This is a genomic window from Arenibacter flavimaris (assembly GCF_030291335.1).
In the GTDB taxonomy this organism is placed as follows: Bacteria; Bacteroidota; Bacteroidia; order Flavobacteriales; family Flavobacteriaceae; genus Arenibacter.
On the sequence record NZ_JASWIM010000019.1, the window covers coordinates 1 to 57,671 of the forward strand.

Annotated in this window: 47 protein-coding genes (1 of these 47 running past the window's edge); 8 read left to right on the top strand and 39 right to left on the bottom strand. The window is 37.8% G+C overall.

What is annotated here, in order from left to right; all coding sequences use genetic code 11:
* Positions 1 to 464 precede the first annotated feature (464 nt).
* Positions 465 to 1,247 carry a hypothetical protein gene (locus tag QSE00_RS14470; protein ID WP_286106485.1) on the bottom strand — a complete coding sequence of 261 codons (783 nt, stop codon included), beginning with the start codon at positions 1,245 to 1,247 and terminating at the stop codon, positions 465 to 467.
* Between the two features lie 1,018 nt (positions 1,248 to 2,265).
* Here QSE00_RS14470 and QSE00_RS14475 point away from each other — a divergent pair.
* Positions 2,266 to 3,045, top strand: a complete 780-nt coding sequence (locus tag QSE00_RS14475) for a hypothetical protein (protein ID WP_110356317.1) — start codon at positions 2,266 to 2,268, stop codon at positions 3,043 to 3,045.
* A 14-nt stretch (positions 3,046 to 3,059) separates the two neighbouring features.
* Here QSE00_RS14475 and QSE00_RS14480 read toward each other — a convergent pair whose 3' ends face one another.
* The 14 genes from QSE00_RS14480 to QSE00_RS14545 form a co-directional block, all read right to left on the bottom strand.
* Positions 3,060 to 6,293: a CHAT domain-containing protein gene (locus tag QSE00_RS14480; protein ID WP_286106486.1), complete on the bottom strand. Its 3,234-nt coding sequence runs from the start codon at positions 6,291 to 6,293 to the stop codon at positions 3,060 to 3,062.
* On the bottom strand, positions 6,290 to 7,024 hold the full coding sequence (locus QSE00_RS14485) for a tetratricopeptide repeat protein (RefSeq protein WP_286106487.1): 735 nt from the start codon (positions 7,022 to 7,024) through the stop codon (positions 6,290 to 6,292). The genes QSE00_RS14480 and QSE00_RS14485 overlap by 4 nt, the downstream gene beginning before the upstream one ends.
* A complete protein-coding gene (locus QSE00_RS14490; protein ID WP_286106488.1) occupies positions 7,017 to 7,586 on the bottom strand; it encodes an RNA polymerase sigma factor in 570 nt (189 codons plus the stop codon). Before QSE00_RS14490 ends, QSE00_RS14485 begins: the two co-directional genes overlap by 8 nt.
* 92 nt (positions 7,587 to 7,678) lie before the next feature.
* Positions 7,679 to 9,898: a hypothetical protein gene (locus QSE00_RS14495; protein WP_286106489.1), complete on the bottom strand. Its 2,220-nt coding sequence runs from the start codon at positions 9,896 to 9,898 to the stop codon at positions 7,679 to 7,681.
* 287 nt (positions 9,899 to 10,185) lie between these two features.
* Positions 10,186 to 11,400 carry a hypothetical protein gene (locus QSE00_RS14500; RefSeq protein ID WP_286106490.1) on the bottom strand — a complete coding sequence of 405 codons (1,215 nt, stop codon included), beginning with the start codon at positions 11,398 to 11,400 and terminating at the stop codon, positions 10,186 to 10,188.
* 1,140 nt (positions 11,401 to 12,540) lie between these two features.
* A complete protein-coding gene (locus QSE00_RS14505) occupies positions 12,541 to 12,918 on the bottom strand; it encodes a hypothetical protein (RefSeq protein ID WP_146216309.1) in 378 nt (125 codons plus the stop codon).
* A 625-nt stretch (positions 12,919 to 13,543) separates the two neighbouring features.
* Complete coding sequence (locus QSE00_RS14510) at positions 13,544 to 13,888, bottom strand: GIY-YIG nuclease family protein (protein ID WP_247096955.1); 345 nt, start codon at positions 13,886 to 13,888, stop codon at positions 13,544 to 13,546.
* A 76-nt stretch (positions 13,889 to 13,964) separates the two neighbouring features.
* Complete coding sequence (locus QSE00_RS14515) at positions 13,965 to 14,396, bottom strand: ester cyclase (protein ID WP_286106491.1); 432 nt, start codon at positions 14,394 to 14,396, stop codon at positions 13,965 to 13,967.
* Between the two features lie 131 nt (positions 14,397 to 14,527).
* Complete coding sequence (locus tag QSE00_RS14520; RefSeq protein WP_286106492.1) at positions 14,528 to 14,944, bottom strand: hypothetical protein; 417 nt, start codon at positions 14,942 to 14,944, stop codon at positions 14,528 to 14,530.
* A 135-nt stretch (positions 14,945 to 15,079) separates the two neighbouring features.
* The gene (locus QSE00_RS14525; RefSeq protein WP_286106493.1) at positions 15,080 to 15,694 is read right to left on the bottom strand and encodes a hypothetical protein; all 615 of its coding nucleotides are present in this window, start codon (positions 15,692 to 15,694) and stop codon (positions 15,080 to 15,082) included.
* A 28-nt stretch (positions 15,695 to 15,722) separates the two neighbouring features.
* Positions 15,723 to 16,436 (bottom strand): CPBP family intramembrane glutamic endopeptidase, encoded by a 714-nt coding sequence (locus tag QSE00_RS14530; protein ID WP_286106495.1) that lies wholly within the window; start codon positions 16,434 to 16,436, stop codon positions 15,723 to 15,725.
* Positions 16,436 to 17,587, bottom strand: coding sequence for an FAD-dependent monooxygenase (locus QSE00_RS14535; protein ID WP_286106496.1), 1,152 nt, complete (start codon positions 17,585 to 17,587; stop codon positions 16,436 to 16,438). The genes QSE00_RS14530 and QSE00_RS14535 overlap by 1 nt, the downstream gene beginning before the upstream one ends.
* Before the next feature lie 355 nt (positions 17,588 to 17,942).
* Positions 17,943 to 18,515 carry a Crp/Fnr family transcriptional regulator gene (locus tag QSE00_RS14540; RefSeq protein WP_286106497.1) on the bottom strand — a complete coding sequence of 191 codons (573 nt, stop codon included), beginning with the start codon at positions 18,513 to 18,515 and terminating at the stop codon, positions 17,943 to 17,945.
* Between the two features lie 294 nt (positions 18,516 to 18,809).
* Positions 18,810 to 19,100 carry a hypothetical protein gene (locus QSE00_RS14545; RefSeq protein WP_286106498.1) on the bottom strand — a complete coding sequence of 97 codons (291 nt, stop codon included), beginning with the start codon at positions 19,098 to 19,100 and terminating at the stop codon, positions 18,810 to 18,812.
* A 259-nt stretch (positions 19,101 to 19,359) separates the two neighbouring features.
* Between QSE00_RS14545 and QSE00_RS14550 the strand changes: the two genes are divergently transcribed.
* On the top strand, positions 19,360 to 20,229 hold the full coding sequence (locus QSE00_RS14550; RefSeq protein WP_286106499.1) for a DMT family transporter: 870 nt from the start codon (positions 19,360 to 19,362) through the stop codon (positions 20,227 to 20,229).
* Positions 20,230 to 20,567: 338 nt separating this feature from the next.
* On the opposite strand, the gene QSE00_RS14555 is transcribed toward QSE00_RS14550, so the two are convergent.
* From QSE00_RS14555 to QSE00_RS14595, 9 genes are all read right to left on the bottom strand, one after another.
* A complete protein-coding gene (locus QSE00_RS14555; RefSeq protein ID WP_286106500.1) occupies positions 20,568 to 22,031 on the bottom strand; it encodes a glycoside hydrolase family 140 protein in 1,464 nt (487 codons plus the stop codon).
* Positions 22,032 to 22,050: 19 nt separating this feature from the next.
* Positions 22,051 to 24,807, bottom strand: coding sequence for a family 78 glycoside hydrolase catalytic domain (locus QSE00_RS14560; RefSeq protein WP_286106501.1), 2,757 nt, complete (start codon positions 24,805 to 24,807; stop codon positions 22,051 to 22,053).
* 60 nt (positions 24,808 to 24,867) lie between these two features.
* On the bottom strand, positions 24,868 to 27,078 hold the full coding sequence (locus QSE00_RS14565; protein ID WP_286106502.1) for a hypothetical protein: 2,211 nt from the start codon (positions 27,076 to 27,078) through the stop codon (positions 24,868 to 24,870).
* A gap of 19 nt (positions 27,079 to 27,097) precedes the next feature.
* The gene (locus QSE00_RS14570) at positions 27,098 to 27,946 is read right to left on the bottom strand and encodes an alpha/beta hydrolase (protein WP_286106503.1); all 849 of its coding nucleotides are present in this window, start codon (positions 27,944 to 27,946) and stop codon (positions 27,098 to 27,100) included.
* A 142-nt stretch (positions 27,947 to 28,088) separates the two neighbouring features.
* A complete protein-coding gene (locus QSE00_RS14575; RefSeq protein ID WP_286106504.1) occupies positions 28,089 to 29,000 on the bottom strand; it encodes an alpha/beta hydrolase in 912 nt (303 codons plus the stop codon).
* A gap of 260 nt (positions 29,001 to 29,260) precedes the next feature.
* Entirely contained in the window at positions 29,261 to 30,829 is a 1,569-nt protein-coding gene (locus QSE00_RS14580; protein ID WP_286106505.1) for a RagB/SusD family nutrient uptake outer membrane protein, read from the bottom strand.
* A 16-nt stretch (positions 30,830 to 30,845) separates the two neighbouring features.
* Complete coding sequence (locus tag QSE00_RS14585) at positions 30,846 to 34,442, bottom strand: SusC/RagA family TonB-linked outer membrane protein (protein WP_286106506.1); 3,597 nt, start codon at positions 34,440 to 34,442, stop codon at positions 30,846 to 30,848.
* Positions 34,443 to 34,539: 97 nt separating this feature from the next.
* A complete protein-coding gene (locus QSE00_RS14590; protein ID WP_286106507.1) occupies positions 34,540 to 35,676 on the bottom strand; it encodes a FecR family protein in 1,137 nt (378 codons plus the stop codon).
* A gap of 120 nt (positions 35,677 to 35,796) precedes the next feature.
* Complete coding sequence (locus tag QSE00_RS14595; protein WP_286106508.1) at positions 35,797 to 36,360, bottom strand: RNA polymerase sigma factor; 564 nt, start codon at positions 36,358 to 36,360, stop codon at positions 35,797 to 35,799.
* 775 nt (positions 36,361 to 37,135) lie between these two features.
* Between QSE00_RS14595 and pnuC the strand changes: the two genes are divergently transcribed.
* Together pnuC and QSE00_RS14605 are read left to right on the top strand one after the other, a co-directional pair.
* Positions 37,136 to 37,741 carry a nicotinamide riboside transporter PnuC gene (pnuC, locus tag QSE00_RS14600; RefSeq protein WP_459076844.1) on the top strand — a complete coding sequence of 202 codons (606 nt, stop codon included), beginning with the start codon at positions 37,136 to 37,138 and terminating at the stop codon, positions 37,739 to 37,741.
* Positions 37,719 to 38,729, top strand: a complete 1,011-nt coding sequence (locus tag QSE00_RS14605) for an acyl-CoA dehydrogenase family protein (RefSeq protein ID WP_286106511.1) — start codon at positions 37,719 to 37,721, stop codon at positions 38,727 to 38,729. The genes pnuC and QSE00_RS14605 overlap by 23 nt, the downstream gene beginning before the upstream one ends.
* Before the next feature lie 84 nt (positions 38,730 to 38,813).
* Here the strand turns inward: QSE00_RS14605 and QSE00_RS14610 are convergent, their stop codons facing one another.
* The 11 genes from QSE00_RS14610 to QSE00_RS14660 form a co-directional block, all read right to left on the bottom strand.
* Positions 38,814 to 38,984: a Lacal_2735 family protein gene (locus QSE00_RS14610; RefSeq protein WP_286106512.1), complete on the bottom strand. Its 171-nt coding sequence runs from the start codon at positions 38,982 to 38,984 to the stop codon at positions 38,814 to 38,816.
* An 819-nt stretch (positions 38,985 to 39,803) separates the two neighbouring features.
* Positions 39,804 to 40,346: a glutathione peroxidase gene (locus tag QSE00_RS14615; protein WP_286106513.1), complete on the bottom strand. Its 543-nt coding sequence runs from the start codon at positions 40,344 to 40,346 to the stop codon at positions 39,804 to 39,806.
* Between the two features lie 3 nt (positions 40,347 to 40,349).
* Entirely contained in the window at positions 40,350 to 41,033 is a 684-nt protein-coding gene (locus tag QSE00_RS14620) for an SDR family NAD(P)-dependent oxidoreductase (protein ID WP_286106514.1), read from the bottom strand.
* Positions 41,034 to 41,045: 12 nt separating this feature from the next.
* Positions 41,046 to 41,276 (bottom strand): hypothetical protein, encoded by a 231-nt coding sequence (locus QSE00_RS14625; protein WP_110356346.1) that lies wholly within the window; start codon positions 41,274 to 41,276, stop codon positions 41,046 to 41,048.
* A 4-nt stretch (positions 41,277 to 41,280) separates the two neighbouring features.
* The gene (folE, locus tag QSE00_RS14630) at positions 41,281 to 41,979 is read right to left on the bottom strand and encodes a GTP cyclohydrolase I FolE (RefSeq protein ID WP_286106516.1); all 699 of its coding nucleotides are present in this window, start codon (positions 41,977 to 41,979) and stop codon (positions 41,281 to 41,283) included.
* Between the two features lie 54 nt (positions 41,980 to 42,033).
* A complete protein-coding gene (locus tag QSE00_RS14635; protein WP_286106517.1) occupies positions 42,034 to 42,300 on the bottom strand; it encodes a DUF2805 domain-containing protein in 267 nt (88 codons plus the stop codon).
* Positions 42,297 to 42,641 (bottom strand): hypothetical protein, encoded by a 345-nt coding sequence (locus QSE00_RS14640; RefSeq protein ID WP_286106518.1) that lies wholly within the window; start codon positions 42,639 to 42,641, stop codon positions 42,297 to 42,299. Before QSE00_RS14640 ends, QSE00_RS14635 begins: the two co-directional genes overlap by 4 nt.
* 206 nt (positions 42,642 to 42,847) lie before the next feature.
* Positions 42,848 to 44,272 carry an SDR family oxidoreductase gene (locus QSE00_RS14645; protein ID WP_286106519.1) on the bottom strand — a complete coding sequence of 475 codons (1,425 nt, stop codon included), beginning with the start codon at positions 44,270 to 44,272 and terminating at the stop codon, positions 42,848 to 42,850.
* 43 nt (positions 44,273 to 44,315) lie between these two features.
* Positions 44,316 to 45,626: an ABC1 kinase family protein gene (locus tag QSE00_RS14650; protein WP_286106521.1), complete on the bottom strand. Its 1,311-nt coding sequence runs from the start codon at positions 45,624 to 45,626 to the stop codon at positions 44,316 to 44,318.
* Between the two features lie 10 nt (positions 45,627 to 45,636).
* Complete coding sequence (locus tag QSE00_RS14655; protein ID WP_110356351.1) at positions 45,637 to 46,293, bottom strand: TetR family transcriptional regulator C-terminal domain-containing protein; 657 nt, start codon at positions 46,291 to 46,293, stop codon at positions 45,637 to 45,639.
* Positions 46,294 to 46,631: 338 nt separating this feature from the next.
* Positions 46,632 to 47,531, bottom strand: a complete 900-nt coding sequence (locus QSE00_RS14660) for a MerR family transcriptional regulator (protein WP_286106522.1) — start codon at positions 47,529 to 47,531, stop codon at positions 46,632 to 46,634.
* A 200-nt stretch (positions 47,532 to 47,731) separates the two neighbouring features.
* Here QSE00_RS14660 and QSE00_RS14665 point away from each other — a divergent pair, with 200 nt between their 5' ends.
* Positions 47,732 to 49,966: an FUSC family protein gene (locus tag QSE00_RS14665; RefSeq protein ID WP_286106524.1), complete on the top strand. Its 2,235-nt coding sequence runs from the start codon at positions 47,732 to 47,734 to the stop codon at positions 49,964 to 49,966.
* A gap of 18 nt (positions 49,967 to 49,984) precedes the next feature.
* Here QSE00_RS14665 and QSE00_RS14670 read toward each other — a convergent pair whose 3' ends face one another.
* On the bottom strand, positions 49,985 to 50,119 hold the full coding sequence (locus QSE00_RS14670; protein WP_286106525.1) for a hypothetical protein: 135 nt from the start codon (positions 50,117 to 50,119) through the stop codon (positions 49,985 to 49,987).
* Positions 50,120 to 50,169: 50 nt separating this feature from the next.
* Between QSE00_RS14670 and nhaA the strand changes: the two genes are divergently transcribed.
* From nhaA to QSE00_RS14685, 3 genes are all read left to right on the top strand, one after another.
* On the top strand, positions 50,170 to 51,477 hold the full coding sequence (gene nhaA / locus QSE00_RS14675) for a Na+/H+ antiporter NhaA (RefSeq protein ID WP_110356354.1): 1,308 nt from the start codon (positions 50,170 to 50,172) through the stop codon (positions 51,475 to 51,477).
* Between the two features lie 608 nt (positions 51,478 to 52,085).
* Positions 52,086 to 53,177, top strand: coding sequence for a DUF6544 family protein (locus QSE00_RS14680; RefSeq protein WP_286106526.1), 1,092 nt, complete (start codon positions 52,086 to 52,088; stop codon positions 53,175 to 53,177).
* A 207-nt stretch (positions 53,178 to 53,384) separates the two neighbouring features.
* Complete coding sequence (locus QSE00_RS14685) at positions 53,385 to 54,374, top strand: bile acid:sodium symporter family protein (protein ID WP_286106527.1); 990 nt, start codon at positions 53,385 to 53,387, stop codon at positions 54,372 to 54,374.
* Positions 54,375 to 54,433: 59 nt separating this feature from the next.
* On the opposite strand, the gene QSE00_RS14690 is transcribed toward QSE00_RS14685, so the two are convergent.
* The 3 genes from QSE00_RS14690 to QSE00_RS14700 all read right to left on the bottom strand — a co-directional run.
* The gene (locus tag QSE00_RS14690; RefSeq protein WP_286106528.1) at positions 54,434 to 55,855 is read right to left on the bottom strand and encodes a sulfatase family protein; all 1,422 of its coding nucleotides are present in this window, start codon (positions 55,853 to 55,855) and stop codon (positions 54,434 to 54,436) included.
* 62 nt (positions 55,856 to 55,917) lie between these two features.
* Complete coding sequence (locus tag QSE00_RS14695) at positions 55,918 to 57,000, bottom strand: phosphotransferase family protein (protein WP_286106529.1); 1,083 nt, start codon at positions 56,998 to 57,000, stop codon at positions 55,918 to 55,920.
* Between the two features lie 5 nt (positions 57,001 to 57,005).
* On the bottom strand, positions 57,006 to 57,671 hold the 3' portion of the coding sequence (locus QSE00_RS14700; RefSeq protein WP_286106530.1) for an acyl-CoA dehydrogenase family protein. It continues 513 nt past the right edge of the window; the window shows 666 of its 1,179 coding nt (coding positions 514-1,179); its start codon lies beyond the right edge, outside the window; the stop codon is at positions 57,006 to 57,008.

Consider the following 57,671-nt stretch of genomic DNA (forward strand, 5'->3'; position numbering starts at 1 on the left):
TGGCAATATCCCGTGTTAAGACCATAATTGCAGTCTTGGTTTAAGAAGAGCCGTATGATGGGAGACTATCACGTACGGTTCTGTGAGAGGTTTAGGGGTGAAATTCCCCTTTACCTACTCGACTTTCCCCCTTAATTTTGAAAACACACTTTTTATAGAGATATTTTAAGATATAAAGCACTAGTAATTGGTAGCTTAATATTGGAGGGGTACTTTTAATATTTGTTAACTTTGATCAAACAGATAAGGACGAATAATACGCTATTTAAAGCTCTTAGGCTTATACTTTATTATGATTAAAGTCTCAAACCAAGTCATATAACAGAGATTTGATTGGGATCTATGATGATTTAAAAATAATAATGTTTTAAAAAAAAAAATATGACCAAAACCACGTCCAAAAGATCCATAAGGATTACTGGAGCATTGGTATTGGCCATAAATATCAATTATGCCAAAAGGTTTTAATCATCCAATAAGTCAATAAAATCCTTGAACCTATCCCTTAGCTCCTGGGCAATTTCATTATTGCCATCGGTGTCCACCGGACTTATTTCTATTGTGCCATTATTGTTGCCATCCACTGCCTGAGAAAGGTTGACGCCATTCACACTGTTGAACAAAAGGCTTAGGTCAAATTCTAAAGATAGGTTTTCACTACCACTTGAAACGGTAATATCAAATTGCGGATCCTCAAAATCAAGTTCGAGTTCATCCTCGAAATTATGCCAAAAGACAAATGGAATATTGTCTATTGTACCTTTTACCAAGATAGACTTTTCAAAAAGTTCACTGGTCTCATCCGTACTTTTGTCAAATTTGAACTCAATTTCCTCATACTTGCCCATAGGTACAGATGCAGTAAGAAAGGATATTTCACCTGCCAACAAATCAAGTTCAAAAGGGCCTTCCAGTTCAATTTCGTCCTCAAAATCGAAATAACCGTCATCATCCCATTGCTCGTTGTCATCTTCTTGCTCGTCGATGTCCAGTTCCAGCTCGAACTCCTTTAGGTTTAATAAGAAATCACTTAACACTACGGAATTTGTGGAGGCCTTATCCGTAGTGGCTGTTTTGCCTGTAGGGCTTACATAATTACTTTTGGCACTGATGGCCAATTGTCCATTTTTGCCCATGGGGTCATCCTTGGTACATCCTGTCAGACCAAGTAGGCCGATAACTCCGATACTAAGGTAACGGAAGGTGTTTTTTGCATTCAATAATAAATTTGGGTCATTCGCATTCATAACTTAAGTATTTAAGGTTATTGATATAACAACTGGTACGGCATAAACCCTACCTAAACTAAACGATTAATTATCTTTTTTGGTATACAGGGGGTGTCCAAACATTAAGAACCCTATAAGCCAGGTTATTATATATTCACAATACAATTCTAACTTCAGGCAATATCAGCGGTTTGGTTTTTGTCGATATCAGGTAAGTTCTTGGTTTTTTCTTAGTGGCGTCTAATGTCAATAGTAGGTACTGTTACAGGACATCTCTTTAAAACCTGTTCAATTGTTTTAAATAACATTTTCTAAGTGATTCCACAGCGGGGTGAGGGAGATCAAAAATCTATGCCCGACCCCATACTTGGTTCATGAGCCAAATCAGGATAAAAATGTACCATCGCCCCCATAAATAATTTTTTGTACTGGAGTATCGTAACTGGTGTTTTTAATTATAGCTGGTATTTCTATGTATAGTTCTAACGCCAAGGATAATTTTAATCCTAAATAATATTATTTGTACCTTTATACTACTAAAGAAGAGCAAATAATATCTTTAGAGTTCTTTCTTGGTTTTGAGTGTACAATTAGGTGTGTAGAACGAAATAAAATTACATAAATAACTGTAATACAGTGTTTTGGATTCTGGCAGTTAGGTCTGCCACCCCGACCAAGAAAATCCGATCACGAAAGTGATCGGATTTTTTGTTTTCCAATGCGTAGCGCCGTCAGGAGCTAAAGTGTTGGAAAACAAAAAAGACGCACAGGCGCGAGCCTGTGCCGGATTGTCTTGAGCAACGATCCATAAGCAGGATCACCGAACGCAGTGAGGTAATCCTGGATCAAGTCCAAAAGTTGGGTTTTTACCATTTTAAGAATATAATTTAATCAAGCGATATAATAAGTATGGTTCAAGCCTAATTTCTGGGTATTTGGATATTTACGCATTGGAAAACTAAAAAAGGTACAGGGCAAATACCACATTTTTGATGACATTTTCTTTTTATTCCGATAGAAAGGAAAATAACCAATCATGAAAAAAATAAAATACGTCAGCATTGCATTGATTTTGATAGGAGTACTAGGTTGTAGTAAAGACGAGGATGCGATTGATAATTTAAAAAATGTTCAAGCCCAATTTTGCAACAATTATTCGGGACCGGGCGCTGCTTATTGGAACATGGCCAATGGTATTTTCTTACCATTGAATGAAGTTCCCATAATTAAAAACCCAGGTGGCCGTGTTTCATTTATTGAACAGCCACTTCTAAGTCTTCAATATCCAGAGGGTTACACAGGAACCGGTGTAAGGGATGTACAAAATTTTCCGATTGGGATTGATATAAAGCGTCTTGACAAAAGGGTGTTTTTTCGTTGGATTCCTAATGTAAGCCTTGTTGGTATTTCAGATTTCAATCAAATTATCGCCCAAGAAATCAATACGATGTTTGCCGAGGTGGGGTATGATCCGAACAATGGATTTGAACCTATATGCGCTCGTAATGAAAGTCAAAATTTTGAAAGTTTATTGGTCAATTTCAACGGTAGGGTAATACAATTTGGGGAATTTACTGGGATTGTATGGGTGCGATCCACAATTGTTCCGGGTTTGGGAACGGTCAATTCAGCGATTCAAATCTCTGCGGCACCTTCGGCCGAGTTTGACTCCCGTACTTTAGATACCTTTTTACCTTTTAATTTTCAACTTTACGTCCGACCAGATGGCGGAGGCTTTATTGATAATGATGGAGATGGCAGTCCAGCCCATTTAGATCCGGATGACAATGATCCCAATATAAGACATCAGGGATAGTTTGGGTTGAACACTTACGATTGGGCCTTCGGTACAAGGGGAGCCTTGGTCTTTCTTTTCCAAATTATTAAGAAAAAAACAGCTGCTACCAGTAACCCTAAAATTATATACCAGTAATTATCCATTGATGATGATAGTTCTATGGGTAGGGTGTCTCCCATTAAAATTAAACCCGCCCAGTATTGTGGATGAAGTGTTCTTCCCTCCGCATGATTTAAATAATCCAACTTTGCATTTTTTAGTGCCTCATCTTTGGGAAGGCCGTTTTCTAGATATCCATAAAAGTTATCCAGGATGACAGTGCTTGATTGCTCATCAATTTGCCAAAGACTGGTTAAGATACTTTTACTGCCTGCGTAGTTGAAAGCATGTGCCAAGGAAATCATTCCCTCACCAGGTTGATAGCTGGGTTTTCCCGTTTCACAGGCTGTTAAGATCGCTAGATTGGAATTTAGGTTTTGATTATATATCTCATAGGTATATAGGTAATTGTCATTGATAAGGGTTGAATCGGAAATGTTCTTTGCAAAGACCAATCGCGACAGTTGGGGATTTACATTGTTTGATTCTGCATGAGTGCCGATGTGTATAATCTTATGCTCGTTTGCCGTTTTATTAAATATGGCTTTAGATGCCTGTTGATTTAAAAATGACCTACCCCCAAAACGTTTGGAATATCTTTGTGCAATATCGGCACTGAACGGTTGCGGTAATAAGGTTAGGTAGGTTTTATCAATATCAATTGAATCGTTAATGGCTATTACATATGCTCTCTTCATACTTTCATCAAAGGTAGGTGCGAAGGCCACAAAGTCATTGTTGAAATCCAGTGTATTTTGGTTATCATCCAAGAGAAGTAGGCTATAATTATATGAGATATTGTGTTTGGCCAAAAGACTTTTATTTGTCAGATCTTTAAAAGAATTAATTTTTTCAGCAGTAAGAAGTTCAAAATTTAAATTGAACAATTCCTGATCGGGGAATATTATAACATTGTCAGTTTTTATCTTGTTTTGAATAGGTTCCCAAAGGGACTTATATAAATGTGAGAGGCACTCAAAAATTTCAGAACTGTTTTTTTGGTAATCCGAAATGGTGGCAATACAATCCAACGGTAAATCGGAAGGTAGGGGAACCATCTCCATGTTGTCCTTTGTTATGATGACGGCAACGAGGTCGTGGTCAATGAACAGATATCGTACCGCTGTGTACAACCCGTCAATATTCTTCTGCAGATTGCCCAATGGCGTTAGAACAGTACTATATTTTAATTCATAATATAGCGGATACTCAGTTTTTAATTTAGCAAGGTAATCATCCCACTCCCGCAATTTGGCCTTCCAATCATCCACATCAAATTGAGTCCCTTCGGCCATGTCAAAAAAGGAATTGATGTTCTTGCGCAGTACATCTTCCTCTTCTCTGATATTTACAGGTGTGAGCTTATTTTCTGATAGGTTGAGCCTGGTGCGTATTCGATGGTATATGGAAGATTCGTGAAGTTCGATGATTTTTTCCAGATATTTTTTCTCGCCGGTTATATCAAATATTTTACGATATACCTTTTTGCCAAAATCAAATAATTCTCGACTATTCTCCAAGAGTACATTGATATCATCTTCGTTGGTGATCAATGATTTTTTTCGTTCAATTCTTTGAATGGCGTTCTCTATAACCTTGGTGATTTTACCCAAACTCTCGATTGTTTTGACCGTGTCCATTTCATATTGAGCCTTGGTGAGGTAAAGCAACAATCTTAGTTGGTTTGGGCTAAAAAATTCTTCAGAAATTATACTGTTGAACGATTGGCTTTTGTACGAGCCCAAAATTTGATTGCTCAGTTCAATAGTTCCTTTATAATCTTTTTGATCAAAAATTATTTTGACTTTGGCTATTCGCACCTCATTTGCCAAATAACTATCTGTTCCATGTACGGAAATAACCTCGGTAAGGGTGTTGTTGATAATACGAATGCCTTCAGCATACTCATTCAGATTTGAATAAGATTTGGCCAGGTTGATATTGGCATAAACCTCATTTTGTGAAAATCCTTGTTCATTACTGTTTTTATACGCTTGAAGCGTTCTATGGTAATAGTCCACGGCTTCTTGGTAATTACCTTTTTGATAAGCTAAGTCGCCCAATACTCCGTAAAGGTTAGCTTGGTAAGAATAATTTTCCCCTTTGATTGAGTTTAAAGAGGTTTTTGCTTCTTCCAGATAAATTTCTGCTTTTTCTAGGTCATTATTGTATAGTAATGATTCGCCAACCATCAAGGCGGCACCGAAATACTGTATCGTATTTTTTAAGAAGTATTTTTTTGCATGGTTATACCCTAGCATGGCAATTCTTTTTGCCTTTTCCTTCTCCCCTAAATCGGAATACAGGCTTCCCAAATTTCTATAGGAGATAATTAGGTTTCCGTGCACTTTTTCCGTTAAGGGATGGTTATTGGTTTTGTTCAAAAAAGAATTGTAATGGTTTATTGTTTTTAATGTGAAACGCATGGCTTCATCAAAATTGCCGGCAGACTGTTTTACCATGAACCAATTGCCGTAAATGGTGCCCGGAAGATAATCGGTTTGTTCTGGGTCGTTATCGGTTTTGTCCAAAGCATTGATGGCCTTTTTAAAATAGTAATCGGCACTGTCAGGTTTGGCATTAAAATGCATTAGGGCTCCTTTGTAATTGTATATTCTTGGTGCCAAAGGGAAATTGCCCGAACTGTTTTTTTGGATTAAATCAAGAGCGTTGTTGGTGTGTGCGATCAATTGTCCAAAATCTCCCATTTTAAGGCCCAACTCACTTAAATGAAATTCAGATTCAACCATTCGATGGACATCACCAAACTCTTTGGCCAAACGGTTTACCTTTATTAAATATTTTTGTGCTTTTGGGGCAGTACCTTGATCTATGTACAAAATACCCATCCCCAAATTGGCGTCATAAGCAATAGTATCGTCTAATTTTCTGGAATCTATTAGGGAATATAACTCCAAAGCCTTTTTAAAATTAGTCTCTGGATTTTGTAGGAATTCTATCTTTCCCAAGGGATAGACCAAGCGCCCCAATAACAAATTGCTTGGATTCTCAATTTCCGTTTTAAGAATCTCCTGGGCAACTAAGAACTCATTTGAGGCGATTAGGCTGTCTATTTTCTTTAAGACGTTATCTTGTTGCGCGTTTGCCTTACACAAGAGTAAAATACAAAGAATGGCAATCAATACATCCAACTTCATAAATTTCATTCTTGAATTTTTTTCAGAAGCTCCCCACTCTTTTCATCTGCAGCCATTTTCAAGTGCTTAACGGCTTCTACGGTATTATTATTCTTTAAATGCACAAGTGCTAAATAATAATGGGCTTCCTTGCTAAAAACGGACACTTCAGAGTTTAGGGTGTTTTTAAAAAAATCAATGGCCTTATTGGTATTCCCCTTAGCCAAATAGGCGCTTCCCAAGAAATAGTTCAAGGTGTCACTATCCTGATTTGTAAGCAATAACCTTTCCCATTTGTTGATTGCTACATCATAATTCCTTTGCTTGTAATCAACCATTGCCTCATAAAAGTCATAATTGTCATTGGTACCCATAACAGTGGGAAGTCCGGGATCAACTGAGTAATAACTTTGAAAAAGTTTCTCGTTCGGACTTTGTTTGTTGAAAAACCATATAACCGATGAAATCAATATGGCAATACTTGCGGCTATACGGTACCAATAGAATTTATTCTTTGTGCCGGCCGTTCTACTGGAATCCTCTTTTAGACTATTATGGAAGGTCTCCATCGAATTTCGGAGTCCTTCTTCCTCAATGGCATAGAACAGTTCTTTAAACTCCTCATATTGTTTTCTTAGTTCAGGATCGCCATACAATTTGCTGTTGAATTCCGCTTTCTCTTTAGAATCCATTCGGTCCAAAAGTACTCTTTCATACTCTTCTTGCTGTTCTTGAGTTATGTAATTTGGGTACTTATCCATTGTTTTTTGTTTCCAAGGCCAATGCCTTGAGTTTTTCCATACAACGGTATTTTTTATTCCGTACCGATGCTGGGCCAAGTTGAAGGTCTTTTGCTATTTCATCCATAGATTTTCGCTCAAAATAGAATTGGGTCAAAATCTTTTTGCAAGATATACCTAGTTGTTTCATGGCCCCATGTAGGGCATTCAATTTGCTTTCCTCTTCGTTTTCATCCGAAGGGTCTTCACTTTCAGGGCTCATAGCAATGACCCCGTTATCGGAAACTGTTTTTTTAAAATGGGCAGAACGTAAATAGTCAGTCCATTTATTTTTGGCTATGGTAAAAAGATAGGCTTCTAGATTACTATTTTCTTTAAGTTTATCATTTTTGACGTTTCGCCAGCAAGCAATAAAAGCTTCTTGAAATACATCCTTGGCCTGGGCTTCATCTCCATTGTTTTTGAAAACATGGCTCCTGAATTTAGGAAATATGTTTTGATATACCTCTTGCATAACCTTCTGATCATTGTTTTTAAAAGCGGTAACGAGCTGGTTATTGGTCTTTTGTAAGGTATTCCCCATATTTTTTTGAAAACATGGGGAATTTACAAATTTTCATTTGCTTTTGGAATTAATAAGATTAAAGTACATTTTATCTCGATATAGTTCATGCACTAATTAAATATTGGCGTAATTTCTATATTTAATGGTTCTACACTTATATTTTCAACTAGCTCTTGGGCACGTGTCTCTGCCTGGGCTTGATTGCAACTGTCAAAAATTATGATGCTTCCTACCCCTGATCTAAATCTTAAAATCCCGTTCCCCATATCTTCCAATTGCCTTTCATCAAGAACCCTTTCTTGGTTCACCACACCATTACTGGAGGTAATGATTCCCTTATAACCAGAGGCGCCTTCAACAGCAGCAAAATCTGCGGTATATGGAATGGGACTAAAAGCTTGATAACCAATATTATCGGTACACCCTGAGTTTGAGATTTCCTTAAGGTTGGGCTGCCTAGTGAATGACACTGTAAAGGACTCGCAACCTTTCTTGTTGTTCATGGTCATTGTGTCCCGCCCTGCCTCGGTTAATTCACCTGTATTTTTATTGCGCAAGTACAGAATGACGGTCACTGTCTCTTTATTGTCACCACTACCTAATTCGGACTCAAGTGCGGTACTGATATATGAAACATAATTCTTTTTTGTAATAATTGATTCACCAAAATTATTGGGGTCATCACCAATATCTTGAAGCCTTCCTCTGTACTCGTTCGATGTGCTCCAATGAAATTCAAATTCCTCCAATTCCGGCTCAAGGTCAGTGATTGCGGTTACCCGAAGCTCGGTGGCTTGACCCAGGCAGAGTTCAACATTATCACGTTGCATCTCAACAACCGCATCTATAGATCTAACGTTCCAATTTTCAAAATTAAAAGCCCTTGTGCGCAGACCACCAAAATTGGAATAATAATTTGTTGCTTTTATATTCCTATCTATGGCGGCAAATATAACTGTTGTTCTTTGATACCCTGTTTCAATTAATTCATGGTTCTGTATAAAAGTATTTGGAAAGTCACCGTTACCGGACAATATATTATAAACATCCTGTAACATAGTACGTAGGTCATTGCTCAATCGAATATCTTCATACAAGGCTGGAAGAAAAATGTTCGTTGCTTCCTTGAACTGGTTGTCTATAACTTCTTCAATAACATCGGGATATTGTTCAAGAACGGGGAGGACGGCATTGAGCAATGCATTTTCTTTATCACTACCGAATGGCGGCAGTAATGATTTGTTACCAGCTATATCCAGAAGAGTAGGTAAAAAATAGTCGATAACGTAGGTTTTTTTATTGATTTCCGCATAGGTGTTCCGTTCTTCTTCCGTCATGCCCCTTCCACCGGAATTGGGCTGACCAGAACCAATAACGACCACTTCGTATTCGGCCACAAATTCAGAGGCAGGGTTTACTGGCAATAATATTGGGTCTGTTTTTATGGCATTGTCAATTGATGCCTGCTGTGCGTTTATTTGTTGGACCGAATTTCCCAATTCCAAAGTTTCTATTTTGTTGGTCTTGCCTGTCTCCAATTCAAAACTCTCAAAAGTGCTGGAGGTATAGTTCGGTATATTATATACGTCACCGTTTCTATCGGTATAACTCTTTTTGTAAATGATGACGTTGGATCTTCTTGGCAGGGAATTTTGCAACATTATGCGGGTTGAATCAATACTGGATAGGGTTACACCGCTTTTTGTGCTTTCATCGTTAAAAAAAATCCGATTTTCAATTCCTGTTGAATTCTTTGAGGTTATTTGGTCCAAAAAGTTTTGTAGGGTTGGTTCATAATTGCCTTGGCTATAGAAGAGTGGATCACTTTTAAACAATGTTTGTATATCTTGTACAAAATTCGAAAAACCTGGGTTTGTCTTAATACTTTTTAAAAAGGCACTTTTTGCATTATCCGGTAACAAATAATAACCCAGAGCATAATAAAGTATGATTTCAGCTGTGGTTTCAACTGACAGTTCACTTCTTTCTTTAGTAATGAATCCGGCGAGTAAAACATTATTTTCCGTATCCAGAAAATATCCAATCTCTATGGTTTCACCGTTTAAGGGTAGGTTTCCGGTTCCATTGGCATCAATATCTGAATTGGCGCCAAGGGAAACCAATGTGCCGTTTGTGAAGTCCACGCTGGAATCCTCGGGCAGCAATATTTGTACATCCACGGTTTCAAACGTACTATCCATCGGGTTTTCGGTGTCTTGGGAAGTATCGTCATCTGTGATAAATTCATTTGCATCGTCATCTGACTTACAGGCTAAAATGATGGTAAAAAAAATTAGGGTCAATACGAAATTTATGTTTGGAATTTTCATATTTGGTTTGTTAAAAAGGTTACTGTTTCTTAATTGGTTTTTTTGGATTTTGTCCATTTTTCCAAGATGTGACCTATGGTATTTTTTAAGGTACCAGAAAATGTTTCTGTCCATGGGCTCCTTCAAATATTTCAGCGTTTTGTGTCAATTAACGATAGCCCTATAATTTTCATTGGTATCAGGATTACAGAATCGATCAAAATCAAGGTGAAAAATACATTTTCCATATTGTTGCAATTTTAAAGTTGTTAAATTTTTATAGGTATCATTTTAATGTTAAAATGTCATCAAAAGGCTTTCCCAACTTTGGTCCACTCCCTATTCCCAAGGTTTATACCTCCGTTGGGATTGTAGAATAGGTCGTCGTTTTTAATGTAGTTGCCTTCACTATCCATCCAATATTGGGTTGAACCGGCATCTACCTGATAATTTTTTCCATTTAGGGGGTTGTAAACGGTTTCCTCTTCGTTTATCATATTGAGGAAGTTTTTATGGGAGGTATCACTGCTCGAACCAAAAGTACGGTTCATGAATGAAGCATGGTTGGCATCCTGTGCGGCCCAAATTCCTTTCATTTTCTGTTGATGGGCATTAAATGCCGCTTGTCTGTTTTGCATGTTTATCTGGTGTTGTTGAGCAGCTTTTTGAGCGCGTAACTGATTTAATTGCGCTACATACTGTTTCCATTGTGGATTTTCTTTTGAGTTGATCAGTGCATTCTCAAAAGTTGAAATGGTCTCTGTAAAATGATCCTCATCAACAAACATATAATCGGTACTGTACATCCAGAGCGTCATGGTATCGATGTAACTCAATGGCTGTTGCATGTAAATTTTACCTACTGTGGCTAGCGCTTTTTGGCCGTTATTGTTTTTCCAGACCGTTGTTGTGATGTCCAATTTTACTTGACCTCCACTTTCGGCATTTATTTTTCCTCGGAGGTAGTCTTCTAATTTGGGCAGTCTAATATTCTCCATAAAACTGAATCCACTGTTTTGCATACGTGGCAATACTTCTTCTTCAATAATACGCTGATTACTTATCATTGGCCGGTGCAAGTTGGCGGCAGTAGAATTTCTCATAAACTGATAAGTCTGAGGGTTTTGATATGAAATATGTGCCCTTAAGGGGGTATTGAACGATTTTAGATTATTCGGACCTTGGATCTGTGTCAAAAAAATTGGAATTTTTTGGTCCATAGTGTAATTAGGCTTGGATATAACCGTCCAATCTGCTGGATAGTTTGAACTGCTCACGACCAGACCGGTTCGAGCGTCCCGAAATTGATGGGTCTTCAACTTCTTTTTTCCTAACTTTTCAAAGAACCCCAGTTTTGATTCGGTTTTGGAAGGTTCAGTTTCAAAATTGGATTCGGTTGTGAAATCTTCTTCGTACCCATTATCGTAGGCATCAAAATCTGTATTGGCATGGGGTGAATTTTTATTGCCACAAGCGGATAGTAGTGATAGAATTAAAATAAATCGGATGGCATATGCTTTCATTTGATAATTTTTATTGGTTTTTTATAGGATATCGTTTTAATGCTAAAATGTCATCACTTTTGGTTATAACATTTAGGGTAGGGTAGTACATTCATACTTTTGAATCTATGGAAAGTTCAATGATGGATTGTTCAAGATACCTTGAATACATGGCATTAAGGGATGATTCATGGCCTGTAGTTTTTATTTGAGGTTTTTTCAGTAAAGGCTATAATTAAGGGAACTTAATGTCTGTTCCATAGCTTATTTCGCATTTGGATTAAAGGTGAAAATTTATTAGTAAAACTCAATTTTGAGAAGTTGGTAAGACGCACTTAAAATTGCAAGTTGAACTAATCCCGCCTTTTTCGGCTGGATCTAGGTTCGATACCTCGACCCTAGTGTCTATTCCTATTATTGGGTTCAAGGTCTGCCGACAAAGGCAGACTTGCCCTGAGGTTTAATACCTTGTGCAAACCTATTTATGGCAGTAAATTGAAACAATTATAAAACATCTCCTGAGCAGTCTAAGGGATGTATTTAATTTAGGCTTTTAAGATGGCAATCTTTAATTTCCGGCAAATGAAATTGTGTTTGCCTGTATAAATTCAAAACCAAAATTTAGTAAAGGAAAAACTATAACTAAAGAGACTGGGTAGTGCAGGGAAGAAATTGTTAAATAGTGGCTAAATATTTCTTTGAAAATCAACAATCGGATAGTATAATTATTGGTCATGGCCAAGTTATAGGAAATGTGGATGATATGCCTCTTAGGAAAGGCACAGCACAGGTTTTAGTGGGAGGTTACGTTGTGTGATGGCTATTGAATCGTTGAATAAGCAATACGTTGTTTAAAGTTAAACGCTTATTCCCCCAGATTTCTCTAGTTTCATTCTGTCCGGCTTATCCAGAGGAGGTCACATATATAAAGGTTCGGTGAAATGTCAGTATAACCTCTACAGATACAGAAAAGGATACAATTTCAACCCCTATATTTGTTGAAACCTATTATAGATTAAAAAGACATGCCATAACAATAGATTAAACTTAATAAGGGTTCAGCCTAAATTTAAAGGTTTGTTTATATACATAAGATCTGCATAATCACTGGGACTTTGTTTTTCCAGCATTTGCCAAAATAACGGATCAGAATACATCAAACTATGTTAGCGGTAATGCTATGAACCATTTAGAGATTGACTCCCAGGTTGTAAGGTGAATATTAAAAACAATTATACTGTGAACAATAATGTATAAACCCAAGATTAACGGAAAAACCCATCTCCCTTTTTTTTGTTTTCGCTCTTTTATGATTAGTATGATTATTAAGGAATATAGTATAAACATTGCTACTGCATAAGCTTCAGGCAGTGGTATAATGGCATAGTTAATGAACCTTACCAGTGCAGGTTCTATAAATACAATTCCGGTCGCAATCATTGCCCGTGCATGAATTTCCATGTTTTTCCTATAAGTAATTGCTATTAAATATGCGGTACCTAGAATTATTAAGTCCTTAAATGGTACAAATAATGCCATATCCAAATTTTCGTTATTTAATTTATTCCTGCTATGCATTAATAGCAGGATCGATATAAACATAAGTGGAAATAATATATAAGAACCCTTACCGATCCATTTATGAATCGTCAATTTCCTTCTCCTAATTAGTATTGGTTGTAGGATTAGTGTCAGCATCCAAAGAGACATCAATATGGTGTGGAAATGAAAATAAAAAGTAAAGTCGCCCGTGCCATTAAAAAATTTAGAAAAATATGAAGGCCAAAAACCGAGGATGACCAATGCTATGAGTCCTATAAAATAGTAACCAGATTTATCAAAGCGAGTAATTGATTTTGTTGATTTCATTGCTGTAGACTTTTTTATGCTATGGGAATCCGTAGAAAGATTTTGGTGAATAATGGATGTATTCTTTATAAAATAAATTACTGTTGCTCGAAAGCTATATTTTAAGATAGATTATATCTGTATTATACACTGTGAGCCAAAGTTGCGGATAATTTGGATTTTTTAGGAAATTGTATTTCCTATAAACAGTGCCCTACATTTTTCTATTGAAATATACCTAGGTGAATTCTGATTTTTGGTCCCTTTAAAAAAACATATTCAAGTAAGTAAGGAGCCGTCATATTTTGCCTATTTCTTACATATAGATACTTTTATGATCAATATCCAGTTCATCAACTACGAGATTCTGAAGGGTTTTAAGTTCTCTTGAATCACGGATATGTTGTTCTTGATTGTATTCCATTTCCGCCAAAACCTCAAAGACAAAATTCACTTCTCCATGTTCGTTCCAATCTTTTTGCAAACTTTTATTTCTGTGTTTGCCCCATTTTAATTCCATTTTGTGCCTATTCCATTTGGATACCATATCGATACTGTTATCGATCATAACCCTGTTGTTGATGTTGTTTCTAATTTGAAAAACGCCCATCGGCTTCTTAATTTGCCTATATTCTTCCCTGAGTTCTTTTTTGGTTTTCATGCCAACTATTTCAATTGTATTATTGGTTTTGCAAATCCGCACAAAAGAATTTTACCAAATTCACTATATGTAGATTCTATTTTTCCTTTTCCTTTATTTCACATCCGTGCGGTAAACTTTTAAGCTGATTTTCTATGGACTCCCCATCGATTAATGCCCAATGTTCAATAATTTTTCCTTCTTTAATCTTAAAATATCTAAAGCCGGATATGCTCAATTCCTTGCCAGTTGCCTCTATACCTCTCCAGGTTCCGATATGTTTTAGGTTCATTATAATTCTTAAAACGCTCTTATGACCTTCCGTTATTTGGTCTTCTATTACGGTATTATGTTTAAAGGCCATATCCGTGGCCAAAATCCATTTTTTAAGTCCTTCCTTGTTTGCTAACATGGAGGAAGGCAAAGAATAATCTTTAAACTCGGGATGTATGAACTTATCCAATTCATCAAAATGTTTATGATTCCATATTTGCTCAATAAAGCTTGTGGCTATATTCGAATTTTCCATTTGTTTTGATATTATTTAAAATAATTGAATCAATTTTCCGTAAAGTTTTTTGCAAAACACAAAAAAGAAAGTATCGGAATAAATACTTGCAAGGTTTAATTTCATATTCGTTCCTTGACGATTATTTGGGGTTATAAAGTTTCACCACTTAAAATCAATTGATATGCTTGTTCATAACCTGAGGCAGTCGAGTCTTCATCGTGACTAATTTGGGCAAGTCTATCTATTGATCCAATAATGCTTTTTTCTACTTGCAATAAAGATAATTCTGTATTTGTCCCATCAAATAGGTTACTTAATTCACCATTCAAACGATGTCCATTGGTAGCTAAAAAGGATCGATAATCGGAAATGACCTCGCTAATGATGGATTTTAATTTTTTGTGTTCTTTTTGTACTTCGGAAAGTTCAATTGTTGCTCTAATTTTATGTTTCAAAGCATAGTCTTTTTTTAACTGTTTTACTTTTTCAGGGTCAGGATATTTTCCCCAGTAATCTGTTACTATAAGGGGGATTTTTTTATACAGTTGATCATAGCTTTCATTCAATTCCGCGTGATTTCCAGAACTGCTCTTTGCTTGGTGGATTCGTGTACTGCATGTTTCATTGGCCTCGTATAATCTGGACGTGGTCTTGCTAACAAAAGTGTTAATATCCTGGGTGTTATTATTGATCTTGGTGTCTTATAATCGTTTTATATGGGCTTCATGGGAATCGTCCAAATCGCCTGCAACTATTTTTTTGTTGACAATATCTTCTTTTCCCTGAGTTGTCATGTTATTGTATTTGACCGCCATTTGCTTTGCATATTCGGGATCATTCATCATCCGTTGCAGGTCCGCTTCCGTAAAGGGGCTCAAACTGGAAGAGGACATATTGGATGCCATTGCTTTTTTAGCGGCAACCTCACGTTCCCCATCGCTCATTTTCATAACCCTATCCATGCCTCCCATGCGTTGGATCATTTCATTTTGGTTGGCTTGATTTTTATATCCATCCCCACCAATCTTACTGTTATATGCGTGGACTTTTGAAGCGTAATGGGACTCAATCTGGTTTGCATATAATTCCATTTGCTTAATAAAGGCATCATATTGCAATTTAAGTTGGGAATCACCTTCGCAGTGGATACTTTTGTTGCATACATATTGAAATGCGGCTTCTGGACTGGTTTGTAATACTGGTACTGCATTCAATAGCGCATAATAATCTGCATTTCCAAGTACCGATGAGGTGGATTTTTGGGAAAATATATGACCTGTTGATAATAAAATTAGCGTTAATAATGTTGTTTTCATTTGTTTTTTTTTATTGTTATTGATGATATTAATTGACAAATCCAAAAGCAAGGGCCATAAAACCAAATGCACCAAAAACAGTATGGATCAGTATAGCAATGGTGGTATTCTGTCTTAATTGGGCAACAGCGGGCAAAATGAAGAAGATGGGAAAGGACACAAGGATTAAATCGAGCCCCATGGGTAGATGCCAAAAAGTCCAGAATATACCTTGAACAAACCATGCCCATTTTCCCAGTTGCAATTCCTGTCTTGGTAGTATGTATCCTCTCCAAAGAAATTCTTCACCCAAAATATTGAAGAAGAAAAATAACGTCCAAACATAAAGAATCCACATGTTATGACTCACAAGGGGCATATTTTTAAAAAAAAATGGCATTGCATCAATCCCCATCTTTGGCATTATTATTTTGGCTGTCAAATAAGAGGAGGTGCATAGTATAATAAAGGTAACAATGGTATATACCCAGTCTTTTTTAGATAATTTATTGATTCTCATTCTAAAAAAAATAGCTTTAATTTTATTGGAAGTACTTTCGTTTTTAGATAAGAAAATTGACATAATAAACATTGGAATTAACGCAATTCCACCAACGCTAATGAAATAGATGACCTCAATGGGCAATAGACTATTGGTTTCAAATAGGGGGATTATCAATTGGCAGGCTATATAATTCAAAAGGGTTGGTAAGCCACAGAAAAAAATATAATCCTTCCACTGTAGAGGGTTTACAACTTTCATTAATTACTTATATTTTCAAAGTCAACTTCTTCTATTTTTTTTATTTGATTTTTTCCCAATGCGTCTGGCATACATCGCAATAGGGTATTTCGTATTGCTATGAGATTATGCGCTTCCAATTGTGCCAATTTGCCAATTTGTCTTGACTTATCGATAATCCATTTTGTTCTTTTGAGCCTATGTTTTTCGAACCTTAAAAAAGCATGTTCATAATTTGAAATCTCCGACAAACTTTTTGCAATTATTACCGCATCTTCTATAGCTTGGCATGCCCCTTGCCCCATATTGGGTGTTGTAGCATGGGCAGCGTCCCCAATCAGTACGATACGTCCAAAAGCAAAATGGTTCAATGGTATTATATCACTTATATCATTCTGAATTAAGTTGGCATTAATGGATGCCTTTAGAATTTTAGGTATGTGCCCATGGTATTTTTTAAATCGATTGTAGATATCCACAACTTGATAGGACTTAAAATGAGGGTCCTCAGCGGCTGCATTGACGCAGGCAAACCAATACAGGTAATTATCTGCAAGGGGCACTATACCGAACCTGCCATTTGCGCCCCAAGTTTCTGATGCTTCGTTTACTAGCAGCTGGGGATTTTTAATGATTGCTCTCCAACAGGTATATCCCGAATATCTGATTTTGGCGTCAGGGACCAGCTGTTGCCTTATAACGGAGTGTATGCCGTCTGCAACAATAACATAGTTGGAAAGATATGTGCTTCCATCTTCAAATTTTAGTTTAACAGCAAAATCCGTACTCTCAAAAGATTCTATTCGTTTGCCCAAGTGAATTGTTGACGGATCAAGTTTTGATAATAATAACTGATGTAGGGTGGCCCTATGTATTGAAAAAGTTCCACTGCCTAATTCCTTATCGAAATTTGTTTTTGAGATTATTTTTCCAAATGGATCATAAATGGAAAAAGAGGGCAAAAGTTTACCTTGACCTAAAACCTCTTCATATATGCCAAGTGCCTTAAAAGCCTTCATGGCATTTAGTCCCAACCCTAATCCTGCCCCTACAGGCTCTATTTTATTGGTTGCTTCAAAAATTTGAGTCTCAATTCCGATTCTGTTGAGTGCTATAGCGGTGGTAAGTCCGGCTATACCTGCTCCTATAATTGTTACTGTTTGATGTTCCATAGTGAATGCAAATTTGGGTTACTTCCGTAAAACATATCTTTACATATGTTAAAATACACCTCCCTTACTGCGAACTGTTTTATTGTTGAAGTCGTAGACAATTAAGGGTGAACTTAAAAATTACCGAAAGACTTGCTGAATATTATGCGGTATAAAGGCATTCTACAAAAAAGTAGCTATCCATAATTAAATTGTGTAGCTGCTGTTTATATGGTTGGAAGCTAGAGAATGGCAACATTGGTATAGTAATCGCCGTGAAATAGGAAGAAGGAGTACCAAGTTCAAAAAATGATCGGTTGCGGAATAAGTACCTTATGGAATTCCGGTTAAGTGGGATATATCATTTTTATAAGCACTATTGAATACCGGCCCTAATTCTACTAATACTAACCTGGGTAGTGCCTAGGTAGGAAGCTATGTAATGAAGAGGGCATCTGTTCATAATCCCGGGGTATTTTTTTGCCATGATTTCATAACGCTCTTTCATACTGTAGAATCGAAGGCTTGCTATACGTTGTTGTTCTTCCAGTAAGGCCAATCCCATGAGTTTTCTCGCATTATGTTCCAAAGCATGGTGCTTTGCACATAGTTTTTCAAAATCAGCTGACAAAAAATGAAATATTTCTGAATCCTCAAGTAATTGGATGCCTTTATCACTCGGAAGCCCGGTCAATAAACTTGGAACTGCCCCAATAAATTGGCCGTCTATTGCAAAATAATCTGTTACATCTTTATCATCATGAAAGTAAAATGCACGTGCCAATCCGCGTTGAACAAAAAACATGGATTTGGCATACTTACCAATTTCCAATAAAGCTGTATTTTTTGGAATTAGGTCATATGAAATGATTTTTTCAAAATCCTCAATAACATCATTTTTTAATGGTGAAAGCGAGTGAAACAAACTGATTATTGGATTGGGATTCATAGGGCAATGATTTAGGTTTAGCATTTACAATGTATTATTTGCAAAAACTGTTTCAAATTATTTGTTATTAGTAATACTCTACTGATAATTGTTACATTCCCTGGAATAGAATGTTGAAGTTTGTTAAGGATGCCGCACGTTTCTAGATTGTAATATTACCTTTAATTTTACTTGTGTTCTAAAGGAAGCCCAAAGGAGGAAGTCCATCTATATTTTATAAGTGAGGGCTCTGCAAAGTGTATTAGCTTGGTTTTGGGGGTAGGGGGGGGTACAGTATGGTCCTGTTTCTGCCCTTTATTTACCGATTATTATACCATACTCTGCTGGTATGACCACTCCAGAAAATCCATTTGTAAACCCATAGAATATTACCAAAATAGTTATTGATCCCATAATTAAGATAAGGTAAGATTGTTTCCTTGGCTCAACGCCGAGTATATTCCTTTTCAAATTTTTTATATGGATAGCCGAAATATGAAGGAAAAATGAAATTATGGCCAGACCATAATACGGTATGAAAAATATATTTACCGGGAACGCGTTTATACCTGCTGCACCGAAATAAAAGTTAGTATCCAAATTCATTAAAACTTTTGATTACTAATGTATTCCTTTGTACAGGCGTTTGATAATAATTTTTGAATACAAATACTCTGATAGGTATAATTATTTTTTTTCCAATACACATTGGAGCTGTGTACCTGGACAAAGTCAATAAAAAATAGGAAATTCAATAAATCAAGGACAATTCATGCCGTTCTTAGGGCCTGTATGGACATGGTTTTTATACCTTAGCACTTTTAAGCCATTGAAATATTGGCTTTGGCAAATCAACCACGCTATTTTGTTACATTTTAAATGGAGTAAATCTACCGGATTGGATTTTAAAAAGGCCGTACTTTTTATGGTCATTAGTACCTTCTCGTTTGCCTTGATGAATGTTTCGGTAAAATATTTGGCGCGTATCCCTACATTTCAAATTGTATTTTTTAGATGCTTTGGTTCGCTGGTATTGGCTACGACTTTCATCGTGGTAAAGGGGATTCCCATATTTGGGAACAAACGAAGACTAATGTTGTTAAGAGCTATACTGGGATTAACGGCTATGAGTCTGTACTTTCTTTCCTTAAAGCACCTAAATGTTGGCACCGCAGTTTCATTACGTTATATAGCGCCGATCTTTGCTGCCATATTTGCGGTTTTCCTGTTAAGGGAAAAGTTGAAAAATATTCAATGGCTTTTTTTTCTAATTGCCTTTGCAGGGGTATTGGTCCTAAAGGGATTTGATGGTAATATTAATACCACTGGACTGACATTAATCTTAACTGCTTCTGTTTTTAGTGGAATGGTCTACGTGGTTATCAGAAAAATAGGGGTTTCAGATCATCCTGCCGTTGTAGTAAATTATTTTATGTTCGTAGGAACCATTATTGGTGGCCTTTTGGCCATTGCAGTTTGGGTACGGCCTATGGGTTACGAATGGCTATTTTTATTTCTGTTAGGGGTCTTTGGTTTTATGGGGCAATTATATATGACGAGGGCGTTTCAAATAGCCAAAACAAACCTTGTTGCTCCGTTAAAATATATTGAGGTGATCTTTACAATTTCCATAGGTGTTTTATGGTTCCAAGAGGCCTATACTATTTTTAGTTTTCTTGGGCTATTTATGATCATTTCAGCATTGGTGTTGAATACTTTGGTGAAGAAGGATTGAATATACATGTTTCTCGACCAAGGCAGTTGCCATTGATCATTGTTGGATATGATTCAATAGAATTGCCAGCCTAAGGTCTTATATTTAATTGGGATAAAGCACCATTCTTAGAGTCGTTGTCTATGAGTCAAATATGGATCCAGAGGCGAAATGTGTAGCGCTTCAACAAACAGGTTCAATTAAATTATTATATTCTCCCTATCTAGTACTGCACAGTTTTTTTGAGACAACACATATCGTATTCCGTAACATTTCTAGCTTCGTAATTGTGAAACAAAAATTGACAATTGATTTCAATTTTCATTTCCAAAGATTCCCTAGTCCTTTAATATACATGCTCACTTGGAATTATTTTTTAAAATAACGCCAGGGGGTGAATAATTTTTAGAAGCATCGTCTATTACTAATACCCAATCACTACCGCCCATACTTTCTCGTATGCGTTTGTCCCATTTAGGAGAAAAGGATCCGGTATTTTTATAATTACCAATTAGGTATGCCAGACCTGTTCGAGGATCATAATACCAAGCCCTTATTTCTTCAGACCCAATAACAGCTGTGTTGATACCAATATCCCGGACAATTGGAAAATACGCCATAATATAAGTGGCATCGTTTTGGCCTTTAGTGCCATCGCGGGTAGCCACTTTAAAATCAGATTGTGATGCATTGTCACCCATTATTAAGGATTGATCTGGAATTCTTTCTAAAAAAGGTCTTGATTTGAAAAGTGATTTTAAATATCGCACTTGAAAGCTTCCTTTGGCATCTATCGCTTTGTCCCATGTTTGGATAGGGTATAATATTGGGGGGTATTCCTTGCGATTCATTTGCCAAACGGCATTATTTCCATAGGTAGTGCCAAAGCCACCAGCAAACACTGACCAATACATAGCCCTTCTGGCTTCATAATCTGTATTGTAACCATTCACAGGATTAAATGCAATAGGAATATCTTCATATACGGGCTCGCCATCAATAACCGGCTTGGTAGGTATAACATCATAGTCTTTTTTTATCATTTGGTAATTGGGATTTACCGCATTACCATGACCCGATTGCAACATATAAAAATCTAACTGTTCTGCAATTCCAGGGTATTCAGTGATGGAATGACCCCCATTAATATGGTACGTAATCAAGTGCTTACCTTGACTACCTGTTTTGAGTCCTTCTATCATATTTGTCCAGATACCTTCATTGCCTTCAGGAATTCTATCTCCCCCTGTAATCCATACGATATTCCAATTGTTTTTATAGCGATTCCCCAAAAATTTACTGTACTCAAAAGCGTTTTTTGGGCTGAATATGGAGAGATTATCAAATAACGCGTGCTCTTTGTCTTCTGCATGTGAGCCCCATGTGGGCAACAACGCCAAATAGAGGTTGTACTTTGCCGCTAATGCGACTACTTGATCTATTTTTTTAAAATAGGCTTCGTTTGGAACTAACGGATTATTTTTCTCAAGTGGTAAATATCCTTCTGGTGTGGGTTTTGTTAAACCATCACACTCTGCCAAAATTACTGCCTGTATAACCGTATAACCTTTAGCCGACCGGTTCATTAAGTAATGTTCTATTTCAATTAGATCTAGTTTGTGAAAAAGCTCCCATGCCGTATCACCCATCCAGAAGAATGGCTGTTCATTTTCAGTAACCAAATACCGTTGATTCTCACTTACTTTTAAGTATTGGGAAAAGCTGCTGGACCAACACAAAGTCAATATGACCATAATTACTATGTTCAACCGCTTACCTATAAAAAAAAATTCTTTCACCTTATAATCCATTTGCGAGTTCATTGATCTAGTTTTTTAAAGATTATTGTTTAACAGACTTAAAGATGTAATCGCCACTATCAATTTCATAAACTGCATAATCCCCTTTCATCTCAATAAATCTAGGACTTACCCTCCCTTCCATTTCAGATTTGGCCGTGACATCATTTTTATGGGCTGCTGGCACGCATATCGTTGCCCAACTCCCAATGGGTACAGTGACGTTCATAACAAAATCAGCGGTAGTATTTTTCCAAGAAATTCCAGCTTTACCATAAGGTGTATTATTGTAGTACGAAATAGTAGTGAGACCATCTACGGGCTGCGGCCTAAAAATAATGTGCTTGTATCCTGGTTCGGCGGGGTCTGGTTTCATCCCTGCCAAATAATTGTATAAATAAACGAGGCCACCACCAAACATGGGGTGATTATGCGATCCTTCTTCAGACCACTTTTCACGGGTGGTAGTTGACCCAAGTTTTAACCAATGGCCAAAACTAGGTTCATCTGTTTTGTTCAAGGCCTCATATGCCAAATGATTTAAACCGTTTTCTGCCAAAACCTCAAAGAAATATCGCGTTCCAAAAATACCAGTATCAAAATGCCCCTTGTTCATTTTTATATTCGATACCAAAGTTTCCTTTACGTCTTTATAATGTTTTTCAGGAACCCCCATTTTTAATGCAAAAATATTTCCGCCCCCTGCGCCATAGGTTTTTTCCGTTTCACTGTAAAATACCTTATGAAAAGCCCTTTGTGTTACATTGGCCATTTTCTTATAGCGCTCGGCCTCCTGGTCATTACCCAGTACTTTTGCAGTCTTAGCTGCAATATCAAGGCACATCCAATAGTAAAAAGTATGAACCAAATCATCTCTAATTAGTTCGCCCGGAGGTACCCAATCTCCCAGATTGTACCATTTTAAAATGGCCCCGTCGGCCCCTGTTCTTTTTGAAAACATTATACCCTTGTCATCTACCCACGTTTGCATATACTTTATGTACGCCTTCATGGGTTCATAGCTATCTTGCAGCACATCCATTGATCCGTATTGCAAATAGAATTCCCAAGGCATAATACTTACGGCTGCGCCCCATGCAACACCTCCACCACAACCCGGTTGCCATGGGGCGGCATTTGGTACATACCCTGTTTTTAAGTCTTGGGCATCAAGAATGTCTTGAATCCATTTATGATAAAAATTCTTGGCGTTATATGTTTGCATTACCATAGCACATGCTACTTGCCCATCTCCGGTATACCCCGAACGTTCTCTATGTGGACAATCACTTACTATACCTCCATGCATGTTGTCTTTTTGGCTTCTTTTCCATATAGTTACTATATCGGTTAGCATCTTATTTGAACTATTGAAGGTTGCTGATTCCTCTATTTCGGTATTTACGGCTTCAGCTATAAGATGTTCTTTTTTTAATATACCTGGCCAATTTGATATTTCAATACCACTAAAAACAAACCAATTAAAACGCGGAGCGTAGGTTTCCAAACCATCACCTTTAAAGGTGTAGCTGTTATCACCAGAATAAAGATTTCCATTAAATGAGATGTCGACCTTATGTCCAGCTGGGCCTATTACATTCTGAAGTTTTACCCAACCTGATATCTCAACTCCAAAGTCTACTTTGTATTTGCCTTCAGAGATCTTCTCTATGGATACCGGGGAAATTTGTTCCGTAACCTTATCGGTATTTGCTGAATGGGCAACCAATTCTCCTTCGGGGGCTTTTCTAATAGTAGCATTGGACCACGAGCTGGTATCAATTTTGTTTGTAGACCAATTAGCTATTTCTTTTCTAGCATCATAGGTCTCACCATAATAAACCATATTCATAAGTATTGGGCTTTTTGCAACCTTCCAAGAGTTATCCGTTACGATCACATCTTCACTGCCATCGGTATAGGTTATGTGTATCTGGCATAAAAAACGTGGGGTGCCATAGCCCTCGGTCCAAAATTTGGCGGGATTATAAAAACCATTGCCAAGAATGGCTCCGACCACATTTTCACCTTGTTTTAAACCATTTTTAATATCATAGGCTAGATACATGACTTTGTATTTTGTGAAATTGTCTTCTACATTGATCAAGGAATTGGGCAAATTAGGTCTTTTACCATAATTTGTTTGGTTGGGCACCAATACATCATCACCTATTTTGGAACCATTTGCGTAAAATTCAAAGTATCCCAATCCTGTGGTATATGCTATCGCTTTTGAAATTTCCTTTTCAATTACAAACACTTTTCGAAGCAAAGGGGCAGGAGGCCCAAAATCTATAGGTCTTGTATCTGGGCCGCCTTCCGGTTTGGGGAAATGCGCCTCACCTTGCCAAGGAGCACCTATCCATTGGGCCTTCCATTCAGAGGAATCCAGTATTCCCATACTCCATTTTGCAGGCGAACTCCATTTGGACGATTGGTCTTTTTCGTTCCATATTCGTACCTGCCACCAATAATCTTGACGTGATTGCAATGCTTTTCCATTGTAGATTATTCGAGTAGATTGGTCAGATGCAACCTTTTTACTATCCCACATATCTGGGGTTTTCAATAAGGCTTCCTTGCTGGCTACCCTAACCTGCCATGCCATTTGTTTTTTTATGTCATTTTCCTTAGTAGCACTATTTGTCCATGAAAATCGAGGGTGGGTCTCATCTATAACAGCGGGATTTTTTGAATACTCTGTAGAAAGCTCTATAGGTACAACGTCCGGTATGGTTTGTTGCTTTTTAACGCAATCGGTAAGAAAAAAGATAAATATTATGGAAATTATGCATTTCATTTTCAATTGACTTTACAAAGGTTAAATAGAATGGTATTGCACTTAAAAAAGTGATTGGGGCTATCTAAACTCTAAGAGATAATACATAGTTTTATGTGTAGCTCCCTCAATATTGATTTCATTATTATCAATCACAATTTCTTCACTTCTGGTTCTACCCATATGGTCCAAGGGCTTTAGAGTTGCTTTTTGCAACCTTTTTGCGCCAATGGTAAAATCTATTCCTTCCAATAAGATAGGAGCATTGCCTAATTTGGAAAGATGGGTATTTGTTTCGTCATATTCCATCCCTGTGTTCTTTACCCTTCCGATTGTAGTTATTAAAATTTTATCAGTTTTATCCAAGCCAGCTTTTTTATCTAAACTTGTTAGCAGAACAACTGCGAATTCATTTTTGATTTTCAATGTCCATTCCCCTAATTCTAGGTTTAAACCTTTAGTAAAACCAAGAACACCTTTTGTTCCATTCGTGTTTAGTGTTATATAGCCTTTGGAATTATAATCCCAAAAGAGTTCTCCTGTTGCTGAGGTAATTGTTTTTATACCCTTTTCTTCAAACCGACTAATTGTATATGGTTGTGTTTCTTTTAAATTTTCAGTGAATGCTATGGGGATTTTGCCGGCTGCCAAAAGTTTTGATGAAATGGATCCCGTAAATTTTTTATCGTCAAAACCTTGTTCGATAAATTCGGAAAAGCCTAATTTGCCTTCACTCAAAGCAGCTAGGTTTACGTTTCTTTCAGTAAGAATAGGTCCTTCACTAATATCATTTCGGTATAGCATTGCTGCTAATGCGGGATAAAGCCCCATTTGTGAAGGGCTATTAACATTATAAACAGAATGCGATTGCACTGTGGGGGAATAGGTAGGGCTATCTAGGGCAAATGAGTAGGAAGCATCCCAACCCTGTAGCCCCATACCATAAAACGCAATGAGGGGTGAGGCTTCTGCTGTCCATTGATTTGGAATTAAACTCATCCATTCCGAAAACGCAAATGGTCGGTCCAAAACCTGTTGCATGCCAGTGCCTAATAATCCGGAACCAGGAAGGGAGACCATGGCTTCGTTATTTACAAATCCTGTGGTTAGTTGATGCCCTCCTTTTCCGCCACCAAAATAATTATGTCGATCTATAGGTCCAACAGAATAATCGGTATGCAGGTTGTACATATGTGAAATCCCAGAACCAGCTTGCCAACCACTACTTACAATAACTCCTTTATAACCGGTATTTCTTACGGCTTTTTCAAATCGTTTGTAAAATTGTAATTGTTGTTCATATAGAAATTGCATTTTATCCAATAGATGTTGTGGTATATTTTTGTTTTCTTGTATTGATTTGATATAATGGGAGCTAAACAGTTGGTGATTTGGAGTTGGGTAAACATTTTCTTTGGCGATGGATTGCCCTTCGGGCAAATCGGACCGCCATATCTGTTTCAACTTTTCATCATTTAAATACTTAATTTTAAGCCATGCGCTAAATTGTTTGCATAGTATGGCTTTATAGGTAGGAGCCTGCTCTAAAGCTCTTTCAATTGCTGACCAAAAAATATCATCTTCATTTTGAAACTCCACAAAGCTCAAGGCAGGGTCATCCGCATAGCGTAAACCAGTAAATGGGTTTCTTCTATTTAGCATATTTACAGTAAGCCCAATATTCAAATCTTGCAGATCTGGAGCAAAGTTTACTAGGGAAGAGGTACTTCCATTCAGATGCTGCCATGGGTATTTTAAATTGGCAATTTCACTGTAGGCCTCCAGGTTTGCACTATCACCTGGTTTTACTTTATGACCATATATATGCGACCAACCATAGTAAATACCATTTTCCTTTAACTTGGATTGAAAATAATCCATCTTTAGGAACTTTAAACTATCGGGTTGACTGGAATTTATACTATCGGTTGCCTCCCAAGTAAACTTATGAAAACGAACCCCGTTCACGCCCATAAAGGTGAGGGTATTTACAAATTGATCCGCTTTTTCACGGTCAACAAAAGGTGTGTTGGAACATATATTAACACCCCAAAATTTAACTTTTGTGCCATCTTCAAAGACAAAATCCTTATCCTTTATTTGGACAAAACCATGCTTGCCAGCAGGTGCATCTAGCCAATCTTTCATATTTATGATGGAATATGATGAAAAATCGGCATTGGGCTTAAAGGCGAACCAATCTGCTTGGTATTCTTTGTTAGTGTATGAAAATAAAACAAATACAACCACAACAGCGATTGCCCCATATATGTGCTTATGTAACTTATTCACTATTTTATTGATTTATAAGCTATTTGTGCAAGTCTGCAGTAATAATTTGATGCTCATTAAATCTCTTATCATCCAGTACATTGGCAATAAAATTGACGACTGCTTCTTGTTTTTTGTAAAAATGTTCGCCTGCAATAGAATGATTCCCCCCAACATAGGTCATTAAGCGACTTGTACCCCCTAATTCTTGAATGTGATTGGCTATGGCGTGGGAACCAAAAAACATAAGCCAGCCCGGAGCATTCGGATTACAGTAATGATGCGCAGCAACCCCATAGGGTACCAATGGGTCTTTGTCCCCATGAAAGACAAAAAGTGGAATATGATTTTGCGTTGTAATTAAATTTAAATCCATGATTGCACCGGCACCGGAAATGACACCCTTATATAAAAAATCGGGAGCTAATTTTGGTTCAAATAACTGCATCTGTTTTCTGTCCCAAAAGGCGGCATGTAACACTGTTTCCGCTCCTGCGCTGCTGCCGGCTATAAAGATGTTTTTAGCATCTATGTGAATTTGATCTTGTTGTTCGATTAAAAAAGCGGTAGCATGCCAAAGCTGGTTTGCAGCTATTTGTATCGCCTTAATCTTTTCAGCTAATATACCGTTACACCCAAAATCTTTATTTTCCATATACAGCGTATAATCTATACTTGCACATGCGATATTGTTCTCCACCAAATGTTTCGCCAAAAGGTGACCGCCTTTTTTACCGCCAGTACTAAACCCTCCCCCATGAACATATATTACTAAGGGAGTTTTGGCTGAATCCTTTATGGGAGGTAAAAATAAATCCAACTCCAGGCTGATGGTGTCATTTTCAAAGTAGGTGAGGGTTTCAAATTCTTGTGTACTTCCAATAGCCATTACTAAATGTAGGACAATTAGAATAACATTGCGCTTTAGGGTTGGTTTTGGGTGTTTGGTATTATACTGCATTGTTTTTTTTTGATTTAAAAGCCCATAATTTATATTGGAAACCTCAATTTTAGTTTATTAAATTACGCAATTATGGAAGGTTATTTAGCCAATCTTCCAATCTATTTACCCAGGTCTGTAGATATTTATCTCCGGATGCCAATGAATAACCATGACCGCCACTTGGATATATATGCATTTCTGCCGCTACACCTTTTTCGTTTAGAGCCTTGAAAAAGAATAAACTATTTTCAATGGGAACCGCGGTATCATCGGCAGAATGAACAATGAATGTAGGAGGCGTATTGTTTTTCACCTGAAGTTCGCTGGAATATTCCATTATTACTTCATCACTTGGGTTTTGACCTAACAAATTAAGCTTGGATCCCTCATTTGCATATGGTTCTTTCATAGTGATTACTGGATATAATAGTATCATGAAATTCGGACGCGCACTCAAACTATCAATTTCATCTTTTTTTGAAAATGATTCACGGTCAAATTGCGTACCTAGGGTAGAGGCCAAGTGCCCCCCTGCAGAAAAGCCCATAACCCCAATTTTTTCCGCATTTATATTCCATTTTTTGGCGTTGTGCCGTACTAGCCTTAAAGCACGTTGAGCATCTTGCAAAGGAGCCTCGTTGCGTTGTGCAATAGATTTTGAATTGGGCAGTCTGTATTTTAAAACAAAAGCGGCAATTCCTCTAGAGTTTAACCATTTGGCGATGTCTGTACCTTCCCAATCATAGGCCAGAACTGTGTAACCTCCACCAGGACAAATGACCACGGCTTGGCCGGTAGCGTTCCTTTTACTGGGCAAGTATACTTCAATTGTAGGTTTTTGAACCTTGGCAATTAAGAGGATATCATCAGTTTCCTCAATAATCGTTTCCATTTCATCAGATTCTTTGGTGTTAACAACACCATTTTTCCATATAGGAATAATTTCTTGGGCATAACCATAACTTGAAAGGATTAGCATTAAAATACACCATTTTTTCATTTTATCTGGGCTTTGGTTAGAGGTATAGGTATTACTTGGTATATGTGTTGATTATTAGGTATTTGTGAAAATTGATAGCTAGTAGAGAGTGGATTCGGGTATATAAGCAATGGCCATTACAGTGTTGTTCGGTGTAAGTTGCAAGGTCCAAAAGCTTTATAATAACTTCCCATTGTTTTTGAAGTTCTTTTTCTGAGCAAAAAAAAAGGATGGCAGGAATTATACCCGCCATCCCTATTAAAAACAAACTAACTACATAATTAATATCCTGGGTTATTTTCTAAGATTTCGCTGTTTCTCTCTACCTCTTTCTGTGGAAGGGGAAACAATAAGTGCTTGCTCACATCAAAAAGTGAACTGGAAGAAAGGTTAGTGCTAAATTGGGCATCGTCGCCGGTCCACCCTGTTAGGTTAATGTCGCCGGCAACATGCCAACGTTTTAAATCCCACCAGCGCTGGCCCTCACCAGCCAACTCAATAAAGCGCTCATCCATGATCCATTTCATGATCGTATCAGGATTTGTTTCACTGGTGGAGTAATCAGCAGGTATTGTGCCATCATTTGTACCTGATGCCAGACCCCAATCCCTTGCTCTTTTTCGAACATTGTTAACCAGTTGAATTGCTGTAGATGGATTACCCGACTTTAAATGTGCTTCTGCTATTAAGAGGATAAGGTCGCCATATCGTAACACTCGTTCATTATTACTGGATGTATCAAAAACATTACCTTGTTGCTGGTCTAGTTCAGCTAGTGTATACTTTTGAAATAGCCTTCCACCTTCATTGTCATCAGCTCTAAGAAAGTAACTAATTCTAGGATCGGTACCAAAAGCATTAAACAACTTATCAGTTATGAGAAAACGTGTATTTGCATAATTACTAATACTGGTAGAACCTGCTACGGACATCATTCCTCTAAAAATACTTAAATCTTCAACACCCCGCCAAGGGCCATCATTCTCTAAAAAGATATTACTAAATGCACTTGGTTGCCCAGCTTGTATTTCAAATAAAGATTCTTGATTATTTTCGGTAGCTACGTCAAAATTATCCAAATATCTTGTGGATAAGGTTGCTGTAATAGCATTGAAAGTTGTGATTGCTTCAGTATAATCATTGGATCCTGAGTAGTTGGCTTTAAAAACCAACGCCTTGGTCAATAAGGCACGGGCCGAGTTTTTTGTAGCTCTACCCCTATATTCTGCACTCCAACTTTCCGGTAGAATGGCTAAGGCAGCTTTTGCATCGGTAATGACTTGTTCCAAAACTTCAAGATGGTCACTTTTTGGCGTATTTGCTTCATCTGCGTTTAGAAATCTTTGAGTAACAATAGGTACATTGCCATAGATGTTGAAAAGATTATAGTACGCATAGCTCCTTAAAAACAGCGCTTCCCCTTCCATGTAGGGTATCTCATCAGCCCCATCGTAAGCAGAAAAATCTACACTATTAACCTTGTCAATAATTACATTCGACTTGGAAATCATTTCATAGGTTTTGTCGAAAATCCATTCAACCCGAATATTATCAGGTCTTAATGTTCCGTCAAACAACTCTTCAGCGGTGCGTGAACCATTTGTTTCTGTAAGGTCATCACCAGGTAGTAACCAAAGGCTATTGGCCCAATTTCCATTATCCCCGGCATTGTAATGGTAATAATCATACAGCTTGGCGTATATCCCAAAAGTTATTTTTCTAAACTGGGTTACATCTGCAAAGTAATTTGCTTCAGTGTTTTTTAAGGGGGGGGCATCAACTCTATCTTTATCACAACCAGTAATAATAAGTATTAGAGCGCAAACGGATACTATAAATATTGTTTTCATTTTTATATTTTTAAAATTAAAATGACACTTTTAAACCCATCATAAAGGATTTGGGCAGTGGGAAATTATCGTTGGTAGGATCAATACCCCTCCAATCGTAGATGTAAATGTTATTTTGACCACTCACATAAATACGGAATGAACTAACAGGGTCTTTTAGCTTTCTTAAAAATGCACCTGGTACCGTATAACCTAACTGCCAATTATTCAATCTAAAAAAAGCGGCACTTTCAACGTACCTATCCGAGAATCTATTGTTTCCAGCAGGGTCGCCAACTACTGCTCTGGGCATGGTGCTGGTTGTGTTGGATGGTGTCCATCTATCCAATACAGAAATATTATAATTTGGTCCAGCACCTGACATACCCTCTTGTACCGCTCTATTATAATTGTACTTGTCAACATCGCCTTCACCATAAAAATTAAGTGATAAGTCAAAACCTTTGTACCCAGCATTTAAATTAAGGCCATAGGTGTAAGCAGGAATTGTATTGCCAATTTCTGTTTGGTCATTGGAATTAATTTGGCCATCAGGGATAGAACTATAAAATGGTTCTTCTTCGGTAGGATCACCCTGGACATCTTGAAAATACAAATCTCCTGGTGCTACAAAACTAACATCTTGGACTCCTGAATCAGGAGTGGCCGCATAAAAGGCGTCAATCTCTGATTGCGTCTGAAAGATGCCACCAACTTTATAACCCCATATATGCCCCAACGATCGGCCTTTTTCTACTCTATACGTACGTTGAAACTGATTTTGTGAGTACAACGGCTGATCATTGTATAATTTTGTTACTTCATTTTCAAGAAAACTTACGTTTGCCGTAACACCATAGGTAAAATTCCCTATGTTGTCATTGTATCCAATTTGTAAATCGACCCCTCTGTTCTCAAGCTCTCCAACATTTAGAATTGGATCATTTGTACCTACACTTAAAGGTAAATTAACCGTTTGTTGTATACCTCTTTGGGTACGGTTATAAATTTCCATAGTCATATTAAATTTGTAATCAAAAAGTGTGGCATCAAATCCAAAATAGGTGGTTTCGGCCACTTCCCATTCCAAAGCTTCATTTGGAAAATCATTTAAACTGCCAGCTGTATAATAAGTACCTAAACCATTTCCATCTCCCGATCCTAAACGAACTGAACCTCCACCACCATTAACTCCAGATAGGTATGCGTATTTCCCAACTGCTGCTTCATCATTACCTGCTTCTCCATAACCGCCACGTAGTTTTAGGTCATTTATAAAGCTTACGTTTTTCATAAAGGATTCGCTACTAACTCTCCAAGCACCTGAAAGAGAATAGAAACTACCCCAACGATAATCTGGTGCCAAACCAGAACTAGCATCTCTTCTAAAAGAACCATCTAAATAGTACCGGTCAGAAAAACTATAACTCAAACGCCCTACATAGCCAAACCAATCTCTTTCATTCCACCCAGCGAATGAACTATTATTATTGAGATCATTTCCGTAAGAAATTCTATCCAAATTTCTTATGTCTTCAATATTATCGCCAGATAAATCCCTATTGTGTGAACGTTGAAATTGATCTTGTAGCGCAGTGGTCAATACAAATCTGTGATCTCCAAAACTTCTTTCATAAACAGCACTAATATCGAACTGATAATTATAAAAATAATTGTTCCTTGACCCCCAGCTACCTAAACTGTTTGGAGCATTGGGAGAATCCTCTTTAGGATCTAAACCTGAAGGATTAAAAATATTGGTTCTATAGGTCCTTGTGTTATTACGATCTTGGGAAACATAGTCCAAATTAAGACTTGTACGCAAGGTTAACCCCTCTACCGGATATACTTCTACATATCCCTGACCAATTTGTCTCGAATTTTCAAAAATACTACGATTCAAATCAGCAAAAGCTAAAACATTTCGCTGACTACCTTGTCCATAAATTTTAGCGGGTTCCCAGCCATCGCTAGGGGGATCTAATACCTCGGCAAAACCAAACTCATTCGTAGAATCCAATAGTGGCTGCCAAGGGGCTGCTGTTGCTATTGAACCTATACCTGCTTCCTCGGTATCTTGTTCTTGATATGCATATTTATAATTAAGGCCTACTTTAAGCCAATTTTTAATTTTGGAATTGATATTAAAGGAAGCCCTGTAGGTCCTTAGTTCATTTCCTCTTAAGTTACTTTCTATATTGTCATATCCAATTCCGAGATAATAATCAGTATTTTCATTGGCTCCGGACACTTTTACAGAATACGATTCGGTAATGGCATTTCTTTTAACAAGATCGTCTTGCCAATCATAGGTCGTATTATCACTTATGTAATAGGGACTCTCGGGATCAAATTGTGGTGAAAAGGAGATTCGCCTCGTAACATCATTGGCGGCATCCCTACCATATAATTGATTTTCAATAGTTATATTGGGGTTTCGGTTGTTTGCATACATTTCTTGTACCAAGTCCTTGTACTGCTGAGTGTTGAGCATATCAAACCTACCTATATTTTGAAAACCATAATGGCTGGAGTATTCTATTTTGGCTCCGCCCAATTTGCCCTTTTTAGTGGTAATAAGAACCACCCCATTAGCACCTCTACTACCATAGATGGCAGCAGAAGAAGCATCCTTTAATACCGATATGGATTCAATATCATCCGGATTGATCATTGTGAAAAGGTTAGGTGGCGGTTGGTTGCCACTTCTACCTATTAGGTCCAAATTACTGGCCGTGGGCGGGGTTATGATTTGACCATCTATCACATACAGAGGTTGGGCATTACCTTGCCAACTACCAATACCTCGTACGTAAATTTCTGGCTGCGAATTGGGATCACCACTGGAATTAATTACTCGAACACCAGTGGTATTGCCCTGTAACGCAAACTGAGGCGATGCGAAGGCAGTTTTTTCCAATTCCGCACTTGAAACAACGGATACCGATCCTGTTAGGTCTTTCTTTAATTTAGACCCAAACCCTATTACAACAACTTCCTCTAGTGTGGAAGCCGACTCCTCTAATGTTATATTTATGGTACCTTGTTCTTGCACCGAAATTTCTTGAGTATGATAACCTAAATATGAGAAAACAAGTATTGCATCTGAACTTGAAACATTAATGGAATAATCTCCATCAAAGTCGGACATGGTTCCATTGGTCGTTCCTTTTTCTATGATGTTCACCCCTGCCAATGGTACCCCATCATTGTCGGTAATTGTTCCTCTAATAGGTTGTTGTACAATTTTAGTTTCGGGCCGGACGGGTTTTTCCTTTAAGAAAATTGTACCGTTTTCGGTAAAACTAAAATCGAAATTGGTTAGTATAGCACATTTACCCAAAAGATCGCCCACTTTCATACGCCCTTTCCTTACCTCAATCTTTGGAGTGTTTTTAAATAAATCCGATTTGTAAATGAAAGTGTAATCGGTCTGCTTTTTTACAATTTCAAATACTTCCTCAATAGAATATTTTCCGTTACTATCAAATGTGATTATTTTGTTTTGGGAAAAGCTCTTTTCGGGGTTTACTCCCAATGATATAACTGAAAATAAAAAGATAAAGATTTTCATGATTGTGATCAGGGGTCTAAATACCAAAGAAATTGGTACCCCGTTTGGTTTGGTTTTCATAAATTTGAATGTTAGTTAATGTTAATTAATTAATGTTTCGGGGATGGAGGTTCAAATTGTCCAAATTCAGACTCCATTCCCTTTTTTTTTAAAAGAGTTACTTCATAGTTATCGTTTTTTGGTTAATGATATAGGTCACTTCATTGGTACTTTCTATACTTTTCAATATTTCATTAATATCCTGTACCTTTTTAAATACACCGGTAAAGGTTATTTGTTTGATATCCTCACGGGCAAATATCACCTCAATATCGTACCAGCGGGATAACACTTTGGTAATATCTTCCAAGGATTTATTTTTAAAACTAAAAAAGCCCGTTTTCCAGGAGACCTCATTATATACATCTACCGGATTAATGGATATTTGTTTGTTTTCAATATTTAGAATTGCTTGTTGCCCGGGTAATAAATGGTTGGATGTTATACCGTTTTCAAGTGCAACCTTTCCTTCAACCAAAGTGGTAGCAATTATTTCTTCTTCCTGATATGCCTTGATATTGAACTCTGTGCCCAAAACATTAATTCTCTGTTCCCGATGTTCCACTATAAACTCCGAACCCTTGTGTTCCGAACTGGGGGTTACATCAAAATACGCTTCGCCATATACCAGTTCAACTTGTCTGGGTGCATTCTCCTTAAAGGTTTTTGGGTATTTTAATTTGGAATCTGAATTTAACCATACTTGGGTGCCATCGGCCAATACAATATAGAACTGTCCACCTCTTGGAATAGTCAATATGTTATAGATGGTGGTACTAATCTTGGCATCGGAGGCATTTTTGTAGACCAGTTGGGATCCATTGCTGAAAATGTTTGGTGTTTTATATTCTTTTCCTTTTTCCAATACCACATTGGAGCCATCTTCCAAGGTTAAAATGGCCCTATCCGTACCTGCCAAAATCGAATTTTGATCAAGCATGGGAGTAATGTTCACTTTTGGGTTGTTTGGCCTGTTATCCAACACAAACAAAATAGATCCCACCACCAATATGGCTGCAATGGCAGCTGCAATTTTAAAGTTTCCCTTGCTTTTTCTTTTGGGGTTGATCTTAGTGGAGATGGCATCCCAACCGGATTTAATGTCAACAATGGATTTTCCCTTCAATCGATTTTCCTGAACTCTTTTGAAAAATAATCGATGTTCCTCAGATTCATTATACCATTTGTTGAAAATGGCCATCTCCTCTTCATTAAGTTCCTCGTTAATTTTCTTTAAAATAAGTTTAAATTCCATCAATCCAATTTAGTTTGCCTTATAACTATGACAATCAAATAACTAAAATGGGTGACAAAATAATCGTAAATCCTTAGTATTATGTGAAAAAAATGTTTTAGATGTAAAAAAAGACAGTGTTTAATACAATACTGATAAAATGATAGCAATTGAAATTACCAGTTCGCCAAATTTTGCTTTGGCTCTTTTTAATTGTGTTTTAATGGTATTAACAGAAACTCCGAGCTCTTCTGCTATTTCAGAATATTTATAATTATTGGCAAAGCGCAATTTAACAATGGTACGCATTTTAGTGGGTAAGCTTTCCAGCACTTTAAGCATTAATGCAAGTTCCAAATTTTGTTCTTCTTGATGGAAGTAGTCCGGGTTGTAATCCGTTTCCAGCATGACCTGCATTTCCATAATATTGGCTGTGTCGGTAATTTTATTGGCCTTTAAAATATTCAAGCACCTATTGCGCACCATGGCATAGGTGTATCCTTTGAGGGTAGTTTGGATATTAATTTTATCTGCATTTTCCCATAAATAAATAAAAACATCCTGTACAACATCCTCACTTGAACTTTGGTGGAAGAGGTGTTTGATGGCGTAGTTGACCAAATCGGCATACCAATCCTCAAACAGCCGTTTAAAAACGAAGTGATTTTTGTTCTGTAATTCCCGTAAGATAGAAGCTGAGTCCAAATTATATTGCATTTAGTGTGCCCAAACCAAAAAAAGATATTGCATATAGTGAAAACAGTAATTAAATCAATAGCTATGTTTGGGAAAGTAATGGGATTCTTCCAAAAATCCAATCGTTTGTCCCCATGTCCAAAATTTTTTTACTGTAGAAAAATAATTCACCAAATAATCAAATTACGGCGCTACAATTTAGGTAAAATTATTAATCAAATGCGAATAATGCAAAATATCTTAAAATTCAAGATTAAATATGCAAAATAATCTACTGAATGTTGAGCTATAAATCCTTTCAATGTAAGTTTTATACTTGTGCATTCCTACAGGAACGGTTCCATAGCGGAGTTTTCAATATTATATGGGGGGGTGCAGAATCAAGGCCATAATATGAATTATAATAATCACCTAAAAGTATTCGATTCGTCCTAATTGTCAATGCATTGGTTATGAGTGCTTTTTAATGATGAGCCTGTTTTTTTTTATTACTGGTGAAGTAGGGTACGGGTATAAATTTTTATTAAGTGGGAAACAAATTGCGGTATAGGTGAATTGAAATGATATTGCCTTTTTTTTGTTCGAAACCGATATCAAATCATAAATTAGTTTTAGCTTTGTGGCATAAATGGGGTGCTTGCCATTCAAGGCAGGCTGAGATGATACCCAGGAGTTTTGGCTCCGAACCTGATCCGGATAATGCCGGCGTAGGGATTTCAGTTCGATGTTGCACTCTTGCATGTCGCTACTATCTTCATCTTCCCATTTCATAAATAAAAGGGAATTGATGGAGAATTTTTTTACACAGCTTACATGGTTGCAGGCTTTAGGAACAGTACTTGGTGTTGCCCAGGTGTTGTTGGCCCGGAATAATAATATCCACAACTATTTATTTGGAATTGTTTCCATTCTGATAGGCATTTGGGTATTGTACCAAACAAAACTGTATGCCGATATATTACTCCATCTGTATTATTTGTTTATGAGTATTTACGGCTGGCTTTATTGGAAATATGGGAGAAGCAAGGAAGAAGCGCCAATTACCTATTCGGACAAGGCAGAACAAATAAAGGCCATTGGCATTGTAATCGCCTGTTTTGCACTAATGGTCCACTGGTTAAGGAATTATACCAATTCGGATGTACCTATCTGGGATGCGGCTGTAAGTGCCTTTGCCTGGGCGGGGATGTGGTTGATGGCCAAAAGGAAGATGGAGAATTGGATCTATTTGAATATTAGCAATCTTATTTCAATTCCTTTGCTTTTTTACAAAGAGCTGTACATTTATGCCGGGCTGACTATTTTTTTGTTCATAGTGGGAACCTCGGGATATTTTAAATGGAGGGAATTAATTAATAAAGACACCAGTGGAGAACCTGTTAAAGCTTAGAAAATTATATGAGGGAGCCAATGTTTTTCCACAAGAAATTTTGAATTGGATCGATGATGGGAACCTCTGGAACCTTTGGGTTCCCAAGGCCTTTGGCGGATTGGAATTATCCCTTTCGGAGGGATTGACCAGACTAAAGGAATTGGCCAAGATGGATGCCAGCCTGGGATGGACCATTACCCTCTGTAGTGGAGCCAATTATTTTATAGGCAATTTACAGCCAAGCAAGGCTCGTGAAATTTTTAAGGGTAAGGACTTCAATCCATGCTTGGGTGGAAGTGGAGGGGTATTTGGTACAGCTGAGATTGTTGATGATCATTACAGGATTTCAGGACAATGGCGCTATGCCACAGGTGCTCCCTACCTTACACATTTTACGTTAAACGCGGAAATTGTGGAAAATGGAATCCAATTACGGAATAATGATGGGTCGCCAAGAGTGCAATCGTTTGTGATTCCGAAAGAAGCAGTGCAGATTATTCCGGACTGGAATACTATGGGCCTTAAGGCTACTGCCACCCATTCTTTTGCAGTTGATGCATATAGGGCCCATAAGAGTTGTAGTTTTAGTTATAATGATTGTTACCTGTCTCATCCTATTTTTAAGATTCCCTTTGCTCTGTTTGCTGATTTAACACTATGGGTCAATTATATTGGTATTGCCAAAAACTTATTGGAAGAAGCCAGTACGGTTATAGCGAAAGGGAGGTTGCAAGCTTTGGAGGATACGATCCTCGAGTCGGATTATAAACTATTCCTTTACGCTTCTCAAATAGAGAAAACAATCAATGCTGAAAAGGTATTTGAAGTGCACTATACGGAAGAAATTCACCATGCAGCTGTAATATCCGTGAAAGAAATCTCACGGAATATCATAGAAGTATATCCCAGTTTAGGAGTAAAGGCGAGCACAATGGGCAACAGGTTAAACCAAATATTCTGTGATTATTTTACGGCGACCCAACACCATATTTTTACAAGGAAATGAACTGTTTGAAAAGCTCGCATAATGTTCCGAAGTTGGTATTTTATTTTTGGACCAAAAAAGAAACTAGACAGATAATTGTTTTGTCTAATTTTTTTGGAGGGCTACCAATTCTTCCAAGACATCCTGTGCCTCTGCATATTTTTTGTCGCTTTCAGACCGATTAATGCTAGAAAGTGTATGCCACTCTTTCATAAGTCCGTTGTATTTTATTTGAAGTTTCTCTTCCGTGGATTTGTTTCTAAATATTCCGAACATGACTAATTTGGATCAATCCCAAAAGTTGTGTGTGAATTACAAAAAAATATAATTTACTATTTCAAGTTTGTATCCTGTTCATTTTTTGCATCGCCCAAAAAACGAACCAAAAAACGCTAGGCTGATTTTAAATTTCTTTAAATCTAAGCACTTTCCACGGCCCCGGCGTCCAGGCCGCTTTCACTTGGGTGAAATGCTCTATGGACGCCTACCTGAACCCAATGTGGAAACTACTTGATTTAATACGAAATTGAAAATAGGCCGTTTCTTACGTTCCGTCAACCTTCAAGTGAGGATAAGTCATTTTCCGTTATTATAAACCTTTGGACATTGCCCTCAAGGTCTATGGTTTGGTAACTCTTCTTCCGTCGTGGAGATGGCTTGGCCGTTAAGAATTATTGAAGCCTTGGAAATAATTTAGGCCATGGCATCGGTACTTAAAATCCAGAGATTTTAGGGACCACCTAGCTAAGAAGGGTCTTTTCTCCTGCCTGCCGGAAGGCAGGTTTGTTTAGCTCATGGCTGGTTATTTTCCTAATTATGTATTCTTGAACCTGCGGTTTCGTTTTATTCATTGCCTTTTTATTTTATAATAAGGTATTCATGAATCTCCTGCGTCGGTTTCATTGGACAAGCAAAGAAATCGAAGATTCACGAAAACCATTAAAAAACAATAAAAACCACTTGAGTAAAATGAAAGAATAATTTAATCATTGGTTTTAATAAATTGCTCCTATTAATTAAAACTATTGATCAAAAAACACGACTGATCAAATTAATCCTGATTTTTTGATAAACACAACAATTGGTCATGATCCACTAATTTTTTAAGTGTTGCGTAATTTTGGAACTCATGGGTTTGGTATTGGAATAGAAATAATCTATCAAATTACCCTTTTCGTCCACGAGATATTTTTGGAAATTCCATTTTACAGTTGAATTTTTATGGCCATTCATGGTTTTGTCTGTAAGCCACCTGTACAAAGGATGTTGGTCTTTCCCTTTAACATTGATTTTTTCGGTCATCAGGAAATTTGCCCCATAATTAACTTCACAGAATTTTTCAATGTCTGCAGCCTTACCTGGTTCTTGACCTCCAAATTGATTACAGGGCAAGCCAATAACCACTATTTGGTTTTTATGAGTTTCATGGAGTTCCTGCAATTGCTTGTACTGGGGGGTAAAACCGCATTTTGAGGCCACATTTACTAAGAGGATGTATTTGCCCTCAAAGTCTTTCATATTAATGGGCGTACCACTTAAGTTATTAATTTTGATGTCATAAATTGATGGCAAATGCATCTTTTCCTTGGGTTTGGAACTAGTGAATAAGGTTTCGGCAAATATTTTGAAGGGATTCATGCATTAAATTTTAAAGGTTACTATGCCATAGTCCATTTCAAATATTTGTCCAGAGATGGAGGATGCCTTTCCCGATAATAAAAATTCCGCCATTTCTGCTACTTCCTTGGGGTTTAGAAATTTCTTTAAAGGATGGCGCTCTTTAATATTTTCGATCATTTTTTCATTGCGCAGAAGTTTCGACGCCAATTGGGTATCCGTAACCGTGGGAGCAATGGCGTTAATACGGATATTGGGTGCCAATTCCGCTCCAAGGGACTTTACCAAACCTTCTACCCCGGATTTGGCCGTTGCAATACTGGCATGATAGGGCATGCCCAATTTGGCGGCAACTGTGCTAAAGAGTAAAATTGAGGGCCGTTCGCTCCGTTTTAATACCTCCAAATACTTCTGAATGGCCTTGACCGCACCAACAACATTTATTTCAAAGTCTTCCCGAAAGTCTTCCAAACTTAACCGTGCTATTGGTTTTAAATTGATGCTTCCTGGACAGTATACCAAGGCATCCATGTTGGTAATTTCCGGTAAATCGCCGCTCAGGATATCAACATTATAATGAGTTAAGTTGGCATGGTGCTGTTCTGGGACCGATCTACTAAGGTTGATCACTCTATGGGAATCCAATAAAGTTTCAACAATAGCCTTGCCTATGCCTTTACTACCGCCAATTATAACTACTGTTTTCATGTTAGGTATGTCTTATACTTGGCTCACCAAGTTTCGGCCTTTTAACCTTTTTTCCACTTTACGTTTTATAGCGGTTAGGCGTTTCATGATGTCCATAATACTGTCATCCTTCTTGCTTTTATAAATTTCATTCAGGCCTAGTATCAAGGCTTTTGCTTTTCTCGAAATTTCAATTCTGTCGCTAGTGGAAAGCGATTTTAGTTTTCTTTGTTCAAATTCCAATGCTTCGTTTATGATGTCCATAATTTTAGTCTTTAATGTAGTTTTGTAATTCTGTTATTTTTGATGTTGTATTGAATTTTCCTCCATAATAGGAGGTTACCGTCGTGGAGGATTCGTCCTTAATGCCCCTGGAGGAAACACATAGATGTTTGGCGTCAATAATGACGGCCACGTCCTCCGTACCCAAAATAGTTTTTAGATCCTCCGCAATTTGGTTGGTTAGACGTTCCTGAACTTGGGGCCTTTTGGCATAATATTGTACAATTCTGTTCAACTTGGACAAGCCTATTACTTTACCAGTGGAAATATAGGCTACATGTGCTTTCCCTATAATTGGTACAAAATGGTGTTCGCAGTTGGAATAGAAGGTAATGTTCTTCTCTACCAACATTTGATTGTATTGATATTTGTTGTCGAATAAAGCGATCTTTGGCCTGTTCTTTGGATTTATTCCAGAAAAAATTTCATCGATATACATCTTGGCAACACGTTCTGGTGTGCCCTTTAAGGAATCGTCAGTTAGGTCCATCCCCATAACGTCCATAATTTCCTGAAACAATAGGGCAATACGTTGTTTTTTCTCCGTATCCGAAAGTTCAAATGCATTTGCTTTCAATGGTGTATCCAAACCGGTATATAGATGGTCGTCGCCAATATCAGCAAGGGTAAAACCATTTAATTTATGGCCATTTATTTTATTTGGGGCTACAGTTTTTGTGTTCATTTTATCTTTTTATTGTGCTGTACCTATGTACGCTTCCCATAAGTCAAAGCACCGTTAGCGTTTTGTAATTGCGTTTTGTGTAATCTGGTTTTGTCCAGAACATTTAAAGTGTCCTTGAGCTGGTGTTCTTAATTTTTGGTGTGTGATGGCGCGGACTTCAGCAACTTGATGCCAAGTTTTAAAGCCATTTGGAGTCATTTCCAGGCCCATGGGATTAACCACTTCTTGCCCAAAGATTGAAAACTGATAGGTTATGGCTTCAAAAGGTGTTCTTTTTATCCAGGCCATTCCAATTATACGGTCAATATCCCCTTTGCTCAAACTCCTTTAAAATTTAAAAAATCATATTTGGATTCATATCCTGCTTTTTGTTTCAACAACTTATGTAGGAAAGATTTACTTTTTTCAAAGGCTACATCCCTTCTGAACCGAATAAATCGCCCTTGGGAATATAGACTACTACAGTCGTTGTTGTAAATTATCAGTTGGTAATATGGAATAACCCATGTGAAATTGGTAAGACCTTTAAAGATTCCCACCAGTATTCCTAAAGGCCGCAATTCAATATTGGCGTAAGTAGCGTCAAAGGAGCTATTGAGAAAATCTTTCATATTGGCGCTGTATTCCTCTATAATCATTCTATTGGAAACAGTCCCTTTCATCCTTATGGATTTTATAAGGTTGAATGGTTTCCCAACCAGATCATTTATAAGTAGGGAAATATCTTTGTTACTATGTGAAGTTTCTAAAATCATCTTACCGTTGCACTCTTCTCAAAGTTACAAAATGTTTAATGGATTTTAAAATTAGTTAAACAGAATTTGATTCTATTTTTCTATTATACTATAAGCTATGGTTATGGAAAACTCTATTTGGAAACCAGTTTATTGATCAAGCCATTGAAAATAAGACCATGAAAGGGGTAGACGCTGTACCAGTACAAACGGCCAGCAATTCCACGGGGCCTAAAGGTTGCGGTCTGTTTAAGAAGTCCATTCTCAATTCTAAATTCGAGCCACGCCTCTCCCGGAAGCTTCATTTCTGCATATAGTAATAATTTTTTTTCTTTCTTATCACTGAAAATTACCCGCCAAAAATCCAAAGCATCACCGGCATCCAATTCTGAAATATGGGTTCTTCCCCTACGTAGACCGATACCCCCTGCCAATTTGTCCAGATATCCCCTTATTTTCCAGAGAAAATTTCCATAGTACCAGCCCGTGGTACCTCCGATAGACCAAATTTTGTTAATCGTGTCCTCCTCATTTTGGATTTTACGTTCTTTATAATCCTTAAAACATCCGTATATGGGAACATTAATGTATTTGTGAAGGTTATTCTTTAGTCGGCCACTGCTAATCATGGAATCTTTCCAGCTAGACACAATACTGTTCTGTTCAATTTTTTCGAAAGCCAATTGCACCGCCTCTTTATATGTTATAGGGTGCACGTCCAGGAGTTGATTGATATTACTGGATTTTCCAACGATTTGCACGCCCATGCTATCCACTAAGGTAGTTGCCAATTTGTAGGAGGTAGAGGTTACAAAGTAAAGCCAATAGGAAGAAAGTTTTGGGGTCATGACCGGTACGGTTAAAATATACCGTTTTAACCCCCGGATTTCTGCAAATTTTAAGAGCATTTGCTTATAGGTCAAAATTTCTGGCCCAAAAATGTCAAATGAGGTGTTGTAAAGATCTTTCCTTGCTTTTGCTTTTGATAAAAAGGCCAAAACATCCCTTACTGCCAGGGGTTGGGTTTTGGTGTTGAGCCATTTCGGAGCTACCATTACGGGGAGTTTCTCCACAAGATCCCTAATGATCTCAAAAGATGAACTTCCCGATCCCACAATGATACCTGCCTTAAAAACGGTGAGTGCGTACGAATCCGAAGCTAGAATTTCCTCCACATTTTTTCTGGACTGTAAATGTTTGGAAAGTTGTTCCTCATTTGAAATACCGCTTAAATAAATTACTTGTTTTAAGTTGGTAGTGGAAAAATAGTTTTTGAAATTGGCCGCACAGGCCGCTTCCAAACGCTCAAAATTGTTCGAAGAATTGGACATGGAGTGTATTAAATAGTACGCCACATCAATATCTTTGGGGATATATTTTAAAGTTTCCGGTTTTAAAAAATCGGCCTCTACAATACTGATATTATCATCCTCTAGGTAGGTTTTGTCGGCTCTTAATGTATCGCGTACAACACAGACCACCTGATGCCCTTCGTTGGTTAAAACGGGAATCAATCTTTTGCCGATATACCCTGTGGCTCCTGTTACGAGAATCTTCATTTTTTATATTATTTTGGATACACTGTTCAACCTATTCGAAACATTAATATTTATTAAAGTTGTTGATCTTAATGTTGCTGGCTTTTAAATCGAACATAAGGTTATATAGTCCAAAAAAGGTCCTATTAATATAGATGAAATGTTTGGATCCCCTATTGCCGTTCATTTTACGCAGTTCCGTACTCTTTGAGTAGCGCTGTCCCAATTCCGTGATTTTACCGAAGAACCCACTATCTGAAAAATCGAAGGTTTCTGCCTGAAACGGCTGGGTGAAAAGGCTCAACAAATCATGGAACATTGCAGTGAAGAATTCCGTTTCCTCTTTTGAATCGTCTTTACGTAAAATTTCCAGTTCGTATAATTTGCTCACAAAAAAATTATGGTCCCTAATATTTTCCGGTTTCGCCAGTTCAAAATAAGGGACATAAAATTCCTCGGGAATAATTTTCATACAACCGAAATCGAGTGCAATCAATTTACCTTCCCTGGATACCAAGAAATTTCCAGGATGTGGGTCGGCATGAACTTTTTTCAGTCTGTGAATCTGAAACATATAAAAATCCCAAAGGGCCTGTCCCAATGTATTGGCCTTATCCTGATCGGTGTTATAGCCCGTAAACTCAGAAAGATGTTCTCCTTGCATGTAGTCCATGGTAAGAATTCGGTCGGAGGACAATTCTTCGTAATATTGGGGAAACAAAAGGTTGTGAATTCCTGAGCAGGCTTCGGCAATTTCCTTGCTTTGTTCCATTTCCAATACATAATCTGTTTCCTCTAGTAACTTTCCTTCAACTTCCTTGAAGTACTTGTCCGAATCTTTGCCTTTTATGTTAAACATTTTTATCGCAATGGGCTTAACTAGGGCAAGGTCGGAGGCTATACTATCGGCAACTCCTGGATATTGGATTTTCACAGCAAGTTTTTTCCCATCTTTTACTGCCTCATGGACTTGACCAATACTGGCAGCGTTTACTGAAGTTGTGTTGAAGGAATCAAATAGTTCATTGGGCAGTTTGCCAAAATAATTTTTAAATGTCTTGATTACCAAGGGAGGTGATAATGGGGGGACGGAAAACTGCGCCAAGGAAAATTTCTCCACATATGCTTGGGGCAAGATGCTTTTTTCCATACTTAACATTTGGGCAACTTTTAGAGCACTTCCTTTGAGCTGTTTTAGGCTGTCATAAATATCTTCGGCATTGTTCTCGTTAAGTCTTGTTCTTGCCTGAAGCTCGGTTTTTGTAAGTTTATCACCATAGTACTTCAGGTAATTTACCCCAACCCTGGCACCCGTGGACACCAATTTTGTGGCACGATGTATTTTTGAAACAGGTATATTGTCTATGGTTTTCATCTATCAATTTTTAGTTCTTGTGCATTCTTTCCTTGAAAAGAAATTTTCCAAAGTCGACCACACTTTTAAGTGGGGTAATGTTCAAAATATCAAAACTAGTATTGACGGATTTTTCTATAAAAATATCGGTCTTTTCAAAAGAAGCTGAGGTATCTTCCATCCAGAATTTAAGGGTCAATAACAATTGTAGCCAGGCCGATTCCTGTAGGGCCCGGCGTTGGATTTTATCTATTTGCTCCTGTTTTAGGTCAAGAGTCTCTATATTGAGACCCTCAACGAAGGAGACAAAGCTCTTTTTTAGCTCCGATAATAGGGCTAAACTTTTAAGACTGTTTTTATGCTGCTGCAAGGCATAAACCACATAACTTCGGTTGGCTGTCAAATTTTCGAAAAAGGTGAAGTAAAAACTCAATAGTTTATTACGCGCATCGAAAGATTTATAATCATCGCTTTTCAGCAAGACAGAAATAGTGTTGTTGAAAATAGCTTTAAATACATGTTTTTCAACAGCCTCAAAAGAACCAAAAAATTTATAAAATTCCGATTCTTCAAAATTGTTGGCTTTGGCGAAAGCGTTGACCGACTTTGGATTTTCATTATGTTCCAGGACAAAATCCATGTAGGATGCAATTATGTCGTTTTCTGAAATAGTTTTCTTTTTTGCCATGACTTTGAATTGTAGGGCACAAGGTACAAAATGTTTAACCTTTTTATTGAAATATTAAACAAACTTTAACTTGAATTTAGGGCGAAGAGCTTGCAGAAACCTTTAAAAGGCCAATTGTATTCCTTTATTACCCGTTTAAAGCGTTTTACCAATAGGAAATAGGTTCACATCCCTTTATGGCGATTAGGAGGGGTGACACCTCTTCGTTAAGGGGTTGTACATCAATAAAGGAGGTCAGCAACAGATGCAGCTTCTAAGTGGAATTTCAATGCTCATACGTTTGTCTGCCTCATCGGCAGACTGCCTCACCTAGGGTAACTGACTTAAACCTTGGGGTATCAAAGGCTTTGGACCAAATGATCTATCTTGGAAAAGGCAACTATGGATTTGGGCAAATCTTTTTGATTTATGTCTTGGAGCATTTTTCCCGATATCCAAAGCTCTGAAGTAGTATCCTTTAGCAGCAAGTCGTAAAAATCCTTAAGATAGGCCATAATATTCTCCCTGTGTGGTTGTACCGTAAAATAGGAAACAAATACAATATTGTTGTATAAGGGTAATAAATCCTTTAAACAGGGTATGGGGATGCTTTGTCCAAGAAATATGGCATGGTAGCCTTTGGACAGGATTTCATAATTCAGGAACATTAATCCCAACTCGTGAATTTCATTATCGGGAAGGTATAGCACAAAAGTCTTGGATGAATTAGTGGGCGTACTGAATTGCAACTTTTCCGTATTTACCAAAATCTTTTGTTTGATCAGGGCGCAAATAAAATGTTCATGGGAGGGTGTTATGGTATCGGTTTGCCATAACAGTCCTACTTCATTTAAAAAAGGGATAAAATCGTCATAGAAGATCTCCCTAAACGACTTTTCCTTTAAAAGCCCATTATAGGTTTTGGAGAATAAGGCCTGGTCAAAATTCATCATGGCCATTTTAAAGGAATTTAAAACATGTCCGTTATTGCTTTGATCGGAAACCAAATTTCTTACTACGCCGGGAATTTTATCCTCCCCCAACTGAGAAATCTTGGAAATTTTATAACCGTTATTGTAAAGGAATGTAACATTAAGAAGTTTTTGCAGGTTCTCTATATCATAGCATCTAATGTTGGTATCCGTTCTGTTAGGTTGAAACAGATTGTAGCGTTTTTCCCATATTCTAATGGTATGGGCCTTAATTCCTGAGAGATTTTCAAGGTCCTTTATGCTAAAATTACTTTTAACGTTGTTCATTTATTTTAAAAAAAGATTAAACAAAAATATGGTTTTTATGATTCATTTCAAAGTTTTGTTCGAGGCTTAATATGCCAGTATGTTGGTGTGCCTAGCCATTTATAGGTTGTGTAAGAAAATGGAATACCTTGAAAATACAGGATTTTCAATATTTGCCATAGCAATGGCAAATCGTATCTTTATAGCTGAACAAATAAGAATTGAAATCATACAGCCAACTCATTTTTAATAATCTTAGGGAACTGCTCTACTTTTTAAAAAGTACTAATTTCTCCAAGGCCATTCTGATTGCCATAGCTGTTACGGTACCTATTTTACTTTCCATTAAGTGGGGGCATTTGGAAATTGGATTGGCCCTTTGCTTTGGGGCTTTTTGGAGTTCACCTAGTGATGTGAGCGGTAATTTTCGACACAAAAAGTTTGGGATCCTATTTTCTGCGGTCCTGGTTATGGTGGTAAGTTTCATTGCAGGTTATTTGAAATTAGAAACTAGATTACTTATTCCCGTTTTGGGATTGTTAACATTTGCTATCGCTTTTATTTCCGTGTATGGGTTTAGGGCCTCCCTTATTAGTTTTTCCGGCTTACTGGCCTTGGTATTGAGCTTTGCCCACGAATCCCAGGAACTCGAAATTTATGAATACGCGATTTTAATAGGGGTTGGGGGACTATGGTATTTGTTTTTGGCAGTGCTTTGGTACCGTATAAACCCTAAGGCGCAAACCGAAGAACTTTTTGGGGAGACCTATAGGCTTACTGCTGAATTTTTGGAAACCAGGGGGCAATTGGTTGGTCCTAAGACGGACCGATTGGAATTGCAGTCCAAATTATATGAAATACAGAGTAAGTTAATTGAGCATCATGAAACCCTAAGGGAAATATTGCTTCTTTCGAGGAAAAGTTCTGGAAGATCAAGTTATCAGGCCAAGAGGCTGTTGATCTTTGTTGAATTGATAGATATGCTCGAAACGGCGATCGCCAATCCTGTCAATTATGATAAAATGGATGCGCTTCTTGGAGATCACCCAGAGTTTATAGAGAGCTTTCAGAATTTAATATTCGAAATGGCAAGTCAACTAAGGTTAATTGCCGACATGGGAACCGACCATAATAAGTTTCCCAAAAATTCCAAATTGGCACAATGTTTTGAAAAGGTGGAAAATGAAATCACAAGTTTCAGGAACGATACGGGTGCTGGGGATTTTGAGGGGGGACTAATGCTTCAAAACCTATTTCATTATCTGGAAAAACAATTTGAGAAGCTTAAAAAGATAAAATGGCTTCTTGGAAATCCGGATATGGGTTCGGTAGATTTAATAGACCAGGCTGCTGCCAGACGCTTTATAGTTCCCCAGGATTACGATCCCAAACTATTGCTGAGTAACTTTAGTTTTAGGTCTACCATATTTAGACACTCGTTAAGGTTGTCCGTGACCGTTATGGTGGGGTATGCCCTTGGTAATTTCTTCGATTTTCAAAACCCGTATTGGATACTATTGACTATTATAGTCATAATGCGGCCCAGCTACGGCCTTACTAAATCCCGTACAAAGGATAGGATTATTGGAACACTTTTAGGTGGTGCTATTGCCACCGGTTTTGTTTTTTTAATTCAGAACCCTTATGTATTTGGGGTTTTGGGAGTGGTGTCTTTGGTCGTAGCCTTTTCAATGGTGCAAAAAAATTATAGGGCAGGGGCTACCTTTATAACACTTACCGTAGTATTCGTTTATGCCATTATCCGTCCGGACATAATAACCGTAATACAGTACAGAATATTGGATACGCTCATCGGTGCTGGCCTGTCCTTTATGGCCATGTTGTGGATTTTGCCGGCCTGGGGGTTTATGGAGATCAGGGAACAAATAGAAAATAGCGTTAAGGCCAATAGGGAGTTTCTTGCCCAAATTGCCCATTATTATGAACTAAAGGGAAAGGTGACTACCACTTATAAGATTTCCCGTAAGGAAGCTTTTGTGGAAACTTCCAACCTTAGCTCGGCCTTTCAGCGCATGGCACAAGAACCTGTATCAAAACAAAAGAATCTGGATAAAATATATGAACTGGTTGTGCTGAACCATACTTTTCTGTCATCTTTGGCATCCTTTAGCACATATATCCAGAATAACCCTACCACTGAGGCTACGTTAAAATTTAAAAAATTTATTTCTCAAATTGATAAAAACCTAGAGCAGGTACTTCTTGCTTTGGAAGGTTCAAAATTGGACCAGGCCCTTGTTGACCTTCAGAACGGTCCAAACTCCAAGGAACAGCTACCTACCTTTGTGCCACAAAGGATAGAACTTTCCTCTCCCATGGATATAAAATTGGAGCGCGAGCTTCAGGAAGCCCATTTGGTAACCGAACAATTACAATGGTTGTATTCCTTAAGTGGGAAAATGTTAAGGTTGGTCTCGAAAATTGAGTTTGACTAGTAGATCTGTAGTACCTTTTTAGGTAGTGTTCTTGGAGGTCGTATCTATAAGTAGCACGGATAGCTCCTTATTATGAGCTATAATAATCGTGGTCACCAATCCTTTTATGATCAATACTTGTAAATATTGCTTGTCCATTACAATTTGAAGCATTTATGTATTTTTACAATTATGACATTTATGTACAATAACATCTTTAATTTATGATCAAAAGAATTATTCTTACCCCTTTCCAAAAATTCGTAAAAATTGAGAGTTTAAGTGGTGTTCTCTTGTTTAGCGCCACACTCATAGCCATGATTTGGGCCAATTCTGGGTTTAGTGAATCCTACAATTCCTTATGGCAATATAAAATAGGCATTGGTTCCGATGCGTTTCAGCTTACAAAACCCCTTTCTTTATGGATCAACGATGGGCTCATGGCCTTGTTTTTCTTTTTGATAGGATTGGAAATAAAAAGAGAATTGCTGATTGGGGAACTCAATGAATTTCGAAAGGCTATATTTCCATTGTTTGCTGCTCTCGGGGGAATGCTTTTCCCTTTGGCTCTGTTCCTTTTTTTAAATGATCGGCCCCAAACGGCACCGGGATGGGGAATCCCCATGGCAACGGATATAGCCTTTTCATTGGCCATACTTCAGCTCTTGGGAAATAGGGTTCCCTTAAGTTTAAAGATATTCCTTACGGCCTTTGCCATAGTGGACGATTTGGGCGCAGTCTTGGTTATTGCAATTTTTTATAGTGGTGGGGTTGATTGGTTTTTGATCTTGTATTCATTAATTCCCTTTCTAATACTTTCTTATCTTGGATTTAAAGGTATTTATTCCAAATATATGACTGTAATTCTTGGATTTATTATTTGGTTGCTATTTTTGAAATCGGGAATACATCCAACGATAGCAGGTGTACTTGTGGCATTTACCGTGCCAATACGGCAAAAGATCGATATGAATTATTTTAAGGAGAACCTTTCCAAAATAATTGAAGGTATTTCCCAATCCAATAACGAAAAGGTTCCGATCTTGTCCAAAGAACAAATAGGGCATATGGACGACCTTGACGATTTGACCGATAAATTTACCTCACCACTTCAGAGGTTGGAACATCGACTTCACGGCTGGGTAGCTTATTTTATTATGCCGGTTTTTGCCCTGGCCAATGCGGGAGTGGTTTTCAGTACCAATGTGGATTTTGATATCCCTTTGATGATGAATATCGCCATAGCTTTATTTCTTGGTAAATTGTTTGGGATTACATTGATGTCTTGGTTGGGGGTTAAACTCCGGTTGGCGCTATTGCCCGGTGATATGAACTTTGTTCAGGTTACTGGAATAGCTATTTTGGCAGGGGTAGGCTTTACCATGTCCATTTTTATTGCCAATCTGGCATTTTCAGATAATGCAATACTGATAGATTCGGCTAAGGTGGGTATCTTGATAGGTTCGGTTGTTTCCGGTCTGGTGGGGTATCTGGTACTAAGGTTTAGTGGTGGAAAGAAAAAGGATCAATAAGGGTTGGACTTAAATACGGTCTGAAAATGGGTCATGGTATCGGCTCCCACATGGATGCAATGTGTTTGGAGTGCAAATCTTTTTTACCTTATTTGGCTTGAAGGGTCAGTGCTTCGAGAACAATTGAACAGGCAATCCAAGTAATCCTGCATCTATTTTTTTTCGTGATTGGCGGGGTCAGTCGCAAGGCTGCGACCAAATTCAAGCTATAGCACCTTTCTTGGAGGACGGTTCCCATTCTGTGCTGATTTCTAGTAATTCTTCTAAGATTTAGCAGGAATTCCATGTTCAAAATGGCCGTTGTTTGTATAAGATATTGATCACCTGATATATGTCATTTTCAAAGATCCCTGACTTATTTATTTTTAATCCCGTAAAATTAAAATTTATGATCTGTGCACCTACAGAAAACTACAAGGAATTTTATTTGGTAAGGGAAGAAGCGTGGATCGAACTTTATGTGCTGCCCGATTAGGGGAAATTGAACTTGGGATTTTATGGCGGCAGCCGCCAGTTTTTATATCGGTTAATGGATAAATAATTTAGGTAGAAATCTAAAATGACTTTTTGTACTGATTTAATGCTGAAATAATTCAAAGAATAGAAATATGCGAATTGCAGTTTTAATTATCTTGATTATTCACGGTCTTATACATTTGATCGGATTCGCCAAAGCTTTCCAATTTGGGGAGATGGCACAATTCACCAAAGCGATTTCAAGACCAATGGGCATACTTTGGTTTTTGGCAGCCATAATGTTCATTGTAACCGCTATAGGATTGTTCTTAAGAAAGGATTGGTGGCCTTTACTGGGCCTGGCAATGGTAGTTCTTTCCCAAGGCTTGATTTTTACTAGCTGGATGGATGCCAAATTTGGAACCATTGCGAATGCCATTATTTTGTGCGCAGCTATCATAGGTCAAGCAACTATACTATTTGAAAGAAGTTTTAAAGATGATGTTGTTTTTGCTATGAACACTGTTGCCCCAAGTAAGGAAGTTTTAAGTGAAGAGGATTTGGCACCTTTGCCCATTTGCGTTCAAAAGTATCTGGGTTATGTAGGTGCAGTGGGAAAGCCAAAGGTGTACAATATGAAAATTGTATTCAAAGGCGAAATGCGGGACAAAGGCAAAGATTGGTTCCCTTTTGAATCGGTTCAATATAATTTCTTTGGGGTGCCAAGGCGCTTGTTTTTTATGAAGGCCAAGGTAATGGGCCTTCCTACCAATGGCTATCATAAGTATACCAACGAAACTGCCCGCATGCAAATAAAACTTTTATCGCTTTTTCCTGTAGTGGACTTGGAAGAACCGGAATTGTACCCTACGGAAACCGTCACCTTTTTTAATGATCTATGCCTATTTGCCCCAGCTGCCTTAATAGACGACAGAATTAGTTGGGAGACCCTGGATGCCTTAAGTGCAAGGGCCACCTTTCATAATAATGAAACTATAATATCTGCCGAATTGTATTTTAATGAAAAGGGGCAATTGGTGAATTTTGTGTCCAATGACCGTTATTCCGTAGCGGAAATGAAAGCATTTCCATTTTCAACACCTGTAAACAATTACAAAAATATAAATGGCTACCAATTGCCTTCTTATGGCGAAGCTACATGGCATTATCCTGATGGGGAATTTGTATATGGAAAATTTGAAGTAGCCGATATAATTTATAATGTTACCGATGCCAATAGGTAGTTTTAATTTGTGATAGGAAAGGTTTAGAAATTTCTGTGAGTGCGCTACGAAAGCATATTCTAATTTTAGGGCTTTAATTTACACTTGTAATGGTGCGCCGGATAAATTGGATCCTGTATGGTATTGGCTGTGGTTTAATTATTAATTTCGCAGTCATAAGGCTACCACCATTATTGTAATGGTCATATTATAAAACGGGGATTGACTATGAAATTTAAAATCGATGGGTTTGTCCTGTCTATAATAGCTGTCATTGGAATAGCTTATGTTTTTCCCTATTGGGGTACGGCAGACAGCGGTGTTCCGATCGATACGATTGGTACAATAGGAATTTCCTTAATCTTCTTTTTTTATGGATTAAAATTGAGTCCCTCTAAATTAAAGGCCGGACTTAAGAATTGGAAGTTGCACTTGTTGGTGCAGGCATCCACTTTTTTGATTTTTCCCTTAATCGTTTTGGCATTTTATCCACTTATACAAAATGAAGAGCAGCAGACCTTATGGTTGGCCTTCTTTTTTTTGGCGGCCTTACCCTCTACGGTTTCTTCCTCGGTGGTAATGGTTTCTATAGCCAAGGGCAACATCCCTGCAGCAATTTTCAATGCCAGTATTTCGGGTATAATTGGTATTGTCATTACTCCGCTTTGGATGGGATTCTTTGTTCAAAATGCCGGAACAGATTTTGATTTTACGGAAATATACACAAAACTTGTACTGCAGATTATTCTGCCTGTAGTTTTTGGGTTTTTTCTACAGCGATATTGGGGGGAGTGGGCACAGAAGTACAATAGAAGTTTATCCTTCTTCGATAAATCCATTATTTTGCTTATAATCTATAAAAGCTTTGCCGGATCGTTTGAAGAAAACATTTTTGGTACGGTATCCTTTGTGGATTTGTTGATACTTTTTATAGCGGTACTAGGGTTGTTTTACCTTGTATTTTTAATAACAGGTTTTGTGGCCAAAAAACTAAAATTTAATACCGAGGATCAAATTACGGCCCAGTTTTGTGGCACCAAAAAATCCTTGGTGCATGGTACTGTTTTCTCTAAAATTCTTTTTGGCAATATGGCTTCCATAGGTGTAATTTTGCTGCCCTTAATGGTATTCCATGCCACCCAGATTCTAATTTTGAGCATAGTGGCCGGTATTCGAGCCAATAGGCCAGTTGCGCCGAAACCTACCGAAGTGGTATAGCCTAAAAACAAAATGGACCAAGTTTCCTTTGAATTTTACAGCGGTTAATCCACATTTGTCTATTCTATATCCATCAGTTGGTCTTTGCCTTTTACCAATTTGGATTGGTGCTCCTTTACCATAGCATTGATTTCCGATATTATTTCTGGTTGACTGGCCCCTAAGTCAAAATTTTCAGATGGGTCCACACTTAAATTGTATAAGATCGGTACAGGGTGTACTATCTTTTCGCCGAACTGGCCATAGGAACCTTCAGTAATATAATGTGCCTTGTAATCTCCAAGTCGGGCTGCATATAATTGTGTTCCCCTATAGTAGAAAACTCCTTTTCGCGGGCTGGAAGCATTCTTAAAAAGGGTTCCACTTAGGTCAAAACCATCCATAATCCTGTCCTTGGGCATTGGTACATTTGCCAAGGCACTGAAGGTTGGGAAAAGATCCATGGTGGTACCCAATTCGGATATTACGGCTGGCTTAATGTTGGTAGGTGACCAAAATATACAGGGTTCCCTCATGCCACCTTCCCAGGTCATACCTTTTCCTGCTTTAAGTAATCCGGCACTGCCGCCATTAATTCCGTAGGACAGCCAAGGGCCGTTATCCGATGTAAATACCACAATAGTATTTTTGTCCAGGCCTTCTTCTTTTAGGGCGGCAATAATTTGCCCTATACCATGATCAATTTCCTCAACAACATCGCCATAAATCCCTCGTTTACTTTTGCCTAAAAAATCTTCGGAGGCAAATAGGGGTATGTGGGGCAGATTGTGGGCCAAGTATATAAAGAAAGGATTGTCCTTGTTTTTTTTAATATAGGCTATGGTCTCTTCTGCGTATCTTTTGGTAATGGTATTTTGATTGGCAGGCCTTTCAATGATTTCGGTATTCCTCATTAAGGGAACATTGAAATTTTCGGTGGGTAAATTTCCTTTTTTTTCCTTATAGGCTTTATAATCGCCTACAAAGTCCATGTCGTTGGAGTAGGGGATGCCAAAATAGTAATCAAAACCATTATTGGTAGGTAGGTATTCCTCCTTATGGCCTAAATGCCACTTACCAATACATGCTGTACTGTAGCCTACTTTTTTTAATTGTTCCGCCAAAGTTATTTCCGAGCTTGGCAAACCATATTTGGAATTAGGGAACAACACCCTTTTAACATCACTGGCCATTCCGCTTCTTACCGGTAACCTTCCAGTTAATAATGCCGCTCTACTTGGGGTACATACACTGGCCCCTACATAAAAATTGGTCCATTTTTGTCCTTCGGCGGCCATTTGATCCAAATGCGGGGTTTTAATGGTTGGGTGGCCATAAGTGCCAAGATCGCCATAGCCAAGATCGTCTGCAAAAATGATAATGAAATTGGGGGTTTTGCTTAAATTTTCCTGACCGTAGCTATTGCTGGAAATCGGTAGAACGAACAAAAGGATTATAAGTATTCTAAGAATTTGATCTGTTGCGGGTTTGGGAGTAATCATGAAATTGGCTATATTTTATATAGGTTGGAAGGTAAAAAAAAGATTGGACAATTTATTTTAAACTAAAATAAATTGTCCAATCTTTTTTTAGATATGGCCTGATTTGCTATTTCACCAAGTAGTTTTACCCCGTCAATTAGTTTTTCAAATCGGGGGTCCTGTGTAAATCCTTTTTTGTATCGGAAGTATATTTGTTGAACAATCACTGCTATCTTGAACAATCCATAGACATAATAAAAAATAATTGGGCCTACTACTTGGCCACTTTTTAGACTGTACAGATGTACCACTTCCTCACGGGAAAGGTTACCGGGCAAATGGGACGGGGTAAGATTTAATTGCTTCATAAAATCTGGGTCATTGGGATTTACCCAATATCCCAAGGTAGTCCCCAGATCCATCAAGGGATTACCAATCGTGGCCATTTCCCAATCCAAGACCGCATTTACTTTGGTCCAATCTTGTGAATCCAGCACCAAATTGTCGTATTTAAAATCGTTATGGATCAAGGAATAGTTTGTAGGTTCCTTGGGCATATTCCCACCCAGCCATTGGGCTGCAGCTTCAATTCTGGGTATTTCATCGGTTTTGGATTTGAAATATCGTTTGGTCCAACCTCCAATTTGACGTTGCATATACCCTTCGGGCTTACCAAAATCACCCAATCCAATATCGTTTACATTGAGCTGGTGAAGGTGTACAAATGTGTCTACAAAACTGTTCGATATGCCTTGCATCAGTGCTGGGGAAGGGGTCATTTCAGTTGGCATGTTGGCCCTTAAAATAACGCCCTCCACCCGTTCCATCAGGTAGAAGGGGCAACCTAAAATGGTTTCATCCTGGCAGTAATGTTTGGGATCAGGCACTTTACCGTAGTTGGGTTTTAAAGCCGTTAAAATGTCGTATTCACGCTTCATATCGTGACCGGATTTTATATTGGCCCCGATAGGTGGTCTTCGCAATACATATTCCGTATTTCCCCATTGTAACAAATAGGTGAGGTTGGAATAGCCACTGGGAAATTGGGTTATTTTTAAATCGCCTTTGTTGGTAAAGAATTGTTGCAAATAGGATTGTAAAATATCCACTGGCAATTCTTCCCCATCGCGGACGGTCGTAGGTTTATCGTTCCAAGTGTTCAACATAGCTTTTAAATTCTGTATTCTTTTAAAATTTGTCTGGCCAAGCTGCTTTTGTGCACCTCGTCTGCACCGTCATAAATACGGGCAGCGCGTTCGTGCCTGTAGTAAAAAGCTAAAATAGTATCGTCTGTAAGGCCCAAGGCGCCATGGACTTGAATGGCACGGTCCACTACTTTTTGGAGCACGTTGGCACAGTAAAATTTAATGATGGAAATTTCCTTTCGGGTTTTATAGGCGCCCTGTGTATCAATTTTTTGTGCAGCATCCTGGATTAGCAATCGGGCGGCATTAATTTCGGCCCGGGATTCGGCAATCCAGTTTTGAACGGTCTGTTTATCGGCCAATGTTTTTCCATATGCCAATTCCCTTGATAGGGCGCGTTGGCACATTAGGTCAAAAGAGCGTTCACATATCCCCATCCATCGCATGCAATGGTGGATACGCCCCGGTCCCAACCTTTTTTGGGCTATGGTAAACCCGTCACCATCGGCCCCCAGAACATTGCTCAATGGCACTTTTGTATTATGGAATTTAATTTCTGAATGGCTCTCCCAACCACTTCCCGGATGACCCATAACGGGAATATTTCTTATAAACTCCAGACCTGAGGCATTGGTGGGGACAATAACTTGACTTGCTTTTTTATGCACTTCTGCCGCTTCTGGATTGGTTAT

What these genes read in the sequence shown, in the direction of transcription:
- QSE00_RS14470 (WP_286106485.1), bottom strand. Translation starts at nt 1,247, where the DNA reads ATGAATGCGAATGACCCAAATTTATTATTGAATGCAAAAAACACCTTC.
- QSE00_RS14475 (WP_110356317.1), top strand. Translation starts at nt 2,266, where the DNA reads ATGAAAAAAATAAAATACGTCAGCATTGCATTGATTTTGATAGGAGTA.
- QSE00_RS14480 (WP_286106486.1), bottom strand. Translation starts at nt 6,293, where the DNA reads ATGAAATTTATGAAGTTGGATGTATTGATTGCCATTCTTTGTATTTTA.
- QSE00_RS14485 (WP_286106487.1), bottom strand. Translation starts at nt 7,024, where the DNA reads ATGGATAAGTACCCAAATTACATAACTCAAGAACAGCAAGAAGAGTAT.
- QSE00_RS14490 (WP_286106488.1), bottom strand. Translation starts at nt 7,586, where the DNA reads ATGGGGAATACCTTACAAAAGACCAATAACCAGCTCGTTACCGCTTTT.
- QSE00_RS14495 (WP_286106489.1), bottom strand. Translation starts at nt 9,898, where the DNA reads ATGAAAATTCCAAACATAAATTTCGTATTGACCCTAATTTTTTTTACC.
- QSE00_RS14500 (WP_286106490.1), bottom strand. Translation starts at nt 11,400, where the DNA reads ATGAAAGCATATGCCATCCGATTTATTTTAATTCTATCACTACTATCC.
- QSE00_RS14505 (WP_146216309.1), bottom strand. Translation starts at nt 12,918, where the DNA reads ATGGCATTATTTGTACCATTTAAGGACTTAATAATTCTAGGTACCGCA.
- QSE00_RS14510 (WP_247096955.1), bottom strand. Translation starts at nt 13,888, where the DNA reads ATGAAAACCAAAAAAGAACTCAGGGAAGAATATAGGCAAATTAAGAAG.
- QSE00_RS14515 (WP_286106491.1), bottom strand. Translation starts at nt 14,396, where the DNA reads ATGGAAAATTCGAATATAGCCACAAGCTTTATTGAGCAAATATGGAAT.
- QSE00_RS14525 (WP_286106493.1), bottom strand. Translation starts at nt 15,694, where the DNA reads ATGAAAACAACATTATTAACGCTAATTTTATTATCAACAGGTCATATA.
- QSE00_RS14530 (WP_286106495.1), bottom strand. Translation starts at nt 16,436, where the DNA reads ATGAAAGTTGTAAACCCTCTACAGTGGAAGGATTATATTTTTTTCTGT.
- QSE00_RS14535 (WP_286106496.1), bottom strand. Translation starts at nt 17,587, where the DNA reads ATGGAACATCAAACAGTAACAATTATAGGAGCAGGTATAGCCGGACTT.
- QSE00_RS14540 (WP_286106497.1), bottom strand. Translation starts at nt 18,515, where the DNA reads ATGAATCCCAATCCAATAATCAGTTTGTTTCACTCGCTTTCACCATTA.
- QSE00_RS14545 (WP_286106498.1), bottom strand. Translation starts at nt 19,100, where the DNA reads ATGAATTTGGATACTAACTTTTATTTCGGTGCAGCAGGTATAAACGCG.
- QSE00_RS14555 (WP_286106500.1), bottom strand. Translation starts at nt 22,031, where the DNA reads ATGAACTCGCAAATGGATTATAAGGTGAAAGAATTTTTTTTTATAGGT.
- QSE00_RS14560 (WP_286106501.1), bottom strand. Translation starts at nt 24,807, where the DNA reads ATGAAATGCATAATTTCCATAATATTTATCTTTTTTCTTACCGATTGC.
- QSE00_RS14570 (WP_286106503.1), bottom strand. Translation starts at nt 27,946, where the DNA reads ATGGCTATTGGAAGTACACAAGAATTTGAAACCCTCACCTACTTTGAA.
- QSE00_RS14575 (WP_286106504.1), bottom strand. Translation starts at nt 29,000, where the DNA reads ATGAAAAAATGGTGTATTTTAATGCTAATCCTTTCAAGTTATGGTTAT.
- QSE00_RS14580 (WP_286106505.1), bottom strand. Translation starts at nt 30,829, where the DNA reads ATGAAAACAATATTTATAGTATCCGTTTGCGCTCTAATACTTATTATT.
- QSE00_RS14585 (WP_286106506.1), bottom strand. Translation starts at nt 34,442, where the DNA reads ATGAAAACCAAACCAAACGGGGTACCAATTTCTTTGGTATTTAGACCC.
- QSE00_RS14590 (WP_286106507.1), bottom strand. Translation starts at nt 35,676, where the DNA reads ATGGAATTTAAACTTATTTTAAAGAAAATTAACGAGGAACTTAATGAA.
- QSE00_RS14610 (WP_286106512.1), bottom strand. Translation starts at nt 38,984, where the DNA reads ATGTTCGGAATATTTAGAAACAAATCCACGGAAGAGAAACTTCAAATA.
- QSE00_RS14615 (WP_286106513.1), bottom strand. Translation starts at nt 40,346, where the DNA reads ATGAATCCCTTCAAAATATTTGCCGAAACCTTATTCACTAGTTCCAAA.
- QSE00_RS14620 (WP_286106514.1), bottom strand. Translation starts at nt 41,033, where the DNA reads ATGAAAACAGTAGTTATAATTGGCGGTAGTAAAGGCATAGGCAAGGCT.
- QSE00_RS14625 (WP_110356346.1), bottom strand. Translation starts at nt 41,276, where the DNA reads ATGGACATCATAAACGAAGCATTGGAATTTGAACAAAGAAAACTAAAA.
- folE (WP_286106516.1), bottom strand. Translation starts at nt 41,979, where the DNA reads ATGAACACAAAAACTGTAGCCCCAAATAAAATAAATGGCCATAAATTA.
- QSE00_RS14640 (WP_286106518.1), bottom strand. Translation starts at nt 42,641, where the DNA reads ATGAAAGGGACTGTTTCCAATAGAATGATTATAGAGGAATACAGCGCC.
- QSE00_RS14645 (WP_286106519.1), bottom strand. Translation starts at nt 44,272, where the DNA reads ATGAAGATTCTCGTAACAGGAGCCACAGGGTATATCGGCAAAAGATTG.
- QSE00_RS14650 (WP_286106521.1), bottom strand. Translation starts at nt 45,626, where the DNA reads ATGAAAACCATAGACAATATACCTGTTTCAAAAATACATCGTGCCACA.
- QSE00_RS14655 (WP_110356351.1), bottom strand. Translation starts at nt 46,293, where the DNA reads ATGGCAAAAAAGAAAACTATTTCAGAAAACGACATAATTGCATCCTAC.
- QSE00_RS14660 (WP_286106522.1), bottom strand. Translation starts at nt 47,531, where the DNA reads ATGAACAACGTTAAAAGTAATTTTAGCATAAAGGACCTTGAAAATCTC.
- QSE00_RS14670 (WP_286106525.1), bottom strand. Translation starts at nt 50,119, where the DNA reads ATGCTTCAAATTGTAATGGACAAGCAATATTTACAAGTATTGATCATA.
- nhaA (WP_110356354.1), top strand. Translation starts at nt 50,170, where the DNA reads ATGATCAAAAGAATTATTCTTACCCCTTTCCAAAAATTCGTAAAAATT.
- QSE00_RS14680 (WP_286106526.1), top strand. Translation starts at nt 52,086, where the DNA reads ATGCGAATTGCAGTTTTAATTATCTTGATTATTCACGGTCTTATACAT.
- QSE00_RS14685 (WP_286106527.1), top strand. Translation starts at nt 53,385, where the DNA reads ATGAAATTTAAAATCGATGGGTTTGTCCTGTCTATAATAGCTGTCATT.
- QSE00_RS14690 (WP_286106528.1), bottom strand. Translation starts at nt 55,855, where the DNA reads ATGATTACTCCCAAACCCGCAACAGATCAAATTCTTAGAATACTTATA.
- QSE00_RS14695 (WP_286106529.1), bottom strand. Translation starts at nt 57,000, where the DNA reads ATGTTGAACACTTGGAACGATAAACCTACGACCGTCCGCGATGGGGAA.